The 56,182-nt window shown below is 70.7% G+C and carries 54 protein-coding genes (1 of these 54 only partly in view); 23 read left to right on the forward strand and 31 right to left on the reverse strand.

Annotation, left to right across the window (positions count from 1 at the left end; genetic code table 11):
* Positions 1–19 precede the first annotated feature (19 nt).
* Positions 20–304, forward strand: a complete 285-nt coding sequence (locus tag ACGFIW_RS28140) for a putative quinol monooxygenase (RefSeq protein ID WP_393321810.1) — start codon at positions 20–22, stop codon at positions 302–304.
* Between the two features lie 64 nt (positions 305–368).
* Here the strand turns inward: ACGFIW_RS28140 and ACGFIW_RS28145 are convergent, their stop codons facing one another.
* Positions 369–1,922, reverse strand: a complete 1,554-nt coding sequence (locus ACGFIW_RS28145) for a gluconokinase (RefSeq protein WP_393321813.1) — start codon at positions 1,920–1,922, stop codon at positions 369–371.
* A 239-nt stretch (positions 1,923–2,161) separates the two neighbouring features.
* Here ACGFIW_RS28145 and ACGFIW_RS28150 point away from each other — a divergent pair, with 239 nt between their 5' ends.
* From ACGFIW_RS28150 to ACGFIW_RS28165, 4 genes are all read left to right on the forward strand, one after another.
* A complete protein-coding gene (locus ACGFIW_RS28150; RefSeq protein ID WP_393321816.1) occupies positions 2,162–3,301 on the forward strand; it encodes a hypothetical protein in 1,140 nt (379 codons plus the stop codon).
* Between the two features lie 45 nt (positions 3,302–3,346).
* A complete protein-coding gene (locus ACGFIW_RS28155; protein ID WP_393321818.1) occupies positions 3,347–3,886 on the forward strand; it encodes a hypothetical protein in 540 nt (179 codons plus the stop codon).
* 58 nt (positions 3,887–3,944) lie between these two features.
* Entirely contained in the window at positions 3,945–4,304 is a 360-nt protein-coding gene (locus ACGFIW_RS28160) for a sigma factor (RefSeq protein WP_393321821.1), read from the forward strand.
* A 96-nt stretch (positions 4,305–4,400) separates the two neighbouring features.
* Positions 4,401–5,666 carry a hypothetical protein gene (locus ACGFIW_RS28165; RefSeq protein ID WP_393321823.1) on the forward strand — a complete coding sequence of 422 codons (1,266 nt, stop codon included), beginning with the start codon at positions 4,401–4,403 and terminating at the stop codon, positions 5,664–5,666.
* A 96-nt stretch (positions 5,667–5,762) separates the two neighbouring features.
* On the opposite strand, the gene ACGFIW_RS28170 is transcribed toward ACGFIW_RS28165, so the two are convergent.
* Positions 5,763–6,200, reverse strand: a complete 438-nt coding sequence (locus ACGFIW_RS28170; protein WP_393321826.1) for a VOC family protein — start codon at positions 6,198–6,200, stop codon at positions 5,763–5,765.
* Between the two features lie 281 nt (positions 6,201–6,481).
* On the opposite strand from ACGFIW_RS28170, the gene ACGFIW_RS28175 reads away from it, so the two are divergent.
* From ACGFIW_RS28175 to ACGFIW_RS28185, 3 genes are all read left to right on the forward strand, one after another.
* Entirely contained in the window at positions 6,482–7,597 is a 1,116-nt protein-coding gene (locus tag ACGFIW_RS28175; RefSeq protein ID WP_393321829.1) for an RICIN domain-containing protein, read from the forward strand.
* Positions 7,594–8,832, forward strand: coding sequence for a cellulose binding domain-containing protein (locus ACGFIW_RS28180; RefSeq protein ID WP_393321832.1), 1,239 nt, complete (start codon positions 7,594–7,596; stop codon positions 8,830–8,832). Before ACGFIW_RS28175 ends, ACGFIW_RS28180 begins: the two co-directional genes overlap by 4 nt.
* A 361-nt stretch (positions 8,833–9,193) precedes the next feature.
* Positions 9,194–9,928 carry an LPXTG cell wall anchor domain-containing protein gene (locus ACGFIW_RS28185; RefSeq protein ID WP_393321834.1) on the forward strand — a complete coding sequence of 245 codons (735 nt, stop codon included), beginning with the start codon at positions 9,194–9,196 and terminating at the stop codon, positions 9,926–9,928.
* A 64-nt stretch (positions 9,929–9,992) separates the two neighbouring features.
* On the opposite strand, the gene ACGFIW_RS28190 is transcribed toward ACGFIW_RS28185, so the two are convergent.
* Positions 9,993–10,478, reverse strand: coding sequence for a DUF3427 domain-containing protein (locus ACGFIW_RS28190; RefSeq protein ID WP_393321837.1), 486 nt, complete (start codon positions 10,476–10,478; stop codon positions 9,993–9,995).
* 255 nt (positions 10,479–10,733) lie between these two features.
* Between ACGFIW_RS28190 and ACGFIW_RS28195 the strand changes: the two genes are divergently transcribed.
* On the forward strand, positions 10,734–12,833 hold the full coding sequence (locus tag ACGFIW_RS28195; RefSeq protein WP_393321840.1) for an MMPL family transporter: 2,100 nt from the start codon (positions 10,734–10,736) through the stop codon (positions 12,831–12,833).
* Between the two features lie 66 nt (positions 12,834–12,899).
* Here the strand turns inward: ACGFIW_RS28195 and ACGFIW_RS28200 are convergent, their stop codons facing one another.
* Entirely contained in the window at positions 12,900–15,986 is a 3,087-nt protein-coding gene (locus tag ACGFIW_RS28200) for a DUF3427 domain-containing protein (protein WP_393321843.1), read from the reverse strand.
* Positions 15,987–16,152: 166 nt separating this feature from the next.
* On the opposite strand from ACGFIW_RS28200, the gene ACGFIW_RS28205 reads away from it, so the two are divergent.
* Positions 16,153–16,710: a class IV adenylate cyclase gene (locus ACGFIW_RS28205; protein ID WP_393321846.1), complete on the forward strand. Its 558-nt coding sequence runs from the start codon at positions 16,153–16,155 to the stop codon at positions 16,708–16,710.
* Here the strand turns inward: ACGFIW_RS28205 and tmk are convergent.
* The 3 genes from tmk to ACGFIW_RS28220 are packed head-to-tail and all read right to left on the reverse strand — an operon-like array spanning position 16,668 to position 19,574.
* Positions 16,668–17,327: a dTMP kinase gene (gene tmk / locus ACGFIW_RS28210; RefSeq protein WP_393321849.1), complete on the reverse strand. Its 660-nt coding sequence runs from the start codon at positions 17,325–17,327 to the stop codon at positions 16,668–16,670. The two genes, ACGFIW_RS28205 and tmk, sit on opposite strands and share 43 nt — an antisense overlap.
* Complete coding sequence (locus ACGFIW_RS28215) at positions 17,324–18,724, reverse strand: B12-binding domain-containing radical SAM protein (protein WP_393321852.1); 1,401 nt, start codon at positions 18,722–18,724, stop codon at positions 17,324–17,326. Before ACGFIW_RS28215 ends, tmk begins: the two co-directional genes overlap by 4 nt.
* A gap of 46 nt (positions 18,725–18,770) precedes the next feature.
* Positions 18,771–19,574 carry a hypothetical protein gene (locus ACGFIW_RS28220; protein WP_393321854.1) on the reverse strand — a complete coding sequence of 268 codons (804 nt, stop codon included), beginning with the start codon at positions 19,572–19,574 and terminating at the stop codon, positions 18,771–18,773.
* A 12-nt stretch (positions 19,575–19,586) separates the two neighbouring features.
* On the opposite strand from ACGFIW_RS28220, the gene ACGFIW_RS28225 reads away from it, so the two are divergent.
* Positions 19,587–19,889, forward strand: a complete 303-nt coding sequence (locus ACGFIW_RS28225; RefSeq protein WP_393321856.1) for a hypothetical protein — start codon at positions 19,587–19,589, stop codon at positions 19,887–19,889.
* Here ACGFIW_RS28225 and ACGFIW_RS28230 read toward each other — a convergent pair.
* The 6 genes from ACGFIW_RS28230 to ACGFIW_RS28255 all read right to left on the reverse strand — a co-directional run bounded on the left by ACGFIW_RS28230 (position 19,855) and on the right by ACGFIW_RS28255 (position 24,725).
* Positions 19,855–20,364 carry a flavoprotein gene (locus tag ACGFIW_RS28230; RefSeq protein WP_393321858.1) on the reverse strand — a complete coding sequence of 170 codons (510 nt, stop codon included), beginning with the start codon at positions 20,362–20,364 and terminating at the stop codon, positions 19,855–19,857. The two genes, ACGFIW_RS28225 and ACGFIW_RS28230, sit on opposite strands and share 35 nt — an antisense overlap.
* A 57-nt stretch (positions 20,365–20,421) precedes the next feature.
* Positions 20,422–20,961, reverse strand: coding sequence for a cysteine hydrolase family protein (locus ACGFIW_RS28235; RefSeq protein ID WP_393321861.1), 540 nt, complete (start codon positions 20,959–20,961; stop codon positions 20,422–20,424).
* Entirely contained in the window at positions 20,958–21,533 is a 576-nt protein-coding gene (locus ACGFIW_RS28240) for a GNAT family N-acetyltransferase (RefSeq protein WP_393321864.1), read from the reverse strand. Before ACGFIW_RS28240 ends, ACGFIW_RS28235 begins: the two co-directional genes overlap by 4 nt.
* A gap of 100 nt (positions 21,534–21,633) precedes the next feature.
* A complete protein-coding gene (locus ACGFIW_RS28245) occupies positions 21,634–22,632 on the reverse strand; it encodes a phosphotransferase family protein (RefSeq protein WP_393321867.1) in 999 nt (332 codons plus the stop codon).
* Complete coding sequence (locus ACGFIW_RS28250) at positions 22,629–24,089, reverse strand: helix-turn-helix domain-containing protein (protein ID WP_393321870.1); 1,461 nt, start codon at positions 24,087–24,089, stop codon at positions 22,629–22,631. Before ACGFIW_RS28250 ends, ACGFIW_RS28245 begins: the two co-directional genes overlap by 4 nt.
* Before the next feature lie 117 nt (positions 24,090–24,206).
* Positions 24,207–24,725, reverse strand: a complete 519-nt coding sequence (locus tag ACGFIW_RS28255) for a flavoprotein (RefSeq protein ID WP_393321872.1) — start codon at positions 24,723–24,725, stop codon at positions 24,207–24,209.
* A 219-nt stretch (positions 24,726–24,944) separates the two neighbouring features.
* Between ACGFIW_RS28255 and ACGFIW_RS28260 the strand changes: the two genes are divergently transcribed.
* Together ACGFIW_RS28260 and ACGFIW_RS28265 are read left to right on the forward strand one after the other, a co-directional pair.
* Entirely contained in the window at positions 24,945–26,051 is a 1,107-nt protein-coding gene (locus ACGFIW_RS28260; RefSeq protein WP_393321875.1) for an FAD-binding oxidoreductase, read from the forward strand.
* Between the two features lie 26 nt (positions 26,052–26,077).
* Positions 26,078–26,599, forward strand: coding sequence for a DUF6082 family protein (locus tag ACGFIW_RS28265; RefSeq protein WP_393321878.1), 522 nt, complete (start codon positions 26,078–26,080; stop codon positions 26,597–26,599).
* 5 nt (positions 26,600–26,604) lie between these two features.
* On the opposite strand, the gene ACGFIW_RS28270 is transcribed toward ACGFIW_RS28265, so the two are convergent.
* Complete coding sequence (locus tag ACGFIW_RS28270; protein ID WP_393321881.1) at positions 26,605–27,489, reverse strand: fibronectin type III domain-containing protein; 885 nt, start codon at positions 27,487–27,489, stop codon at positions 26,605–26,607.
* A 298-nt stretch (positions 27,490–27,787) separates the two neighbouring features.
* Between ACGFIW_RS28270 and ACGFIW_RS28275 the strand changes: the two genes are divergently transcribed.
* Positions 27,788–28,231: a peptidase inhibitor family I36 protein gene (locus ACGFIW_RS28275; RefSeq protein ID WP_393321884.1), complete on the forward strand. Its 444-nt coding sequence runs from the start codon at positions 27,788–27,790 to the stop codon at positions 28,229–28,231.
* A 3-nt stretch (positions 28,232–28,234) separates the two neighbouring features.
* Here the strand turns inward: ACGFIW_RS28275 and ACGFIW_RS28280 are convergent, their stop codons facing one another.
* Positions 28,235–30,811: a hypothetical protein gene (locus ACGFIW_RS28280; RefSeq protein WP_393321886.1), complete on the reverse strand. Its 2,577-nt coding sequence runs from the start codon at positions 30,809–30,811 to the stop codon at positions 28,235–28,237.
* A gap of 228 nt (positions 30,812–31,039) precedes the next feature.
* Entirely contained in the window at positions 31,040–31,555 is a 516-nt protein-coding gene (locus ACGFIW_RS28285) for a hypothetical protein (protein ID WP_393321889.1), read from the reverse strand.
* A gap of 246 nt (positions 31,556–31,801) precedes the next feature.
* Between ACGFIW_RS28285 and ACGFIW_RS28290 the strand changes: the two genes are divergently transcribed.
* Entirely contained in the window at positions 31,802–32,692 is an 891-nt protein-coding gene (locus tag ACGFIW_RS28290; RefSeq protein ID WP_393321892.1) for a hypothetical protein, read from the forward strand.
* Between the two features lie 109 nt (positions 32,693–32,801).
* On the opposite strand, the gene ACGFIW_RS28295 is transcribed toward ACGFIW_RS28290, so the two are convergent.
* A complete protein-coding gene (locus ACGFIW_RS28295) occupies positions 32,802–33,638 on the reverse strand; it encodes a hypothetical protein (protein ID WP_393321895.1) in 837 nt (278 codons plus the stop codon).
* Positions 33,639–33,818: 180 nt separating this feature from the next.
* Between ACGFIW_RS28295 and ACGFIW_RS28300 the strand changes: the two genes are divergently transcribed.
* Positions 33,819–34,454 carry a hypothetical protein gene (locus ACGFIW_RS28300; protein ID WP_393321898.1) on the forward strand — a complete coding sequence of 212 codons (636 nt, stop codon included), beginning with the start codon at positions 33,819–33,821 and terminating at the stop codon, positions 34,452–34,454.
* A gap of 5 nt (positions 34,455–34,459) precedes the next feature.
* Here ACGFIW_RS28300 and ACGFIW_RS28305 read toward each other — a convergent pair whose 3' ends face one another.
* Genes ACGFIW_RS28305 through ACGFIW_RS28325 form a run of 5 tightly spaced genes read right to left on the reverse strand, consistent with a single transcriptional unit; the run spans position 34,460 to position 38,366 of the window.
* The gene (locus tag ACGFIW_RS28305) at positions 34,460–34,828 is read right to left on the reverse strand and encodes a DUF4180 domain-containing protein (protein WP_393321900.1); all 369 of its coding nucleotides are present in this window, start codon (positions 34,826–34,828) and stop codon (positions 34,460–34,462) included.
* Positions 34,821–35,273, reverse strand: coding sequence for a helix-turn-helix domain-containing protein (locus ACGFIW_RS28310; protein ID WP_393321903.1), 453 nt, complete (start codon positions 35,271–35,273; stop codon positions 34,821–34,823). The genes ACGFIW_RS28305 and ACGFIW_RS28310 overlap by 8 nt, the downstream gene beginning before the upstream one ends.
* Before the next feature lie 60 nt (positions 35,274–35,333).
* Positions 35,334–37,115 carry an FtsX-like permease family protein gene (locus ACGFIW_RS28315; RefSeq protein WP_393321906.1) on the reverse strand — a complete coding sequence of 594 codons (1,782 nt, stop codon included), beginning with the start codon at positions 37,113–37,115 and terminating at the stop codon, positions 35,334–35,336.
* A 1-nt stretch (position 37,116) separates the two neighbouring features.
* A complete protein-coding gene (locus ACGFIW_RS28320; protein WP_393321908.1) occupies positions 37,117–37,830 on the reverse strand; it encodes an ABC transporter ATP-binding protein in 714 nt (237 codons plus the stop codon).
* Positions 37,827–38,366, reverse strand: coding sequence for a PadR family transcriptional regulator (locus ACGFIW_RS28325; protein WP_393321911.1), 540 nt, complete (start codon positions 38,364–38,366; stop codon positions 37,827–37,829). The genes ACGFIW_RS28320 and ACGFIW_RS28325 overlap by 4 nt, the downstream gene beginning before the upstream one ends.
* Positions 38,367–38,467: 101 nt before the next feature.
* Between ACGFIW_RS28325 and ACGFIW_RS28330 the strand changes: the two genes are divergently transcribed.
* Positions 38,468–41,905 (forward strand): ATP-binding protein, encoded by a 3,438-nt coding sequence (locus ACGFIW_RS28330; protein WP_393321913.1) that lies wholly within the window; start codon positions 38,468–38,470, stop codon positions 41,903–41,905.
* Positions 41,906–42,027: 122 nt separating this feature from the next.
* Here the strand turns inward: ACGFIW_RS28330 and ACGFIW_RS28335 are convergent, their stop codons facing one another.
* Genes ACGFIW_RS28335 through ACGFIW_RS28345 form a run of 3 tightly spaced genes read right to left on the reverse strand, consistent with a single transcriptional unit; the run spans position 42,028 to position 44,475 of the window.
* Positions 42,028–42,885, reverse strand: a complete 858-nt coding sequence (locus tag ACGFIW_RS28335; protein ID WP_393321916.1) for an ABC transporter permease — start codon at positions 42,883–42,885, stop codon at positions 42,028–42,030.
* A complete protein-coding gene (locus ACGFIW_RS28340; RefSeq protein ID WP_393321919.1) occupies positions 42,882–43,895 on the reverse strand; it encodes an ATP-binding cassette domain-containing protein in 1,014 nt (337 codons plus the stop codon). The genes ACGFIW_RS28335 and ACGFIW_RS28340 overlap by 4 nt, the downstream gene beginning before the upstream one ends.
* A 25-nt stretch (positions 43,896–43,920) precedes the next feature.
* Positions 43,921–44,475, reverse strand: a complete 555-nt coding sequence (locus tag ACGFIW_RS28345) for an NADPH-dependent FMN reductase (RefSeq protein ID WP_393321923.1) — start codon at positions 44,473–44,475, stop codon at positions 43,921–43,923.
* A gap of 302 nt (positions 44,476–44,777) precedes the next feature.
* On the opposite strand from ACGFIW_RS28345, the gene ACGFIW_RS28350 reads away from it, so the two are divergent.
* The gene (locus ACGFIW_RS28350; RefSeq protein ID WP_393321926.1) at positions 44,778–45,293 is read left to right on the forward strand and encodes a GNAT family N-acetyltransferase; all 516 of its coding nucleotides are present in this window, start codon (positions 44,778–44,780) and stop codon (positions 45,291–45,293) included.
* A 24-nt stretch (positions 45,294–45,317) separates the two neighbouring features.
* Here ACGFIW_RS28350 and ACGFIW_RS28355 read toward each other — a convergent pair whose 3' ends face one another.
* Positions 45,318–46,070: an SDR family oxidoreductase gene (locus ACGFIW_RS28355; RefSeq protein ID WP_393321929.1), complete on the reverse strand. Its 753-nt coding sequence runs from the start codon at positions 46,068–46,070 to the stop codon at positions 45,318–45,320.
* Positions 46,071–46,172: 102 nt separating this feature from the next.
* Between ACGFIW_RS28355 and ACGFIW_RS28360 the strand changes: the two genes are divergently transcribed.
* Entirely contained in the window at positions 46,173–47,015 is an 843-nt protein-coding gene (locus ACGFIW_RS28360) for a helix-turn-helix transcriptional regulator (protein WP_393321932.1), read from the forward strand.
* Positions 47,016–47,093: 78 nt separating this feature from the next.
* Here the strand turns inward: ACGFIW_RS28360 and ACGFIW_RS28365 are convergent, their stop codons facing one another.
* Both ACGFIW_RS28365 and ACGFIW_RS28370 read right to left on the reverse strand, forming a co-directional pair.
* The gene (locus tag ACGFIW_RS28365; protein ID WP_393321935.1) at positions 47,094–47,945 is read right to left on the reverse strand and encodes an aldo/keto reductase; all 852 of its coding nucleotides are present in this window, start codon (positions 47,943–47,945) and stop codon (positions 47,094–47,096) included.
* Positions 47,946–48,046: 101 nt separating this feature from the next.
* A complete protein-coding gene (locus ACGFIW_RS28370) occupies positions 48,047–49,006 on the reverse strand; it encodes a LysR family transcriptional regulator (protein ID WP_393321938.1) in 960 nt (319 codons plus the stop codon).
* A 52-nt stretch (positions 49,007–49,058) separates the two neighbouring features.
* On the opposite strand from ACGFIW_RS28370, the gene ACGFIW_RS28375 reads away from it, so the two are divergent.
* On the forward strand, positions 49,059–49,982 hold the full coding sequence (locus ACGFIW_RS28375; RefSeq protein WP_393321941.1) for a serine hydrolase: 924 nt from the start codon (positions 49,059–49,061) through the stop codon (positions 49,980–49,982).
* Positions 49,983–50,135: 153 nt separating this feature from the next.
* Positions 50,136–51,113 (forward strand): MBL fold metallo-hydrolase, encoded by a 978-nt coding sequence (locus ACGFIW_RS28380; RefSeq protein ID WP_393321944.1) that lies wholly within the window; start codon positions 50,136–50,138, stop codon positions 51,111–51,113.
* Positions 51,114–51,155: 42 nt separating this feature from the next.
* Here ACGFIW_RS28380 and ACGFIW_RS28385 read toward each other — a convergent pair whose 3' ends face one another.
* From ACGFIW_RS28385 to ACGFIW_RS28395, 3 genes are read right to left on the reverse strand one after another with little or no spacing between them, the layout of a single operon-like run.
* On the reverse strand, positions 51,156–51,695 hold the full coding sequence (locus tag ACGFIW_RS28385; protein WP_393321947.1) for a DUF1697 domain-containing protein: 540 nt from the start codon (positions 51,693–51,695) through the stop codon (positions 51,156–51,158).
* 29 nt (positions 51,696–51,724) lie between these two features.
* The gene (locus ACGFIW_RS28390; RefSeq protein WP_393321950.1) at positions 51,725–52,393 is read right to left on the reverse strand and encodes a response regulator; all 669 of its coding nucleotides are present in this window, start codon (positions 52,391–52,393) and stop codon (positions 51,725–51,727) included.
* On the reverse strand, positions 52,390–53,550 hold the full coding sequence (locus ACGFIW_RS28395; protein ID WP_393321953.1) for a sensor histidine kinase: 1,161 nt from the start codon (positions 53,548–53,550) through the stop codon (positions 52,390–52,392). The genes ACGFIW_RS28390 and ACGFIW_RS28395 overlap by 4 nt, the downstream gene beginning before the upstream one ends.
* 169 nt (positions 53,551–53,719) lie before the next feature.
* On the opposite strand from ACGFIW_RS28395, the gene ACGFIW_RS28400 reads away from it, so the two are divergent.
* Both ACGFIW_RS28400 and ACGFIW_RS28405 read left to right on the forward strand, forming a co-directional pair.
* A complete protein-coding gene (locus tag ACGFIW_RS28400; RefSeq protein WP_393321956.1) occupies positions 53,720–54,502 on the forward strand; it encodes an ABC transporter ATP-binding protein in 783 nt (260 codons plus the stop codon).
* Positions 54,496–56,182, forward strand: partial view of an FtsX-like permease family protein gene (locus ACGFIW_RS28405; RefSeq protein ID WP_393321958.1) — the 5' portion only. It continues 743 nt past the right edge of the window; only the first 1,687 of its 2,430 coding nucleotides appear in the window; its start codon is at positions 54,496–54,498; the stop codon falls past the right edge of the window. The genes ACGFIW_RS28400 and ACGFIW_RS28405 overlap by 7 nt, the downstream gene beginning before the upstream one ends.

Raw genomic sequence — 56,182 nt, forward strand, 5'->3', positions numbered from 1 at the left:
CAATCCCCGGAGGCACCGCATGTTGATCATCGCAGGCAGTCTGCAGGTCGAGCCGGCCACGCGCGAGGCATACCTGTCCGGCTGCGAAGAGGTGATCACGCAGGCGCGTGCCGCCGCCGGCTGCCTCGACTTCCTGCTCGCGGCCGACCCGTTGGAGCCCGGCCGGATCCACGTCTACGAACGCTGGGAGTCCGCCGAGCAGCTTGCGGCGTTTCGTGGTTCCGGGCCGAGTGACGCGCAGGAGGCGGCCATCCTCGACGCCGACGTGCAGCGCTACCTGATCGCCGGCGTGGAGGCCGCCTGACCCGCTCGCCCCGGTGGCAGGTCGAGCCGGAGCGGGGTCGACCCGAGGTGGGCCGGCCGAGCTGTCACATCGGGGGTCCGGCCGCGGGCTCGGGTTCCGCGGGCAGGCCGGGTGCCATCCGGCGGAGCGAGGTGAACGTGGGTGTCAGCGCCTCGTACAGCTCGGCGAACAGCGGCAGCAGCGCCGCGTACGTGGCGGCGGCGGCCGGGTCGGGGCGGATCGTCTCCTCGATCCGGACGAGGTCGGCGGCGACGTCGATGCTGGCGATCAGCCCGAGCGCCTGCATGCCGAGCAGCGCCGCGCCGAAGCTGGACCCCTCGTGTGCGGCCGGGAAGCTCACCGGCAGGCCGAGCACGTCGGCGAGCATCTGCCGCCACAGGCCGCTGCGGGCGAAGCCGCCACCGGCACGGATCTCGCGGACCTCGTTGCCGGCGGCCCGCACCGAGCTGAGCACCAGCGCGAGCTGTTGGCAGACCCCCTCCAGCGCGGCGCGGACCAGATGCTCGCGGCGGTGGTTGTGGGTCAACCCCACGTACGCGCCGCGCGGCAGCGCGCTCCAGTGTGGTGCCCGTTCGCTGTGCAGGTACGGCAGCATGATGAGCCCGCCCGAGCCGACCGGCGCGCGGGCCGCCAGGGCGACCAGGTCCTCCTCGGCGTGCTCGCCCAGATCCGGGGCGAGTGCCGCGCCGGCCCACTTGAGGACGATGCCGCCGTTGTTGATCGCACCGCCGACCGCCCAGCGGTGCTCGGTCAGCGCGTAGCAGAACACGCCGCCGAGCGGGTCCACGCCGGGTCGCTCGACCATCACCCGCATCGCGCCGCTGGTGCCGATCGAGCAGGCCACCATGCCGGGGTGCACCGCCCCGAGGCCCAGGTTCGCGAGCGGCCCGTCCCCGGCGCCGACCACCACCGGGGTGCGCTCCGGCAGGCCCGTCTCGGCCGCGGCCTGCGGGGTGAGGCCGGGCAGCACGGCGGTGGTGGCGACCAGTTGGGGGAGTTGCTCCTCGGTGATGCCGGCGATGGCCAGCGCCTCGCCGTCCCACGCCAGCCGGTGGATGTCCAGCAGGCCGCTGGCCGAGGCGATCGAGTGGTCGGTGACCAGCGCGTCGCAGAGCCGCAGCAGCACCCAGTCCTTGATGCCCACCCAGTGCGCGACGCGTTCGAAGAGCTTCGGCTCCTGCTCGGCGAACCAGAGCAGCTTGGGCAGGGGTGACATCGGATGCATCGGCGTGCCGGTGCGCCGGTGCAGGGCCAGCCCGGACGGGACCGCCCGGAGCCGTTCGGCCTGCTGGGTCGAGCGTGAGTCGGCCCAGGTCACCGACGGGGTGAGCGGGTTGCCGTCCGGGTCCAGCCCGATCAGGCTGTGCATGGCGGAGCTGAACGACAGCCCGGCCACCGGCTGGACCAGCTCGGCCACGACCACGCTTACCGACTTGAGCACCGCGTCGAGGATGAGGTGCGGGTCCTGTTCGGCGTAGCCGGGTTGCGGGTCGTTCAGCGGGTAGCCGACCGAGTGGCTGCCGAGTTGCCGCCCGTCGGTGCCGTACGCGACGGCCTTGGTGCTCGTGGTGCCGATGTCGACGCCGATGACCACGCCGGACCGGGTGTCCTGCGGCATGCTCACCCCCTTCGTGCGGCGGTGCGGCGGCGACGCCACCCGGCTGACGTTACCGAGACGGCGACCGCCCCCGCACGACACGCGCACAGGAGAACCGTCGACGTGGCAGTATCGGCCGACTGGGTCGTTTCGGTGGCCGATCGGGTATTTCGCCTGTTTCGGCGTTTCCGGGTGCCGCGCCGTGGCTGTTGAACGAGGAGACACCCAGATTTGGTGGCCTACGCGGCGAAGGAGTCGGCGTGGCGAAGACTGATTCGACGGGTTCCACCTGGCGGTACCGGTGGGCGCACCGGCAGAACGTGCGGCGGGTCAGCACGTACCGGGGGGCCGAGACGGCCTGGCGACGCCGCGACGACGAGTTGCGGCGACTACGTGCCCTGGCCGCCGACTTCCACGGCTCCGCCGCGGGCGGTGCGGGCCTGCCCATGGAGTTGGCCGCCGACGAGGTGGTGCTCTGGGCGCTGCCCGCCGCGCAGTTGGTCGAGGTGCGGCACACGGCGGTGCTGCCCGCCCCGGATCTCACCGTCGCTCTGCCGGCCGGGCCGCTACGCCCGCGCCGCCCCGACGGCGTACGCGTCACCGACGCCGGCATGGCCGTGATCACCAGCCGCCGGTTGGTGCTGCTCGGCGGACGCGGCCGGCGTGAGTGGGCGTACGGCCGGATGACCGGCCTGGCCCACGACCCCGCGTCTCCGGTCACCCTGATCCAGGTGCTGGACCGCCGGCCTACCGCCGGGTTGCTGCTGCCCACCGACGCGGCACCGGACTTCCGGTTCAAGCTGACCCTGGCCTTCGCCGACGCGATCGAACAGCGCGCCACGGTGCTCGCCCAACTCGACGAGCTGATCGCCGAGCACGCCCAGCTCAAGCCGTTCCGGCCGGCCGTGGCCACCCCCGGGCAGGCTCGGCTCTCCTCGTACGTTCCCGGTGGTCGCCGGACCATCGCGGTGGCTGCCGCGCTGGCGCTGCTGGTGCCGGCGGCGCTCATCGAGTCGGATCCGTCCGACCCGACCGGCGGCCCGGAGGTCGCCGCCGCCGCCACCCCCAGCGCGGAGTCGGTGCCGATCCGCCCGGCGGCCCCGGCGCTCACCCGCGTCACCCCGGCGCCGAAGCCGACCACGTCGTCACGTCCGAAGCCCCGCACGACCGGCGACCCCCTCTGCGGGGCGCCGGAGAACCCCCTGGGGTACGGCTTCTGCGGCGGCACCCGGATTCGGAAGCCTGCCCCGGAGGTGTGCGACTGGTTCGACTGCGTGCCGCAGTTCTGGGCCGGGCGGGGTTACCTGGTGCAGTGCCGCGACGGTTCGGTCAGCCTGGCCGGTGGTGGGGCCAAAGCCTGTGGCGAACACCGGGGCGTGCGGCGAACCATCACGAAGTGACCGATTTGGTGGTTTAGGCCCGTTTTGGTCGGCCACAATGATCGAGTGGAGATCCGGTCTGACGATGGCGCGCGGGTGCGGATACGCCCCGTCGGCTACCAGCCTGGCATCGACCCGCCCGACGACCCAGACCGGGCCGCGCCCGGCTGGCACGACTGGCTGCTCATCGAGGTGGACGCCCGCACCGCCGACGGCCAGACCTGGTCGCACCACTACCCGAGCCTGATGGTCGAGGAGGCCCGGGCGTTCGGCGGCTGGCTGCGCGGGCAGGCCACCGCGGCCCTCGGGTCGAACGCGCCACCGGCCATGGTCAGTTTCACCGAACCCAACCTGGCCCTACGCTCCCGGGTGCTCCGCCGCCGCCGGCTGGAGCTGATCGTGGAGTTCTCCGCCGAGTCGCTGCCGCCGTGGATGCGCCGCCCGTCCGGCGCGATCTACCCGCTGATCCTCACCGTCTCGGCGGACGCCCTCGCCACCGCCGCCGAGCAGTGGGCCGAGCACTGCGCGGCGTACCCACCACGGACCCGGTCGAGGTTTCCCGCCGAGAACCCCAGGTCGGTGCGCCACCCGCGCCGCGCGGGCTGAACGGCTCACCACGCGCGGTCCTTGTGGAGCTGGTGCCGCCCTGCTCTGATGTGCGGTCATGGGGGTCGAGCAGGTGCACCGCACGGTGGAGGCGGTGTGGCGCATCGAGTCCGGGCGGGTCGTCGCCGCCCTGGCCGGGCTGGTCCGCGACGTCGGCTGGGCCGAGGAGTTGGCCCAGGACGCCCTGGTCGCCGCGCTGGAGCAGTGGCCGCTCGACGGCGTACCGGCCAACCCGGGCGCGTGGCTGACCACCGTCGGCAAACGGCGGGCGATCGACGCCCTGCGCCGGCGGAGCCTGCTGGAACGCCGGGTGGCCGACCTCGGGCGCGACGTCCGGCGCGGCAACCTGCGGCTGCTGCTCGTCCTGGACGACCCGGCCGGCAATCCCGTCGAACTCTTCGAGCCCGCCCCTGCCTGACCTGCCCGTCAATTCTCTCCTTTCGGGCGCAACGGGATGCATCGATCGTGGTCGCGTTCCCTGTCACGTGCATGAGCGGTTGTACCGCGTGTGACCGTGACCTCTGTGGCCTACGCCCCCTGGCGGATCGCCTGGGCCCAGCGCGAAAACGAGCGCCGGCACCGCGCGTACCGCGACGCCACCGACGCCTGGCTGTGCCGCGACGACCACCTGGCCCGGCTCCGCATCGAGGCCGCCGGCTTCCTCGGGTGTACGCAGCCCCGCACCGGCCTGCCGGTGGACCTCGACCACGGCGAACTCGTCTTCCGCGTCCTTCCCGTCGCCACGCTCGTCGAGGCCGAGGCGCGGCACGTCCCCGGCCTGCCCAGCCCGGGTCCCTGCGACTTCGCCGACACCGTTCACGCGGCGCTGCCGCCGGGCCTGCGGGCCGTCGACACCGGCATGGCCGTCGTGACCAGCCACCGCGTGGCCTTCGCCGGCCGCGGGCACCGGCGCGAGTGGCGGTACGCGGACCTGGTCGGGACCGCCCACCACCCCGACGTGCCGGTCACCCTGCTGCCCGACGACCGTCGCGGACCTGCCGGATCCGCGCCATCCCGGCACCGGCTCTCCGGGCTGCTGGTTCCGGCCACCGCCGTGGTGAACTTCCGCTTCTATCTCACCCTCGCGGCCACCGCCGACCGTGCCGCCGTCAGCGCGCAGGTCGACGCCCTGCTGGCCGCCCACCGGCACGCCCGGCCCGCGCCTCTGGTGGTGGCGGCACCCGACGACGCGCCACTGACGGCGGTACGCCCCGACCGCCGGACTCTCGCCGTCGCCGCCGTCGCGACAGTGGTGCTCGCGACGCTGGGCCCCGGCGCCGGGGGACCGCAGCGGGCTGGCCCCCTGCGACGGGCGGAGGCGGCGACCATCGCGACTGTCGACCCGACCGTACGGACCACCGCGCTGGACGCCTCGCTGCGGGCGCCCTCCGTCCTGCTGGCCCCGCCGAGCCCGAGCGCGCTGGCGCGTCCGGTACGGCCTCCGGCGGCCGGTACGCGGCGGCCCGCCGCTCCGGGTCCGTCCGCCACTGCGCCGGTCCCCACCACCGCTCCGGTGCCGTTCGCCGAGCCGGCACCAACCACCGCACCGGTGCCGTTCATCGAGCCGGCCCCGTCCAGCGCACCCACTCCGACCAGCGCTCCAGCCCCGTCAGTCGTCGCGACGCCGACGCCCACTCCGGGGCCGACCGACCCGCCCACGGCGGCCTGGCCGGGCGTACCGTCACCGACCACGACGCCCGACTCCGCGCTGGTGACGGCGTGCCTGGATCCCCTGCTGCCGCCCGTGGACCGGCTGCTCTGCCCGCCGACCGGAACGTGATCTCGGGCCGTCGCCGTCCCGTGTCCGCAGCTCGGCCTTCTCGCCTTCCCCGCCGTGGTCGGCGCGGCCTTCGTTGCCTTCGCCGGTGTGATCGGGTCAGGTGGTGGCGCCGAAGTCGGGGAGGGTGAGGGAGCCGTCCGGGCCGAGCGTGAAGCCGGGGTTCCAGGCGATCTCCCAGACGTGACCGTCCGGGTCGGCGAAGTAGCCGGCGTAACCGCCGTAGAACGTCTCCCGTGCCGGCTGGGTCACCTCGGCACCGGCCTGGCCCGCAACGGCCATCACCTCGTCGACCTCCGCCCGGGAGCGAACGTTCTGGGCCAGGGTCATTCCGCCGAAGCCACCGGTGTCCGGGTTGGGGACGCCCGCGTCGGCGGCCAGCTTGTCCCGGCTCCACAGCACCAGGGCCAGGCCGCCGGCCTGGAGGAAGACCGTCTCCTCGACCTCCTGGCCCTGCCAGCCGAGGTGCTCGTAGAAGGCTTTGGCGCGCGCCAGGTCCGAGACGCCGAGGGTGATCAGACTGATCCGCTGCTCCATCCTCGTAACCTAACGCTCCGATTACTCGGAGGGCGCGACAGGCAGTAGACCAGATCAATCCGAGGAATCTACACTCTTCTCTGTTAACGCTCACACTCGTCCCAGTGCTGAGGCAGTAACGCCATGCCGATGTGACGATCGGCGCCCGCCGGGTAGATGCCCGGCAGCCGGCGGCTGCTCGGTCCGGCCGGCCCTGCTCCCAGAGGTTGCCGGCTGCCCGTGGCGGCCCTCCCGGCCGGCCCATGCCCTCGGCCAGCTCGACCAAACCAGGGGAGACAGCTATGCGAACGAGGGCACGATGGCTCGCGACGCTCGCCGCGCTCGGCGTCGTGGTCGCCGGAGTGGTGACACCCACCGGGCCGGCCAACGCGGAATCCAACGGCGGGGTGCGGGTGATGCCGCTCGGCGACTCCATCACCGAGGGCACCCAGGTGCCCGGCGGGTACCGCATCGGGCTCTGGCAGCGCCTCGCCAGCGCCCGGTACACGGTGGACTTCGTCGGGTCGCAGTTCAACGGGCCGGCCAGCCTCGGTGACCACGACCACCAGGGGCATCCCGGCTGGCGCATCGACCAGATCGACGCGAACATCGTCGGCTGGCTGAACACCCAACGACCGCAGACCGTCCTGCTGCACATCGGCACCAACGACATCCTGCAGAACTACAACGTGAGCACCGCCCCGAACCGGCTCTCCACCCTGATCGACAAGATCACCAATACGGCGCCCACCGCCGAGGTGTTCGTGGCGCAGATCATCCCGATCTCGAACAGCGGCCAGAACGCCGCCGCCCGCACCTTCAACGCGGCGATTCCCGGCATCGTGCAGAGCAAGGTCAGCGCCGGCAAGCGGGTGCACCTGGTCGACATGTACAGCGCGCTCAGCACCGCCGACCTGATCGACGGCGTCCACCCCACCGCCGGTGGCTACGACAAGATGGCCGCCCGCTGGTACAGCGCGTTGCAGGCGGTGCCCGGCAGCATCGGCAACCCCGGCAGCGGCGGCGGACAGACCACCACCACGCTCGTGGGCACCCGCTCCGGCAGGTGCGTCGACGTCCCCGGCTACTCCACCACCAACAGCACCCAGGTGCAGTTGTGGGACTGCCACGGCGGCACCAACCAGCAGTGGACCTACACGTCCACCAAGACGCTGACCGTCTACGGCAACAAGTGCCTCGACGCCGCCGGCAACAGCACCGCCCCAGGCACCCAGGTCACCATCTACGACTGCCACGGCGGGACGAACCAGCAGTGGAACGTCAACGCGAACGGCACCATCACCGGCGTGCAGTCCGGCCTCTGCCTGGACCCGTACAACCAGGGCACCGCCAACGGCACCAAGCTCGTCCTCTGGACCTGCACCGGCCAGGCCAACCAGCAGTGGAGCCGTCGATGAGGCAACCGACACGATGGCTGACGGCCGCGCTGGCCGTGGTCCTCGGCCTGGCGTTGGCCACAGCGACCCGGGACGCGGCGGTCGCGGACAGCCCGTACCAACGGGGTCCGGACCCGACCCCCGCCAGCGTCGCCGCCACCCGCGGACCGTTCGCCACCGCGCAGGCGAGTGTCCCCGCCGGCAACGGCTTCAACGGCGGGTACGTTTACTACCCGACCGACACCAGCCTGGGCACCTGGGGTGCGGTAGCGATCGTGCCCGGCTACTCCGCCCTGTTCGCCAACGAGGAAGCCTGGATGGGTCCCTGGCTGGCGTCCTTCGGGTTCGTGGTGATCGGCATCGAGACCAACAGCCGCACCGACGGCGCCGACGCCCGCGCCACCCAACTGCTCGCCGCACTTGACTACCTCACCCGGACCAGCCCGCTGCGCAACCGGGTCGATCCCAACCGGCTGAGCGTCATGGGCCACTCGGCGGGCGGGGCCGGCACCCTCCTCGCCGCCCTCCGGCGGCCGACCCTGAAGGCGGCGGTCGGCCTCGCACCCGGTACGCCCGGCAACAACCTCAACATGTCCACCACCCAGGTCCCCACCATGCTCCTGTCCGGACAGAACGACGGGACCGTCACGCCCTCCTACGTGCAGGGCATCTACAACACCCTGCCCGCCGGGGTGGAACATGCCTGGGCGGAACTGGCCGGCAACGACCACCTCTCGTTCACCAGGCCGAACCCCACCGAGATGCGACTCCTGATCCCCTGGCTCAAGATCTTCCTGGACAACGACACCCGCTACACCCAGTTCCTCTGCCCACTGGCGGACAGCACAGGCGTTTCGCGGTACAACGCCACCTGCCCCCTGGTGCCGCCGGACGGCCCGCCGGCACCGCCCACGTCCGCCCCGCCAACCACGGGTACGCCCACCACGCCACCACCCACCGGCCCCACCTGCACCGCGACCTACCGCACCGTCAACGCGTGGTCCGGCGGCTTCCAGGGTGAGGTGACAGTGACCGCCGGCACCGCCGCCATCAACGGCTGGACCGTCAGGTGGGACCTGAACAACGGCCAGAGCATCAGCCAGGTCTGGAGCGGCACCCTGAGCACCAGCGGGTCGACCGCGACGGTACGCAACGTCTCCTACAACGGCTCGCTCGCTGCCGGTGCCACGACGAGCTTCGGCTTCCTCGGCTCCGGTACGCCGGCCGCCACGTCACCGACCTGCGCCAGCTCCTGACCAGGCGTAGATCGTGAACGTTCGGCCCGGAGCGGGAGCCACCGGTTGATCGCCGCGCACCTCGACCCCGCGTCGAGGTGCGTGGCGCGGCTCGCCGACGTACTCCTTCGGGGCACCGTCGCGACGACGACGGCGGACGTGCGCGCCTGACCCGGGTCGACGGCCGTTGAGCAAACTGCCCGGCTGGGCTTCGCTTTCTCCATCGATGAGACGGTGGCCTCCCCGGAGGCTCTCGGCGGTGACCGCTGGACGAGCTTGGTGCCGGTGACCTACCCGACCCCTCTGATCCGTGGGACACCCCTTCCCGGCTGCTGACTGTAATATCTCCATGCTTTGATCAACAACGGGGAGGAAGATCCACATGCGATGGAAGTTCCCGGCCGGCGCCCTCATAGCGCTGGCTTTTCTGGTTCCGGCGGCACCGGCGGTGGCGCAAGCCCAAGCGCCGGGCCTGAACGCGGCCTGCCAAACGGTCGAGCGCAAGGTGTACAAGGATATTCGCGAGCTTGTCACCATCGACCTGGACACCGCCACGAACCAACAGCTTCGGATATTGACCGCCGATATCCTGGCCGCGACCGACTCGTTGCCCGTCCTGCCGGACAGGATCCAGGAGCGGCTGAAGGGCACGCCGGACGAGCTCCGCGCGTTCCTCAAGAAGGATCTGCAGACACACTGGCTGATTGCTCTGCGGATCTCGGTGGGCCAGACGATGACGGGCGCCGGTCCCAACGTGAAGGCGGCCGCACAGAAGGTGCTCGACGAGGAAGCCGTCGATGCCTACCTGGCATACCTGAACAACGGCCTGTACGCCGCGCGTGCGCTTGACTGCGCGTCCCAGCCGACGGCCACCCCGACGTCTCGGCCCACCGCGACGCCGACTGCCACGCCGAGCGTCTCGCCCAGTGCCACGGCGACCGTCGTGCCGACCGCTGCTTCTTCCACCCCCGCGGCCGCGGCCGGCGGCGACGGCGGCGGGCTGCCGGTGACCGGTGCCCAAACCGCGACCGTGGCCGGCATCGGCGGTGCGCTTCTGCTCCTCGGCGGCGCGGTCTACGTGATCGGACGCCGACGCCGGGCCCGCTTCGTCGCATAGCTCATGTGACGCGCCCGGCTCGATGCTTCGTCGGGCCGGGCGCGTTCAGCGTGGCGCGGAAGGCTCAGGCGGCGATCGTCCGCGCGGTGGCGCACACGTCGGCGGGTAGGGCGTGGTGGAGTTGCCACAGGATGCGCATGGGGCGGTCGCCGCTGTGCGACTCGTACGTCATGGTGCCGGCGTAGAGGTACGGCGGCGCGCCCAGGTCACGGTCGGCTCTCCGGCTCTCTCGGACGAGCAGGTGCACTGTGGAGCGACCGGATGTGTAGCGCTGCCCGGACGCCGCCGAGGCGATGCTCTGCGACTCCCACTGGAACAGGTCGTCGTCGGTGATGGCCCGGTCGGCGTACACGGTGGCGGGGGAGTAGTGCGTCTCCGACTCGGCCAGGGTCACGAAGAACAGGTCGGCATCCGCGCCGGGCGCGGACGTCTCGATGCCGGCGAGCCGCCACAGCTCGGTCCAGCCGCCGATGCTGGCCGAGCGGTACACGTCCTCGATTCGGAGCCGCGTGTCGATCGCCGTGCCCTCGGCGGCAAGCGTCGAGGGCACGGCGAGGCTCGCCGACGTACGTCGGCAAGGCTCCGCAGGCCCCAGCCTCTGAAACTCCCGCAGCCCTCGAAGGCCAAGCATCCGAAAAGGAGTGGCGAGCGAAGGTAGTCTGCACAGCGGGTAGCGAAGATCGCCCGGAAGAGTGATGGGGTACGCGCCCTGGGCGCTCCAGGCCCAGACGGCTGTGATGTCGAACGCACGGGGGGAACCATGTTCGAGCGGCTGGGCAGATTCGTTGTGGGCAGAGCGTGGTGGGTGATTGCCGGGTGGGTGGTGGCGGCAGCCGCCATCATCCTCACCACGCCATCGCTGAGCGACATCACCTCAGCGGATCAGGAAAGCTTCCTGCCCCGCTCGTACGAGTCCGTGCAGGCCACCGAGCTCGGGCAGAAGGCGTTTCCGCAGCAGGCCACCGCGACCGCGGTCATCGTGGTCAAGCGCGCCGACGGGCAGAAGCTCACGCCCGCGGACGAGGCGACGGTGGGCAAGCTCGCCCAGGCGCTCAAGGCCAAGAACATCCCGCACACGTCCGGCTACCTGACCGGCCCGGCAGCAGTGGCGCCGGACAAGTCGGTGCAGATCGTCAACGTCGGGCTCGACGCCCCCACCCCCGACGACCCGACGCTGCTCGACGCCGTCCGCGATCTGCGGACGGACATCGGCCCAGAGTTGGCGAACAGTGGACTGGCCGCAGGCGTGGCCGGCGACGTGGCGAGCTTCGTCGACAACGAGGACACCTTCAACAACGCCTTCGCCGTGGTCGGCATCGCGACGATCATCCTGATCATCGGACTGATTCTGATCATCTTCCGCAGCCCCATCGCCGCGCTGCTGCCCGTTGTGGTCGTCGGCGTCGTCCTGAGCATCACCACGGGTCTCGTCGCCGCCGCAGGCAAGGCATTCGACCTCAGTGTCAGCCAGGACCTGCAGACGATCCTGCTGATCGTGCTGTTCGGCATCGGCACCGACTACATCCTGTTTCTGCTCTTCCGCTACCGGGAACGGCTGCGCGCCGGCGACGACAAGCGCACCGCGATGATCGTCACCGTCCAGCGGGTCGGCGAGGTCATCACCTCGGCCGCCGGAGCGGTAATCGTCGCGTTCCTCGTGCTGCTCCTCGCCTCCCTGGGCTTCTTCGGCTCGCTCGGCCCGGCGCTCGCGATCGCGGTCGGCGTCATGCTTGTCACCTCGCTCACCCTCGTCCCGGCGGTCGTCTCGCTACTCGGCCGGTACGTCTTCTGGCCGTCGAAGGCGTGGCAGCGTACGCCCAAGGCCACCCTGTCCCACCGGCTCGGCACCACCGTCGGGCGTCGGCCGGCACTTGTCGCGGCGATCTCCGGCATCATCCTGGTCGCGCTCGCCGCAGGCGTGCTGAGCTACAAGGCCGACTACGACTTCAGCGCCGGCTTCCCGCAGGACACCGAATCGGCGAAGGCCGCGCAGGACCTCCAGCGCGGGTTCGCCGCCGGTGCGCTCGCCCCCACCGAGGTCTACCTGACCACCAGTAACGGGTCGCAACTGACCGAGCAGCAGGTCAACGAGTTCGCGGCGGCCGTGGCGAAAGCCCCGGGTGTGGGCCAGGCGCAGCCCCCGGAGCGCAGCACCGACCCGAGTGTGGCCCGGGTCAATCTGCTGCTCAACGAGAACCCGGTCTCCAACGAGGCGATCACCCTCGTCCGCGAGGACCTGCGCGATGCCGTGCACGCGTCGGCCCCGCCGGGCACCCGGGCGCTGGTCGGCGGGACGACCGCGATCTTCGCGGACATCAACTCGGCGAACAACCGCGACCTGTCGGTGATCCTGCCGGTCGCAGCCGGCCTGATCGCGCTCATCCTCGCACTGCTGCTGCGCAGCCTTGTCGCGCCGATCTACCTGGTGATCGCGGTGCTGCTCAACTTCGCCGCCACACTGGGCGCCACCGTCTACCTCTTCCAGGGGCTACAGGGCGAGCCCGGTGTCACGTTCCAGTTGCCGATCATCCTCTACCTCTTCGTGGTGGCGATCGGGACCGACTACAACATCCTGATGATCGCCCGACTACGCGAGGAAGCGCGGGAAGGCAACGAACCACACGAGGCCGCCGCCATCGGTGTGCAACACGCCGGCCCAACCGTCGCGGCAGCCGGACTGATCCTGGCCGGCACGTTCGCGGTGCTGCTGCTCGCGCCGATCTCCTTCCTACAGCAGATGGGCTTCGCGGTGGCGATCGGCATCGTGCTGTCGGCGTTCGTCATGTCGATGTTCTTCGTCCCGGCGCTGACCGCGCTGATCGGGCACAAGGCGTGGTGGCCGGGCCACGGCGACGAGCGGTCAGCCGGCGGGCGACACGCCCGTGCCGTCGACCAGCCGAGCTAGTGGCACTGCGCCGACAGGAGACGAATCAAATTCGACACGGCTATCCCTGACCCGCTGCCGGGTCACCTAGGCCGCGATCGTGCGGGCGGTGGCGTAGACGTCGGCGGGTAGGGCGTGGTCAAGCTGCCAGAGGATCCGCATCGGCCGGTCGCCGGTGTGCGATTCGTATGTCATCGTGCCGGCATAGAGGTAGGGCGGCGCGCCCAGGTCACGGTCGGCGATCCGGGTCTCCCGGACGAACAGGTGCACTGGGGAGCGACCGGATGTGTAGCGCTGCCCGGTCGCCGACGCCGCCGAGGTGGTGCTCTGCGACTCCCACTGGAACAGGGTGTCGGTGATGGCCCGGTCCGCGTACATCGTGGTGGGGGAGTAGTGCGCCTCCGACTTGACCAGGGTGACGAAGAACAGGTCGGCACCCGCGTCGGGCAGCCACTTCACCCCCTCACGCAGCGAGCCCGGGTTGGTCATCCCGAAGGCGGCGCACGCCTCGTTGCGGCTGTATCGGGCGTGCACCCGCAACGGCACCGCGCCCGGGGCGGTAGTCGGCGTGACCCGGTGGATGCGGTCCCGCAGCACCTCGGCGACCTGCCGTAACTCGGCACAGCGCGCCGGCTCTTTCCACAGCCGGGTGAGCCGATCGTCGCGGGTGCCCAGGGGTGCGTTCGGCCCCCAGAGGCTGAAGTGCAGCATGTCCAGCAGGCGGCTGTTGCCCGCGTACACCTGCTGACCTGGCGCGGGCGGTCCGGCCGCGACCCGGGTCAGTAGCTCCAGCCGGTCGGTGTCGTCGGTGTGCAGCATGCGACCGATGGCCCGGCCCAGTTCCCGGTCAGCCGGGCCGGGCGTGGACGTCTCCAGGCCGGCGAGTCGCCGCAGCCCGGTCCAGCCGCCGATGCTTGCCGACCGGTAGACGTCCTCGATCTCCAGGCCGGTCTCGCGCAGGAACGTCGCGAGGCTGACGTCGCCGAGTTGCCGCAGCTCAGACACCAGGCCGGCCTTCGAGGTAGGCAGCGCGCTCTTCAGGTTGGCGAGCACCACCTCCTTGGCCACCCGGTCCAACTCGACGTGGCAACCGCTCGGCAGGCTCGGGAAGTCGTCGCGAACCGCCTCGATGATCGCCCGTCGACTCACCCCGGTCAGGGCACGCCACCGCCTGTCGAACCGGAAGTTGGCGTGCTGCCCGCCGATGAAGTCGAGCACGGTCAGGCAGGGCTTGTCGTCGTCCAGGCGCAGGCCACGGCCGAGCTGTTGCAGGAAGATCGTGGCGCTCTCGGTGGGCCGCAGCAGCAGGATCGTGTCGACCATCGGCAGGTCGACGCCCTCGTTGAACAGGTCGACAGTGAAGAGCACCCGCAGCTTGCCGGCCTTGAAGTCGCGCAGCATCCCCTGCTGCGTCGCGCGGTCGACACCTGACGTCACCGCCGCCGCCTCGACGCCGTGCTGCCGGAACCAACCGGCCATGAACTCCGCGTGCCCGATGCTCACGCAGAACCCGAGCGCCCGCATCCGCCCGACGTCGACCTTGTCGCCGAGCGCCCGCAGCACCGACCGCGCCCGAGCGTGGTTGCCGGTGTAGAGAACGTCGAGTTCGGTCAGGTCGTAGCCCTGCCCGCGTTTCCAGGTGACCTGTGACAGGTCCACGTCGTCGTGCAGTCCGAAATACTGGAACGGCGCGAGCAACTGCCGCTCCAACGCCTCCCACAGGTGCAACTCGACGGCGGCGCGGCCGTCGAACCACCGGCGCACATCGCCGCCGTCGGCCCGGTCGGGGGTCGCCGTCAGCCCCAGGAGTACGCGGGGACGCAGCCGCTCCAACAGCCGCGCGTACGTCGGCGCCTCCGCGTGGTGGAACTCGTCGACGATCACCATGTCGTACGTCTCGGGGTCCACCTCCCGGCGTTGCAGCGACTGGATGGAGGCGAAGACGTGCTTCCAGCCGTTCGGCCGCTCGCCCGCGACAAGCGTCTCGCCGAAGCTGCCGTCCCCCATCACCTGCCGGAACGTCGACAGGCTCTGCCGCAGGATCTGCTCCTGATGAGCGACGAAGAGCAGCGAGTCGACCCTGCCGCTGCGGTGCAGCCGGCGGTAGTCGAGGGCGGCGACCACGGTCTTGCCGGTGCCGGTCGCCATCACCACCAGGTTGCGCCACCGGCCGTGGACCAACCGCTCCGCGTCCAGGTCGGCCAGGATCTCGGCCTGATACGGGTACGGGCGCACGTCCAGGTTCGAGATCTCGGCGGGCGCCTGGTCGCGCCGCTCCCCGCTCAACGCCTGCCGTAGCCGCTCGGCGTCCCGGGTCACGTCGTACGCCTCGAACGCCGGATCGTTCCAGTAGTCCTCGAACGTCGCCGTGAACGTGTCGATGACGTGCGGCTGCTCCATGTTCGAGATGCGGACGTTCCACTCCACGCCGTCCACGAGCGCGGTCTTCGACAGGTTCGACGAGCCGACGTACGCGGTGGTCGTGCCGTTGTGGCGGCGGAACAGCCACGCCTTGGCGTGCAGCCTTGTCGTCCTCGTCTCGTACGACACCTTGACGTCGGCACCCAGCTCTGTGAGCCGATCCAGCGCCCGCTGATCGGTCGCACCGAGGTAGGTGGTGGTGATGACGCGGACCTTCCCACCTCTGGCGATCAGCTCACGGATGGCCGCCTCGACGATGCGCAGGCCGTACCACTTGATGAACGCGCAGAGCAGGTCGACGCTCTCGGCGGAGGCCATCTCGTGGTTGACCTCGTGGCCGATGCGAGGCTGGTGACGGCCGTTGACCAGCAGCGCGCCGGTGGAGAGGGGAGTGGTGGGGCGCTGCGGGAAGGTGGGCTGCGCGGGTGGGATCGGCGGGGCGGCGATGGCGTGGAGCAGGTGCTTGGTGTCGGTGACCTGGTCCTGTGCTGTCGCTGCCTTTGGGCTGAGGGTGGCGATGGCTTCGGCGATCTGGTTAGCCAGGTTGACCTGGTGGTGGAGCTTGTCGTCGCCGTTGGGGACGGACTGGAGGGCGCGGGCGGCCAGGGTCGCGATGTGGCGGGCGAGGGTGTGGTGGGCGTCGGCGGGGTCGAGCTTGTGCTGTTGGACCAGGGCGGGATCGACATGCTGGAGGCGGTCGGCCAGCTCACGGGTGATGAGGTGCTCGTAGACGCCCCGCTCAAGATCCGTCATTCGAGCAATCTAGCTGGCCCGGCCGCTGCTGCACTGCCCTCTCCGTAGGGACATAACGGGCGACGGCATGCGTCCGGTATGGGTCGGTATCAGAGTGTCAACGCCCTGATGCGTCTGCCGTGTGGTTGAGTGGCCTGGTCTATGATCGCTGGGCCCGGGAGACCTGATGACTAACGGCATCCGTGAGATCGAAGTGAAGTATCGAGTGGATGAACCAGCTGCATTGATCTCCTCGCTTCGGGCTCGCGGCGTGGATTTTTCGGAGCCGGTGCGGCAGGACGACCAGGCGTACGCCGCTTTGGGTTGGACATATGGACAGAGCAAGATTGGCGCAGCGTTCGCTCGGCTGCGGACCGAGAACGGCCGGCACCTCTTCTGTGTGAAGAAGCCACTGGCCAACGAATTGGCGTGCCAGGAGCACGAGACTGAAGTGCTTGGCCGGGATGAGATGCACGCTGCGATTCTTGCCATGGGCTTTTACCCGACGGTACGGATTACGAAGACTCGTCGTACTGCCCACGTTGGGAGAATGTTGCTGTGTCTCGACGAAATCGACGGTCTTGGTGCGTACTTCGAGATCGAGGCGATGGTGGGCGGTGACCGGCCTGCGGAGGAGGTACAACAGGAACTGGACCGGTTTGCTCAGTCGCTCAACGTGTCGCTGAAGCAAAGCACCGAGACTTATGACTCCCTGATCAGGTCGGCTACCGTCGTCGGGGTCTGACCGTTGGGCACGTGAGTGAGTAGCGTTCGAATGCGAGTGAATAGCTCAATGGCGACTTCGTCCTGGCGCTGATCACCTATCTCATGCACGTGTACCGGAAAGCCGGCTTCGGCCAGCTCCTCGGCCACCTGAAGGTACAGGTCCCGTTCCTGGATCCCAGCCTCGGCGCCGCCCCGATGGAAGCGACTGTGGATGCCTCGCTCAGCGGCCCGGTTTCGTGAGCGGGTCGGATCGCCGGTGAGTATGACGGTCAAATCGGGCAGCCTGATATATCGATTAAGAGCCCAGATGTAGTCGTGGTCGACTTCGTCGAGTTGCTGTAAGACCAGCGAGGTTGGCAGATAGCGATCACATAGAACAACTTTGTCCGCATCAAGAGCGGGGCGGATCTCTGTGTCTAGGTGGTGATACCGGTCTGCGGTGACCAGGCAAGCCAGTGTCAGACCGCGGTACTCATCCGTACCATAACGAGCAGTCTGTCCGATCGCGGTGGTCGTTGGCTCTTTGGTTTGATGGACCGACCATCCGGCGTCAGTGAGGAGCCTGGTGAGGAGTGCCGTAACCGTGGTCTTGCCGACGCCGCTGGGTCCATCCAGCACGATGAATCGGCCGGTCACCGGGCTGCCAGTCGATCGTGCTGTGCGCGGGCCAACTCGACCAGCTTCTTTCGGAGGTAGGGAAGTCCGACCTCGCCAAACTGAAGGTTGACGGAGAAATTGAATTCGTCCCGCCCGCGCATCGCTTCGTCCAATCCATCGCTGGTCAGGTCAATCGCGCTGTAGTCGAGAAGCTGCGACGGGTCATAGCGGCCGGTCGCCAGGATCCGGCTCCACTCTGGAGTGCCCGGATAAGGCCGAAACTCAAAAACGCTGGCGCGAAATGAGCCGGGCGAGTTGGCGGAGATATCCCACAACTCGTAAACATGCTGGACCGTGGCGTCAAGTTCCTCCTGTGTCTCGGTCGGTAGGCCCAGGATAAAGTAGCCTTTGACTCCGATGCCAAAACTAGTTAAACGGCGGACTACTTGCCGGGTCAGTTCCGGGCTGATGCGCTTACCGACGTGGTTGAGCACCCTCTCACTCCCTGACTCAATTCCGAGTGCGATTTCGCGGCATCCGTTCTCGGCCAGAGTTGTCAGGAGGGTGTCGTCCGCTCGGGCCAGGATGTTGATCCGCCCAGTAGCGTCCCAAACATACCGGTTGCCAACCCCTGCTTCCGAAAACGCCGTCATGCACTGACGAATAAAGCGTTCGTAGCCTAGGAAGAGGTCGTCGACAAAGCGGAACGCAGTCACTCCGTAGAGGGCGTTAACTTCGTCCATCTCGGCGATGATGCTTCTTGGATCTCGCGTGCGGATCGTCACGTCCGGGTTGGCGCTCACGGCGGCTCCGCAGAAGGAGCAGTCATATGGGCAGCCTCGTGCGCCTACCATCGCCGCCTCCCATGGCCCTCCGTCAGGGTGATACGGATCGGCGGCAAAGTAGCGACGGTCCACAAACGGTAAGGCGTTTATGTCTGGAGAGAGGTGCCATGCCGATCCAGGCACGCCGCCGCTTACTGGCGTCTGCAGGATTGGGTCTCTCCACATGACACCAGGCAATTGAGCCCGGTTGCGTCGGTCTCGAAGCAACTCCGCAACGCGACTCTCGCCCTCACCGATAACGAGTGCCTGCAGTTGCTTGAACCGAGGGTCCCCGATGACTGCTGTCGGCATCGCCTTTGCCTGGTGGCCGCCCACCATGATTTGGATTGCGGGGTCGAGGCCGGCGGCGATCTGCGCGCTCAGCTCGTAGGTCGGGGCCAGAAGGTTGAAACCCACCCATCGAGGCGCAGCTTCGTTGATGATGGTGCGGATCTTGTCGAGTCCGAGTCCGAGCGATTCGCCGTCAAGTACGCCGACGTTGAAGCCCTGTGTGGCCGCGTAGGTGGCCAGATAACCCATTCCGAGTACGGGCAGAGTGAAGTCGTTAACCCTTGGACGTTGGCCATAGTCGCGGAGGGGCGCGTTGACCAATAGGAGATCAATCGGTCTGCCCGGAGTTGCGCCGAGGAGGGGCGATTCAGATGGTCCCGCCTCGTCTGCAGCCCGAGGCGAGGGTGAGCAGGGTGTAGGTGGCGAGGTGTTCACCTGTCACTCGCCGCCACACTCGGCTGAAAGCGGCCTCCTCAATCGGCCAGGGGTAGTCGGGGTTCGCCCTCTGTGCCCAGGTGCGGACCGCGAGGTCGCCGTATGGATACACCGTCCAGTCGTTGCTCCAGTCAGCAACCGCGGCGCCTGCGCTCCATGGGCCGATGCCGGGCACGACCTGAAGCTCCTTGACCAGGACCGACGGTGTGACTTCCTGCCAGTAGGCGCCGTGGGCGAGGAATGCCTCGGCGGCATGCCGCAGCGTCCTGCGCTTGAACGCCATGCCACTCTCAGTAAAAGCTTCATCGCTTAGAGCTAACACACGTTCGGGAGATGGGAAAGAGTGGATGTCCATCTCACCAGATACTGCGACGCTCGGGCCGTATCGGCCGGCGAAGTCTCTGTACAGCTTCCGGGCCTGAGCCGCTCTGACTACTTGACGGACGATGGCCGTGGCGAGCGCGTCCCAGAGGCTCAGGTTGCGTAGCCGGCCAACGGTGCCGAACGTCGTGAGTGGTGCGTGGATGGGTGCGGCCTGCGGGGCGGCGTTCGTCGGAACGGCAAACACCTCAAGGGGAGGGGACATGCTCTGTCCGATGACTGACGCCCAGGATAGTTCTGTTCCGCTTGACCCGGCCAGCCAAAGGTCGCCGGTGTCAGCCACTACCAGCCGGTGATATCGGGTGCCATCAGTTTGCCAGCCTGGATGATCCGTCATGAGATAGCCGAAGCCCATTGGTCCTCCTCCATGCTCAACGTCGGGGGCAAGTCTTGCATCTCGATCAATTCTGCCGGTTATGGACTCGCCGAGATCGTCTCGGTGTACCACTCTGAGAACGGCACCATTGACCTGGACCGTTCGCCGTCCGCGGGGCCGTTCGTGTCGGTCAAATGCCGGCTGACGCGGGAAGCATCGGCGGTGCTGATCCCCGATTTCGCTGCTACACCCAATCAGTCGGTGACCGGCTTCACCGACGCGCTGGTGCAACTCCGGCATCGCAGGCAGCAGAAGGACTTCAGGGCCGTCGAGTTAGGCGCACTGCCTCGCTGACCACGGCCCATCGGTCCGGCCTGGCCATCGGATTCCCCTCTGCCACGACAATGCCGGCGGCGCGCAGCACCGCCACGTGACCCGCATACGCCGGATGCGCGGCCAGTTCCGCCTTGACGTGCGGAAAGGCAAGGATTGGTAGGCCGGCGCCCGTTGACTCGTTGAGAACGCCGAGCGCCAACGTGTCGTTGATGCCCAGCGCCCACTTCGCCACGGTGTTGAACGTGACCGGCGCGGCGACCACCACATCGGCCGGTGGGTGCGGCTCGGGGTCGCCGGGCATCCGCCACTCGACGCGTACGAGATAGCCGGTCTTGTCCTGCAACGCCGCTCGGTCGATCCACGGTGCGGCGGTAGGGCTGACGATCATGCATACCCGCCACCCGTCGGCGATCAGGAGGTCGACAAGCTCGTCGATGTGCTCCGCCGGACCCGCGGCGCAGACGACCAGATACAACACCGGGTGTTCCGTCATGCCAGCAGTCTGCCCGAGTCGGACCACGTGCAGTGGAGCGCATCGGCGCTGCACCTTTCAGAGCTTGACGCCAACGTCGTCGATCTTGATGAGCTGCCCGGCACCGATGAACCGACGCGCAACCAGGAGGCCGGCATCGTGTGCGGGTTGTCCGCCATGACTGGCGGATGCATCGGTCACGAGCCACGGCGTGAGATCACGCTCGAAGGCGTCAACCGCCGACTTCAGCACGCAACTTTCCGTGGCTACGCCGCAGAACACCAGGTCGGTCCACCCCTCCTGTTCCGTCAACGCAGCACCCTCGGAGGAGAAGTACGAGTAGATCTGCTTGTCGATTACCGCTCGGGCACGGTCGGCATGATGCGCCAGCTCGGGCACGATCTCCGTCTCGGGTGGGTGCTGCACCGCGGACCAGCGGATCAACCGCTCGAATGGGCTGCCGGGGTAGTTGTGATAGCGGGTGAACACCACCGGCCGCCCGGTCGCCTCCCATTGCTCGACCAGTTCAACGACCTTCGGGATGACGTCTCGGCTGCGATCGTTGATGAAGCCGTTCTGCATGTCGATGACGATCAGGGCGGCATGCGTCCCGGTCATGTGTCGACTCTGCCGCTCAGGGCCGCGGTGTTGTGGGCTGGTGTTCGGACCAGGACATCGAAGACCGGCGCGTTCTCCCAGCTCGGCTGAAGCTTGGTCACCTTGGTCCATCCCCAGGAGCGGTACGCCGCTTGAGCGGCAGCATTGTCGGGACGAGCCAGGAGCGTGGTTCGCGGCTCACCTCGGGCCGCGACAAGCTCGTCATGCAGTGCGGCAGCGATGCCCCGACTGCGCCAGGCGGGGTGGACCAGCAGCTCGCTGAGCGCGAAGGTGCGAGTGCCCTCCTCTTCGGTGAAGCCGGGCGGCACGGGTTCGTGGATGCCTTCCCACCATCGCGTCTGCGGAGGTAGCGGGAAGCCGTAGATGTAGCCGACCAAAGCCCCGTCAAGTGTGGCGGTGACCAGCTCCCACCCGACCCGCTGCATGTGGAGGTCGAGCTGACGCCGGTAGCGGTCCTCGCTGTAGAACTCGCTGCCACCGGCGTAGACCTCCAGGTAGAGGTCCACAAGCTGATCGAGGATCCCCTCGGCCTCCTCGGCACTGTGATGGCGAAGTTGCAGGCCCTCGATCACATACTCACCGCCCGGTCGTAGGGGTGAACGAACTGCCGCGTTGCCGTGGTCGGGTGCCGTGACGCGGCTAGGTTCGAGCGCACCTGCGCAAGCTGCCGGCTTATGCCCCGAGTTCATCTGACTGGCTGCCGACAGGACGTCCAGTGCTATGCCTTTCGCGCTCAGGTGGTGATTTTGGAGATTTCCGCTCGGGCTGAGGCGTGACGAGGTCGGCGAATGGGCGCCAGGGCTTGGCGTGGCTGTCCTTCCGCACCGAGTGGAGGCGGTTGACAAATTCCGCAGCCACGGCCGCCGAGGTCGTCAGGAGCGGTACGGCGGCTGCGATCATCTTCAACTCGCGTGCTTGCCGAAGAAGCGGCCAGGACGGGTCCGATGTGACGTCGAAGCCGTAGGCGGTGGCCAACGAGCGGTGTCTCCCTGCATCTCCGAACCGTGCCTCGCCGACCGCAACCGCCGCTAGGTCAACCTGCCACGGGCCGATGCATGTCGCGTCGAAATCACACAGGACCGTCCGCCCCAACGTCTCTCTGAGCAGATTGCCTGCGTGGGCGTCGCCGTGGATAAGCGTCTGCGTCCCGCGCTCGATGAGGGCCGTGACTTGCGGCTCCAGGCGCTCACACCAGTCGACCAAGAAGTCCCGGTCGGGCTTGCTGAGCCCGTCAGCATCAGCCAGCCGTCTCCGTGCGTCGCCGACCGGGTCCCAGACGGGCAGCGGGAAGGGTGGCACGCCGAGTGCGTGAAATTCGCGCAGCACCGTGCCAAGGTTCTCCGCCGTCAGGGTAGGTGGTTGCGACGGGACGTATTGCCACACCGAAGCGACGAGGTCCCCGATTTTGATTGGCTGCTCGACGTCTCGCGCGAGACGGATCGTCGGCGCGTCGATCTCGGCGAACCAGCGCGCAAGCTGGACCACCTTCCGCACTCTCTCCTGGAGTTGATGGGTCCGCGCGATCCGGATGACGATTCCGGCCCGGGGCAGGGCGAAGACGGCGTTGTTGGTCAGTCGCAGCAACTGGGCGTCGTCGGCCGAGACGCCCAGGCTGCTGGCGATGTCCCGCATGGCCGTCGTCATCGTCGCCTCGGAGAACCGTCCGCTCATGCGCCCAGCGCAGTTTCTGCGCTGAGGGAACGCTCGAAGGTGGCCACCTCAGGAAGCGTTCTGTGCCGAGTGAGATCACGACGCAGATTGACCACCCGATCAATTACCCGCTTGGAGCTCATCGCCCGTGCCTGCGTCAGCACCCGCGCACCCACGGCGAGCGCCTGCTCAGGTTCGTCGGCCAAGAACAGCGCACTGCACAGTCCGACCTCGTTGAGCACGGTGCTGCGGACGTTCGCGGCGCCGAATGCCGCGATGGAATCCCTACCCCAGCGCACGGCCTCGGATGCGTGCCTGCGATCTCGCCGTGCCATGTCTCGGTATACGCGCCCGTACTGAGCGAACAGCTCACCGCGGTCGTAAAAGCCCATCCAGGCAGGCTCACGCGCTCTGTCGATGCGCTCGAACTGGTCGCTCGCCTTCCCGAGGGTCCTCACGGCCGTCTCGTGGTCGCCGAGTGCCGCGATGGAGGCTGCCTCCGCGCCCCAGAGCAGGGCCTTGGCCGCCGGGGTTGCGTGCGACCCCAGCTGCGCGTGCGTGAGTTGCAGTGTCGCGAGGGCATCCCGGTTCTGCCGCAGGTGTTGGAGCTGCTTGGCCTGTGCGTATCGGATCATTGCGACCAGCGGCGCATTTCCGGCAGTCAACGCCGCGCGCTCTCCGGCGACGAAGTGCCGTTGCGCGTCGCCGTGTCTGCCCGCGTCGAGCGCGGTCCAGCCAGCCAGTTGTCGTGCGGTCGCCACCGCCGCGATGAGGGGCGGCGTGAGCCCGGCCGGGTGCGACCAATCAAGCATCCGATATACCGACTCCGCGAACCGGGCCACCTCCCGATACAGCAGGCCGCCCCCGCTCTCGCGGTCCACCGACCGATAAAGCTCCAGCACCGCGTTCAGTCGAATGATGTCCGCCGTGCCGATTCTTCGGGGCTGGACCAGCTCGCTGCCGCCGAGCAGACCTGCTCCCGCAGCGACGGCGGCGATACCGGCCAGCAAGGCCCGCCGACCCTCGTCCGGCTCAGCACCCTGTGGACCGGTTGAGGTGCGGGCGCTCTCGGCTTTGCCCATCGACCGGTGAGGCTGCCCGGGAAGGGCGAACCATAGGCAGGGAGCGGGTATCCCGAGAAGCTGGGCCCAGTGCGCCAGTCGGTCCAGGTGCACCAGCGGTGGCCCGTTCTCCACCCGACTGAGCTGCGCCTGCGTGATCCCCAACCACCCTGCCACCACGGTCTGCGGCAAGGCGACCCGCCCGTGGTGCGGATGGCAGCGGTACGCCCGGATCACCCGCCCGAGATGCCGCTCTGCCAATGCGAGCCGCACCGGCTCGTGCTCCCAGAAGCTCGCCGGCACCGCCGGCGGTGTGCTCAGCCGGTCCCGTTCGGCGGCCTGGCAGGGCGTACACCGTCCGCTGTCGTTGTCCCGGGCCAGCCGTCCGCCACATCGGGGGCAGTTCGCATGGGTCACCGGCGGCTCCGTCCGTCTCGCCTCATCGAACCTATCCATTGAACACGGTGCGTGCGGAGCTGGTATACGCACGACGCATATGGTCGAGGACCGCCGGACAGGGCAGACGACAGCTACTTAGGCCGGACGAAGCAACCGCAGCGCCTTGATGACCATGCTCCAACGGTCGGACGTGTGGGTCGCGTTCAGCGGCATCCCCTCGGCCACGACAATGCCGGCGCCGCGCAGCACCGCCACGTGACCCGCATACGCCGGATGCGCGGCCAGCTCCGCCTTGACGTGCGGAAAGGCAAGGATCGGCAGGCCCGCGCCCGTTGACTCGTTGAGGACACCGAGCGCCAACGTGTCGTTGATGCCCAACGCCCACTTCGTCACCGTGTTGAACGTGACCGGCGCGGCCACCACCACATCGGCCGGTGGGTGCGGCTCAGGGTCGCCGGGCATCCGCCACTCGACGCGTACGAGATAGCCGGTCTTGTCTTGCAACGCCGCCCGGTCGAGCCACGCGGCGGCGGTGGGACTGACGATCATGCACACCCGCCACCCGTCGGCGATCAGGAGGTCGACCAGTTCGTCGATGTGTTCCGCCGGACCTGCGGCGCACACGACCAGATACAACACCGGACGCTCCGTCATGCCCGCAGTCTGCCCGACCAGGGCGACATGTAGTCGACCATACGCATCGCGCATGCAGCCACGATCACCGTGACATGCCGTACTGCCTGGTCAACCGCGAGAGTCGACGCATGGCCCGGGGCGGGTGCCTTGTCCCGGAGTTGCGCCGACCCTCAACGGCGCAGCTCCGTCCCCCGCCCGCCCCGGTGCCCCTCGATCCGTCAACGTCTCGGAGCCGGCATGCCTACCCTGATGGACGACGATCACCCGACACACCTGAGCCTGGCCGCCGCCTGGGCGTCGGTCGACGTGCGGGCCGCCGGCGACTTCTGGTGCACCCTCGAAGACCGCCGATCCGGCCTGCTCCGGCACCGTGACGCGCCGCTGTTCTTCAACGCGTTGGGCCAGCTCACGGTCGGCGTTGACGACCCGGCGCACCGGGCGGCGCTGCTCCTGGTGCTCGGCCGCGCGTACCGTCATCTTGACCTGCTCCCGCACGCCACCACCGTCGGTGACGCCCTGCTCGCCACCGTGGCCCGTCACGCGCACCCACTGTGGACGTCGCAGCTCGCCCGCGCTGCGGAGCGCGCCCTTTGCCGCACCACCCAGGCCATCCGTCGCGCCGCCGCGCAGGTCGACGACGGTCGGGCCTGGTGGCACGTCGAGGTGGTCGACCACGAGCGGCCGTCGCCCGACATCGCCATTCTGACGGTACGTCCCTGGCGACGACTGCTCTTCCAGCCAGGTCAGGCGGTCCCGGTGTGCACGCCGCGCCGGCCGGGGCAGTGGCGCTGGCTCTCACCGGCCAACGCCCCACGCGCGGACGGCACCGTCGAGCTGCACGTTCGCGCCGTCCCCGCCGGCACCGTCTCCCACGACCTGGTCCACGAGGTACGCCCCGGCGAACTGCTCTGGGTCGGCCCACCCAGCGACGTTGGGCTGAGTCTCGACCCGTCGAGCAGGAACGATCTGCTGCTCGTCGCCGGTGGCACCGGGCTGGCGCCGCTGCGCGCCCTGGTCGAGCAGGTCGCCGCGGCACCCGATGGTCGGCGGGTGACGCTTGTCGTCGGCGCCCGCGCCTTCCTCGACCTGTACGACGCGATAGCCCTGGACAAGCTGCAGTGCGCCCACGACTGGCTGACCGTCGTACCGGCGTTCTCCGCCGACCCCTGCGCCGAGCCGGCCGAGCAGGGCGACGCCCTGACCATCGCCCTCAATCACCATCGACCCGACCAGGACATCTACCTGTGCGGCCCACCAGGGATGTTGGCCGACGCTCGATCACGGCTGCTGGCCCTCGGTATCCCCGCTGCTCGCACGCACCTGCCCGAACGGATCGCCCGCTAATGGCATGCCGCTTCCGTCAGCACATCGTGGCACTGCGCGCCCTGCATAACGATCTGCTCAAGATGGCCATCGACGATCCCGCGCTCCTGGAATGCTGGGGGCCGATCGAGGACGCCGCCGACATCGGTTGGTTCCGCAAGCACGTCTACGCGAACCTCATCGTGTCCCACTGGCAGTTGATGTGGGAGGTGGACGTTCTCACCGCGCAGCACCTCGAAGTGCTCGCCGACCAGTTCTTCAAGGGGCACGTTGGCCGTCGATTCTGGGCCGAGGCACGTACACCGCGGATGACCGCCGAGACGTCACGAAGAGCCCGACGTTTCACGGCGACCGTCGACCGCCGCTACCTGGCAGCGGTGGCAGCAGGGCCGGCCGAGAATGAGCCCGTCGGGACGGCAGGGTCGACCAGTCCCGACACGGCGTCTGCGCGTGGGGCCCGGGCGGCGGGACACGCGACCGCGCTTGGCGTCGGCGTCGTACTCGGCGCCGCGGCCGTCATAGCCGGGCGCCGTCGACGCCTTGATGGCTCACGCCGGCGCGGCGGCTGAGCGCATCAGGAGACGTCGCCGAACTCGCGTACGCCGTCGACGTCCACGGTGATCCGTTCGTTGTCGGCCCACTGACCGGTGGCGGCGAGCCAACTGGGGTCGTCGCGCTCGTCGATGTCGCTCCAACTGTGTCGGTGGTGCCGTAGCTGGATCGGGCCTGTCGACTCGCCCGGCTCAAGCGTGCCGTCGGTGAAGGTCAGCTCGACCCAGCCGTAGACCGGCGTACCCGGGATCGGGTAGCCCGGTGGCGTGGGTGTGGTCGACGCGGGTGGCCCGACCACCGGTGGGATGAAGAACAGCACGGTCTGCCGGATCCGGTCGCAGCCCAGGGCGGCCCAGTCGCAGTTGGGCACCAGTGAGGTGTTGGCGCCCTCGAAGCGCAGGTGGTAGCGGACCCGCACCGTGCTCAGGTCGAGTGGCCCGGTGCCGGTGTTGGTGACGTTCACGGCGTGCTGGATCTGGTTGTTGGTCGGGGACCAGTCGAGGTTGAGGTAGCTGACCGTCGCGCGGCCGTTGGCGGTGCGCACGGTGGTGACGGCCGAGGTGTCGGAGTAGCCGCCGAGTGCGCGGGCGGCAACCGCGATCCGGTACGTCGTGCCGGGTGCCAGGTCGGTCAGGGTGATCGTGGTGTCGGTCGATGTGCCGAGCCAGCGGTACGTGTGCGGGCTCAGCGGAACCTGCACCTCGTAGTTGATCGGCTGCTCGGCGGCCGGGTCGCCGACCCAGGTGGAGGGCACCCAGCTGAGGGTGAGCTGGTGTGGTTGGTTGGCCACCACGACGGGTGCGCCGGGGGTGCTGATTGCCGGGCCGTCGGCGCGGGCGGCGTTGACGGCGAGCAGGCTCGCCAGCGCGGCGAGGACGACGGCGGCGGTGAAGCGGCGAGCGGGCATACCCGAATGCTAGCGGCAATGCATCGAAGTCAATGCGATGTCTCACCTGCTGGGGGCGGATGCGCGATGGTGCCCAAAAAGCCCATTGTCAGGATTCTGCACGGGGGAGAACTGGCGATCAATCAAGGATTCTCAATACGCTGATCGGGCGGCGTATCCATCGATTCTCCGCGCTCCCCGCCGTGCTGACCTGGCCGGCGCTACCGTCCGCACATCCCGGCGCGCCCACATCGCGAGGTGTCGAATGGTCATTCCACGTCCCATTGTCGCCGTGCTCGCAGCCGTACTCTGCGGGCTTTTGATCCTTTTTCCGGGGCCTGGCCCGGCCGGGGCCGCTGCGGCCGGAAGTCAGGAAATAGCGGATTATCTGACTACCCACCCGGGCGGTAGGGCGATCAACGACAACGAGATCAGCTACGACGGTGGGGCGTTCGTCGTGACCCTGCGGCGGCCGATCGGGACGCTCGCCGCAGCCGACTGCCCCTCGGGCTGGTACTGCTTCTACGAGTGGCCCAACTTCGGCTATCCCCGGGGCCGGCTCTCCGACTGCGGCAGGCAGAGCCTCGCCACCTGGTACTGGCAGTTCCGTGTCGAGTCGGCGCACTACAACCTCACGAGTGGTTCGGTCTCGTTCTACTACTACGACACCCGGCTCTTCGACGTCGGTGCGGGCAACCGGGTCCGCAGCGACGCGTCGCCCTACCGCAACTGGCCGAACTACGTGCAGCGTCGCTGCGGGTGACGGTCAGGCGCAGTCGGGGCCGGTGGTGCGGTTGCTCCGCTGCTTGTGCAGGAACAGCACGTAGTCGAGGGTCCGGTTGTCGGTCACCGTGGTCGTCTCGTGACTGAGCAGCTCACCGGTGCGTGCGTCGAACTGCACGGTCTCCCGGCGGTCCTCGCCGTCGTCGGCGCTGAACGCCAGCCCGGGTCTGTCGTTCCAGTCCGGGTACGCGCCCCGGTCCTGGATGCCCGGAGTCGCCGCCAACTCGAACAACAGCGCCGAGATCTGACGCGGGCTCAGCAGGTGGTAGCGGAAGATCCGCACGATCACGTTGAGCATCCCGGCCGCGTTGCGCAGCTCCGGTGGCAGCTCGCCGAGCTGCGCGGCGAGCTGCCGGCGCAGCTCCACCGGATCCACCGAGGGCACCGGCGGAATCTCGGACAGCTCACCCAGGCCGTAGCGGAACGACGTGGGCTGGCCGGCGCGGCGGCCGCCCGTGACCAGGGTGACGATCCGGTGCCCGGACAGCGCCGCGGTCCACCACAACTGCTCGTCCCGGTAGCTGCGGCGATCGAGGCCCGGCGCGAGGTCCTCCGGTGCCCAGACCCGAAGACAGGACACGGTGTACGCCCCGTCGGCGGCCGTGGGCGTGATCCCCGCGGCGGTCAGCGCGAGATCCGCGAGACGCCGGGTGCTGCCGGCGTACGTGGGGGTGCTGCCGGCCGACGGCACGACCCCGGGTGACGCCTCGCTCGTCGGGGCGACCGGGGTCTCGTCGCGCCCCCGGATCCCGGAGCCGTACACCGCCACCAGCGGTGTCAGGGACACCCCACCGAGCAGGATCGCCAGGACGGCCCGCAGCTTGGGCGGCAGTCGGCTGATCCGGCCGGGGCCCGCCGGCACCCCGATCGAGCCTTCGCCAGCGGGGCGGCGGGGCCGGGGAATCGCGTTCGTGCGGGCGGAGACGACGTAGCGCGGGGCGGGTCGGTTGACGCGCCGTTCGCCGTCGCGGGCCGGTGGCCAGCCGGACGCGCCGGCGTGGGTGGCACCTGCCGCGTTCCCGGTCGCCGCGCCCGGCCGGCTGCTGCTGGGGGCGTTGCCACTCGTCGACAGCGCGCCAGACGCAAAGCGTGGCGGGTTTCCGCCGTCGCCGGGGCGGGCGATCGGGGGTGCCGTCGGACGACGCGGCGTCCCGTGCCAGCCGCCGGGACCCGGGCGTTGCTGGATCGGGATCGACCCCCAGGGCCACGCCGGTGCCTCCGGAGCGGTCGGAGGCCGCGTCTGGTCCGGTGCCATCCGGTCCAGTGGTGCGGCACGGTTCTGCTGGCTCGGCTGCGGTCCCGCCGCGTCGAAGCGGGCCGACCTGTCGTTTGTCGGGGACACCAGGTGCGGTGTCGCGCCCGGCAGGATGGGCAGGCCGGCCGCCGGCGGCGGCACCACCCCCGGCCGGAACTCCTGTCGGTAGGCGTGCGCCGCGTGGGCGGCCAGTCGGAAGTACCAGGCTCGTCCGGTGGGGCCGGCATCCTCGTAGGTGCAGCAGATCAACGCGTGGCTCAGCAGGGAGAGCAGGTACTGCGCGCGCCAGCTCGTCCCCCAGTTGCCCTTCTTGGCGACCGTCAACCCCACCGTGTGGCCGGCCTTGATCACCTTCGCCGCCAGCGCGGGCAGCCGGTCCGAGGCGCGACCACTCGGGTCGACGAGCAGGGCGAGGAGCGCGTTGGCCTGGGCGACGCGGGGCGCGCCGGCCACCTCGGGGAGGACGAAATCCAGCAGCACGGTGACCAGGTCGCGGGTGAGTGGTGCGTCGAGGGCGAACCGGTCCGTGTCGACCAGGCAGAACTTCCGGACCTGTACCTGGTCGGCCGAGGCGTACGGGAAGAGCACGTTGTGCCCGTGCAGATCGCCGTGTGACGCCCCACTGAGCGCCTCGATCCTGTCGTCGTGGAAGAGCGCGCCAGCGTCGGCGAACCGAAGCGGGTTCGGCAGCACCAGGCCGAGCGCGGGGTCGTACAGCCAGTCGGCGGCGAGGTCGCCGAGGCCCAGCGCCGAGACGGCCCCGTACGCCTCGGCCTCGGCACCGGCGTCGGCCAGCTCCCGTCGCACGAACCGGCCGACACTGGTCTGGCTGATCCGACGCCCCGGGCGGTGCCACCCCCACACCCCGTCGAGCAGTGCGCGGTAGGCGTCCCTGAGTTGGTCGTCGCTCACCTCGGCGAGCGGGACGACCCGTTCCGCCCCGCGCGCGACGTCCTGGAACATCAGGTACCGGCCGTCGCCGACGGGGTATCGCGGGTACGGTTGGCGGACCAGGTGGCGCTCCGCGAAGCCCGCGTCGACGCCGACCGCCCTCCGGTGCCGGGCGGCCTCCTCGCTAGCCTGCCCGGCCGACAACACCTTCACGTAGAGCTGCTCGGGATCCCGACCGTCGCTCTGCTCCACGACCACCGGGATCAACCGCCCGCCGCCGCGCCCCCGCAGCGGGGTGCCATGGCTCGGGGGGCGAATGGTGGCGTCACGCCCGGCCGCCCACTCCCGCAGCGCCACCGAGATCGTCGCATCCTGTATGTACCGTTCGAACTCGTCAACGAGGCCGTCGCCCATGTCCGCCGTTGGACCTTCCACGAAGGGGTGAAAGTGGACGCGGACGGGCGGGGGTGGCACGTCCGAGTGAGGGATGCGCGGGTGGGCGCGAGGCTCAAGCTACCGCAACTTTCGGGCGAACGCGGTATTTATTCGCAGCGTCCCCCGCATCTACCTAAAAGTAATAGATGGCTACTTTCCGCTTACGGGGCAGCGCAATCCGTAACGTCCAGAGTGGAGGCCGGGCGGTCAGGAGCGGTCATCATCCGACGAGGGCTCCGGCAGGTGGAGGGCCCCGACGAGGGCGTCGGCGAGGAGGGTGGCCGCGGCGTCGTCGAGCCCGAGGGCCGTCGCGTGCCGCCGCGACACGTCCCGCAGTCGGGCCACCTGGGCCGCCGTCACCACGATCCGGCCCTCGATCGCCGGCAGTGCGGTGCCGGCCAACTCGCGGCCCGACGTGGCGCGACGCTCGGTGCCGCGCCACCGCCGCCACCGCGACCTCGCGACCTCGGCCCCGAGGCCCAGGACCTCCCGGACCGACATCGCCACCGCTTCGAGGACGATCGCGCTCACCAGTGCCTCGTCGATGCCGAAGCCGACCGCGCTGCCGGGCGTACGGCCCCGCGCCGCCCCGGCGCGCCACAGCGCGGCCACCTCGTCGAAGAGCTCCGACTCGTCCGGAGCCAGTCGCCCGCTCACCTGTCGGGCCAACCCCACCACGAACTGCGACGCGTCGATGGTCGTGGACGCGGATTCCATGGTCAACACGGCCTCCCGAGCCGACTGGCACGATTCGACCCCAGGCTATCGAGCACGGGCAATCAAATCTGTCCCTCGATCGTCGGAACGGCGACGACGTGGACGGCAGGCCGATCGGTCCGTTACGCGACGTAGTCGGTTTGGAGATAATGCCTGGTCGGTCGACTACCTACCGTGAACCCGTCATCACCAACGGCCTCGACGGCGGCGTCGTCACGCCCACCGCCCGGGGCCTCAGACGGGAGAAACACCATGCGTACCAAGAAACAAGCCCGAGCGTTCGTACTCGTGCTCGGTCTCGTCGCGGCCGGGGCGGTGCTCGTTCCGGCGAGCCCGGCGTCCGCCGCGGTCCCCGGCCTGGTGCGGATCGCCGCGACCAGTGTCAGCAGCTCGGCCGACTTCCACAGCGCCACGGCGACCTGCCCGGTCGGCAAGGTGCTGACCGGTACCGGCTACGAGCTGAACGGGGTCACCGGCGAGGGCATCGTCGACGACCTGCGCCCCAACGGCGGCCCGGCCACCGCGCCGACGGCCGTCACCGTGGGCGCGTACGAGGCGGAGGCGTTCGCCGGCAACTGGACGGTGACGGCGTACGCGATCTGCGCCAACCCGCTGCCCGGCCTGGTGCGGGTCTCCGCGGTCAGCGTCAGCGACTCGGCCGACTTCCACTCCACCACGGCGACCTGCCCGGTCGGCAAGGTGCTGACCGGTACCGGCTACGAGCTGAACGGTGTCACCGGTGAGGGTGTCGTCGACGACTTCCGTCCCAACGGCGGCGTCGCCGTGGCACCGACCGCGGTCAGCCTCGGCGCCTACGAAGCCGACGCCACGGTCCTCAACTGGTCGGTGACCGCGTACGCCATCTGCGCCAACCCGCTGGCGGGCCTGGTGCGTGCCTCCACCGTGGGTGCCAACAACTCCCTCGACTTCCGCAGTGTCGTCGCCGGCTGCCCGGTCGGCAAGGTGATGACCGGCGCCGGCTACGAGCTGAACGGTGTCACCGGTGAGGGCGTCGTGGACGACTTCCGGCCCAACGGAGGCCCGGCGACCGCCCCGACGACAGTCGACTCGGGCGCCTACGAGGAGGACGCGTTCGCCGGCAACTGGTCCGACACGGCGTACGCCATCTGCGCCACCGCATAGCCGGCAGGCCCTCCCGTCGGAACCGACGGTCGCCTCGACACGCGTGCTGCCTGTGAGCCAACAAGATGACTCACAGGCAGCACGGTCGTCAGGACAGGGCCGCCCGGCCTCACGGATTCCAGTCGACGAAGACGCTGGCCCGGTCGAAGCGTCGTTCCTTCAGGTCGGCACGCTGTATCACCCAGTGGATGGTCGCGCCGCCCTGTCTGCCGCCGTGAAACTCGGCCAGCAGAACCCAGTCACCATGGTCGGGTGGCCCGTCCTTGCCCGAGTAGCCGGCGCGGTCGGCACCCAACCAGGCGGGGTTGAAACCGTTGCGGTCAGTGCCATAACCGCCCAGCAGCAGCGGCGTCGAATGGCCTTTGTAGGCGAAGACGCCGTCCGGCACGTCGCCCAGGACGGCCTGCCACACCTGGGTCATCTCCTCGAAGGGAGGATCGCCCGGCAACGGCGGAGACCACGGCGGCCCCGGGATCGTCTTGACGTAGGGCAGGGAGATGTCGACAGTGAGGTGCAGATCGCCCTGCGGGATCTCCGCGTAGACCTCGGCGTGCTCCTCGTCGTCCGGAGCGAAGCCCGGCGGATACTGCTCTCGCTCGTCGACGGCCACGCCCGCCGGCACGTACATCACCTCGCCATAGCCGTCCTCCTCGGGCCAACCGAACAGCAGCAACTGGCCGTCGGTCGGTAGCGGAAGGTCTGTCACGTCTGCCGGAAGGGCTGCGCAGTCGATGGTGGCGATCAACGGGAACGTCGGGTCCTCGGCATCGGCTGGCAGCAGCACGGGCCCACGGATGGCACCCACGACCGGCCCGTCACCCTGCTGTTTCAGGAGCGCGGACGGGCGGGCGAGCCCCAGCCAGCGCTCCACATCGGCGGCGGGGATGTCGCGGCGCAGCGCCCCGGCGCGGACCTGATCGAGAATCTTCACGTTTCGGGGAAGCACGCGGACACCATAGATCAGCGGTGCGACGTCCCCGACCCTGCCGAGATGCGGTGTCGCTGTTGGCGGCCCACCCAGGCAATCGATACCGCGATATGCCGTCGGCGGGCGGCAGGTGGGAGCGCCCGTGCATAACGTCCGAACCACGGAGTTCCGCGAGCGCGCGATCTGAGGGAGGCGACCATGCGGGCGACCGGCGGTGTGGTGTTACCGGGGGAGCGGGCTCCGGTCCGGGTCGACGTGGACAGGTGGCGTCCCGGGCTGCCGCGAGACGCGTGGCCCGAGGGCCTTCCGGCGACCGGCGAGATCTGGCGGCGGGATGTCTTCGCGGTGGCCGAGGCGTACCGATGCGGCACCGCGAGCCCACGCCAACTGCTGACCGCCGTGCTGGTCTGGGCTTACGGCCCCATCGGGTACGGCCCGTGGCGCGCCACCAGATCGCTCGACGCCGACCCGGACGGCACCCGCCTGGCGTACGCGCTGGAGGAGGTGTCCACGCCAGCGCCCGACGAGGCCGCGCTGTGCACGGCGTACCAGCGCTTCCGCGACCCCGGCCAGGCGCGGCTGCCGTGGTTGGGGCCGGGTCTGTTCACGAAGATCGTCTACTTCGTCGGCTACCGGCGCGGGGTGGGCGGCGTGCAGCCACTGATCCTCGACCGTGTCGTGGCCAGCCTGCTCCCCGTCGAGGCGGGCATCGGTCGGCGCAACGGCTGGTCGTCCGAGGAGTGGCTGGCCTACCTGCGGTGGGCGGCCGAGCAGGCCCGGGTGCGGGCGATCGAGGCGGACGAGGTGGAGATGGCGGTTGTCGGCGGCGGGTGAGGTCGCTATGCCGTGGCGCGGAGGCGGTCGTCGAGGGCGTCGAGGTCGGGGACGAACCAGATGTGCCCGCCCCGGTTCGACTCGTGCACCAGGGCGCGCAGTGCCGAACTGCCCTCCAACTGCGCCGAGATGTCGCCGACCACGACGAGCCGCACCTGGTAGTTGACGAACTTCTGCATCACGTCACCGGCGAAGCGGGTGCCCAACGAGAAGAAGCGTTCGTCGAGCCGGTTGGCCGGCACGGCGACCACCCGGGCGCCGAGGAAGGCCGCGCCGATCAGGTCCAGGGCGTCCTGCTCGGTGGCGACGGTCGGGCCGGTCGGGTCGCAGACCAGCACCTGCACGCCGGCGCGTTCCTGGATCTCGTCAGGCATCGTGGACCTCCCGGTCGAGTAGGCCGTTGTCGGCATCGAGGACGGCGTCGAGCAGGTGCAGCAGCTCCGCGGTGGCGGCCGGGTCGCCCAAGATGATGATCTTCATGCGGTGGCGTTCCTCGTCGTACACCGTCTGCACCCGCAGTGGGTTGGCCTGGTCGTGGCCGGTGTTGGCGCTGGTGAGCACGAGCGTGCCGAGCCGGTCGGCGGCGGCCCGGTCGACGCCGTCGACCTGCACGATGCTCGACACCTCAGCCCGCCCCCGGCCGCTCGCGGGCGCGGAAGCCTGTCCGGTGAGCGCGTCGAGATCCCGGGCGGCGATCCGGTACTGCTTGCCGATCCGCACCGCCCGCAGCCGACCGGAGCGGATGTAGCCGCGCACCGTGCGGACGTGGAGGCCGAGCCGGTCGGCCACCTGCTCAACTGAATACATTTCTTCCGTCATCGTTCCCTACTCTAGCCAGGTAGGGAAGTTTAGGTAACGTTTAGGGGTGTGATCTGTCTGTCAGGTCGCCGTGGATCGGAGGGTGTCCGCTACCGGGCGACGTGCGGCGGCCAGAGCGGGGGCGGCGGTGAGCGTGGCGACCGCGATCAGGACCCCAGCTGCTGTGGTGAGCGTCCAGGCGGCGGGCGGGTATCGCTCCCCGTCGAAGAAGAGGTACAACCCGATGCCGAAGGGGATCCCGGCGGCGACGCCGGGAACGGCGGGGATGAGCTGCGCCACGGCCAGCCCCAGGCCGGCCTGGGCGGGGGTCGCGCCGAGCGCGCGGGCGACAGCCAGTGGGTGTTGGGTGTCGAGCACCGCGGTCCAGGTGCTCACGATGGTGTTGAGCAGCGCGAGGAAGCAGGCCACCCCGGCGACGATCAGCATGGCCTGGAGAGTTCGCTCGTTGCGGGGGTCGGGAAGCTCGGAGTAGCCCAGATTCAATGGATCGTCGTCCTGCGCCAGGATCGTGAGGACGGCAGCGAGCGCCGCCGTGGTGATCAGGGTGTTCACGGTGACGAGCCGGGCTCGGTGCGGCCGGCGCGCGTTGATGCGTACCCCGATCAGCAGCGCGGTGGGCAGTCGACGCGACAGCCAGATCGTCCACCGCCGTCGACGCGGTGGGGTGGGGGCGTCGGCCAACGCCTGGATCGTGCTGGTGGCGGCGGCGCGTAGCACCGGCCCCAGGGTCGCCGCGACGGCGAGCGCGAGAGCGAGCGCGGTGGCGGTGACCACCACGTGCAGCGGCGGCTTCACGCCGACGGAGCCGACGAATCCGGCGCTGGAACGGAACAGCACAGGCGCTGTGAACCAGCCGATGGCCAGTCCGGCCCCGGCGGCGGCGAGCCCGATCACGAGGTACTCGGCCAGGTGGACGGCAGCGATCACGCCGGGTCCGGCACCGATGGCCTTGAGCAGCCCGACCCGGCGGCGTCGGGCGATGACCCGGCCCGCGACGATGCCGGCGATGCCGACCACCGCGAGGCCGGTCAGCAGCCACGCGCCGACCACCAGCGCCGTCTCGGCCTGCCGGTTCTGTCGTCCGCTGCTGTGGGCGATGTCCCGCGCGGACCGGAAGCTCCAGCCGCGAAAGCGGACATCGCCGGCCGGGCGGATGGCCCCGGCGCCGGCATCGCGGTCGACCAGTTTGAGGTTCAGGGTGTACGACAGCGGCTGGTCCCCGGCGAGGGTGGTGATGTCGCCGTGGTCGACCCAGACCAGGCCGCCCTTCTCCACCAGGTTCCCGCCGGGCAGGTGCCAGTGGACCTGCGGGTACACCGGGCGGGCGGCGGTGACCGCGAACCCGGTCACGTGCAGCGGGTGGCCGTCGACGCTGACCGTGTCGCCGAGGCGCATGCCGAGGGCGTCGGCGAAGGTGCGTTCGACGACCACGCCGCCGGGGCGTACCCAGGTGCCGTCGGTCACCGCCGGCCGGTTGACCGCGGCCGGCGCCTGGTCGCGGCCCTCGACGATGACCCGGACCGTCGTGTCGCGGGCGGTCAGAGTCAGGAAGGCCAGTGGGTACGGCCCACTGTGCTCGGTCACGGCGGGCAGGCTCGCCAACCGGGCGAGCGCATCGAGGGCCTTCGGGCCGGTGAAGCCCGGTTCCACCACCAGATCGGGCCCGGCGGTGGCGGCCCGGGTCCGCTCGTACGGGCGGGTGACCAGCTCGGTGAGGGTGAGGCCGAGGGTCATCGTCGCGGTCGCGGCCGTGATGGCGACCAGCAGCAACACGTTCTCGGTTCGGTGCCGACGCAGCCCTCGGGTCAGCAGTCGGCAGATGAGCAGCATGCGGCCCGCCACGTCAGCGCACCCCGCCAGGAACGCCGACGAGCAGGCTGTCGTCGGCGAATGCGCCGTCCCGCATCGAGATCACCCGGTCGGCGACCGCCGCGATGCGGGCGTCATGCGTGACCACCACAAGGGTCTGCCCGGTGTTGTGCAACTCCTCGAACAGCCGCAGTACCTCCAGGGTGGCGGCGCTGTCCAGATTGCCGGTCGGCTCGTCGGCAAGAACGACCTGCGGTTCGTTGCTCAACGCGCGGGCGATGGCGACCCGCTGGCGCTGGCCGCCGGACAGGGCCGAGGGCAGGTGTGTGGCGCGGTCGGCCAGCCCGACCTGGTCGAGCAGGTGCAGGGCGCGCCGCCGAGCGCGACCCGGCGACCACCCGGCCAGCAGGGCGGCCATCTCGACGTTCTCCACCGCGGTGAGTTCGTCCATCAGGTGGAAGGACTGGAAGACGAGCCCGATGGTGTCCCGCCGCAGGCGGGCGAGGGCGCGTTCGCTCAACGTGTCGATCCGGCGGTCGGCCAGCCACACCTCGCCGTGGGTGGGGCGTTGCAGCCCGCCCAGCAGGTGCAGCAGGGTGGACTTGCCGCAGCCGCTCGGCCCCATGATCGCCAACGTCTGGCCGGCGGGCACCTCCAGGTCGACCTCGTCGACCGCGCGCACCAGCGCGTTGTCCCAGCCGTACCACCTGCTCAGCCCACGCGTCCGCACCGCCATCGACCCGTTCATGCCCCCGCCTTCCGTCCCGCTCGATCACGCTCGGACCACGTGCGCTCGCACGCCTCCAGCCACTCCAGGTCAGCCCGCAACCGCAACACGACGCCCTCCAACAGCAACCCGGCAACCGGATCCACCGACCGCACCAACGCCGCGCGTTGCGCGTCGCGAAGCCGCCGCAGCACCTCACGCCGCTGCGCGTCGACCAACGCCACCGGATCGGCCAACCGGGCAGCCGCGGCGGCGACCAGCTTCAGGTGAAACTCCGTGAGGTCCGGCTTCGGCCAGCTCACCTCGGTCAGCCAGCCGGCGACCCGCTGCTGCCCGGCCGGGGTCAACGCGTAGACCCGCCGGTCGGGCCGGTCCGGCAGGCCCTCGGCTCGCTCCGAGGTGACCAGCCCGGCCTTCGCCAGCCGGGCCAGCGTCACGTAGACCTGCCCCGCGTTCATCGCCTCGCCGAGCGGGCCGAGCGCGCTGCGCATCCGGCTGCGCAGCTCGTACCCGTGCGCCGGCTCCTTGGCCAGCATGGCCAGCACCACGTCCTGCACCCCGACACCCCTCGAATCGACCGCTAATAGATAACCGCTAGCTATGTCACTGTCAAATCTCGACGCTTGGTGTCGGAGGGTTCCAGTACCGTCTGGAAACCATGGACGCGCGGCGCGGCGACGCCATCATCGGGCGGGATCACCCCGCAGGTCTGCTGCGCGCCGAGCTGGACCGGGCCGCCACCAGTCACGGCGGCCTCGCCCTGATCACCGGCGAACCGGGCATCGGCAAGACGACCCTCGTCACGGTGGTGGCGCGGGAGGCCCGGCAGCGTGGCGCGTTGGTGCTCGGTGCCGCCTGCTGGGATTCCGACAGCGCCCCCGGCTACTGGCCGTGGGTGCAGGTGCTGCGCGGTCTGCGGCGCTCCGCCGACGACTGGGCGGTGGCGCGACCGGACGCCGAACCGGCCCTCGCGGCCCTGCTCGGCGAGACCAGCGCCGACGGCCTCCGCCGGCTCGCCGACGGATGGGCGCCCGTCGACGAGGGCCACGACGTCACCGACCAGGAGACGTTCGCGCTGTACGACGCGGTGACCGCCGCCCTGGTCGCGGTCTCCCAGCATCGGCCGGTCGTGGTCATCCTCGACGACCTGCACTGGGCCGACCCGGCCTCCCTGCGGCTGCTGAGTTTCGCGGCCCAGCACACCTGGTTCGAGCGACTGCTGCTGATCGGCACCTACCGTGACGCCGAGGTCGAGTCGGGTGAGCACCCGCTGCGCCCGCTGCTGATGCCGCTTGTCGCGAAGGCCACCACCATCACCCTCACCGGCCTCTCCCGGGACGAGGTGGCCGCGCTGATGGCCCGGACGGCCGGGCGGGAGCCCGACGCCGACCTCGTCGACGAGGTGCACCGGCGCACCGGGGGCAACCCGTTCTTCATCGAGCAGACCGCCCGGCTGTGGCATGCCGACGAGGCCGCGGACACGATCGCGCCCGGCGTACGGGAGGCGGTGCGTCGTCGCCTGGCCCAACTGCCCCCGCCCGTGGTCGAGGCCCTCACCGTCGCCGCCGTGCTGGGTCGCGAGTTCCACCGCCAGGTCCTCGCGGCGTGCGTGACCGCCCCCGTGGCCCAGGTCGACCGGCTGCTCGACCGTGCGTTGACCGCCCGGCTGGTGGTCGCCAGGGGTGGCGGCCGGTTCGCCTTCGCCCACGACCTGGTCCGCGAGACGCTCTACGACGGTCTGGCCGACGACGACCGGCAGGCACGGCACGGCACCGTCGTCCGGGCGGTCGACGACCTGCGGGAGCTGACCGATCTGCTGATCCCCGCCGACCTCGCCCGGCACGCCTACCTCGCCGGCCCCACGCTCGACCGGGCCCGGCGGGCCACTCTGCTGGTCGCCGCCGGGCGGGACGCGTTCGCCCGGCTCGGCACCGACGAGGCGGCGGTGCACTTCCGCCGGGCGCTGGAGGTCGTCGAGGACCGGGAGCAACGGGTGCGGATCCTGGTCGAGTTCGGCGAGGCGCAATATCACCACGCCGGGCGGGAGGAAGCCGGGCAACTGCTCACCGAGGCCGGAGTGCTGGCTCGCACACTCGACAACCCGGTGTTGCTGGCCCGCGTCGCCCTCATCGTCAACCGCTCCCGCCAGGTGGAGACCGTCGACTCGCTCGACGCGGCGGAGCTGGTGCGCGACGCGTACCAGAAACTGATCGGCGAACCGGACACCGAGGCGACGGTCGGCACCCTGATCGCCGACCTGATCACCGCCACCGAGACGATCGCCCGCCGAGGGCAGGACGACGAGGCGCTGACGTTCAGCCTCTGGGCCCGCCACGACACCACCTGGGGCCTGGGCACCGCGGCGGCCCGTGCCGCGCTGACCGCCGAGATCCGGGCTGTGGCCCGCCGTACGGGAGACCGCGAGACCGAGCTGTGGGCCACCTCGCTGCGCTGGGTGGCGCTGCTGGAGTTGGGCGACCCTCGCTTCAACGAGGAGTTCACCACCTTCGTCAACGCGGACCGGCGGGGCGACCTCGCTCGGCACCGGATCGCGGCAGTCGTCGACAGCGGGATCATCGCGGCCTTCCGAGGTGACTTCGTCGAGGCCGACACGAGGTTTGCCGACCTCACCGACCTGAGCCATGCCGAGTTCGGCTTCATGGGGCATCACCTGCGCTGGTCCCGGCTGCTGCTCCAGGGCCGGCACGACGAGGCCGACACCCTGCTGGACGGCCTGGCCCCGATGGACTACCCCTACCGGGAGTTGCTGCGGGCCATCACCGCGGCGGAGCGTGGCGACGACGCCACGGCGGTCCGGCTGACCACGGGTATCGAGGCCGCCGCCATCCGGTACCCGCGTCCGGTCTCGCCACTCTGGCTGCGGTTGCGTGCACAGGTCGCCGCCGCGTCCGCCGACCCGGGGCGCTGCGACACCGCGCGGGCCGCGCTCGCCCCGCACCGTGGAGAGTGGACGGTGGGCCTCTTCGGCTGCGACATCAGCGGGCCCGTCGACCACTGGCTGGCGCTGATCGACGCCGCCCAGGAGCGCTGGGACGACGCCGTCGCCGGCTTCACGGCCGCCCGGGACTCCGCCGACCGGCTGGGCTCGCGCCCCTGGTCGCTCATCGCCCGCGTCGGCCTCGCGAAAGCCCTCGCCGGCCGGGGACACCCGGGCGACGCCGCGACGGTGGCCGCGCTGCGTGCCACCACCGCCCAGGAGGCAACGGCTCTCGGCATGACGCAGGTGCTCCGCCAACTCGCCACGGCCTCCACCGATGCGGCCGGGCCCATCGCCGCCGCACGCCAGGCCGTCGCGCCAGGCGAGACTGTCGTGCAGACCGCGGCCGCCGCGCCAGGCCAGCTTGGCGGGCCGGGCCAGGTTGGCGGGGCGGGCCAGGTTGGCGGGGCGGGCCAGGTTGGCGGGGCGGGCCGAGTCACCGGGCCAGGCGAGGTTGCCGCGCCGGGGCAGAGCGGCCCTCCGGTCAACGCCGGGCCGGTCAACGGGCCAGGCCAGGCTTTCGCGTCCAGTCAGGTCGCGTCAGCCGGCGAGGGGTACGAGTTTCGGCGCGACGGGCCGGTCTGGCGGCTGGCGTACGCCGGTGTCGTGGTGCACCTGCCCGACGCCAAGGGCCTGCACGACCTGCACCTGCTGTTGAGTCGGCCGGGCAGTGACGTGCCGGCCGTGGAGTTGCTCGACCCGGCCGCCGGGCCGGAACTGGTCGCCGCCCGGCGGATGGGTGGCGATCCGGTCCTCGACGACGAGGCGAAGGCCCGCTACCGGCGGCACCTGGCACGTCTCGACGAGGAGATCGATCGGGCCGCCGCACGCGACGACGACCGGAAGGTGGCCGCGCTGGACGCCGAACGGGGTGCGTTGCTCGACGAGCTGCGTGCCGCCGCGGGGCTGGCCGGGCGGAGCCGCCGCCTGGGCGACGAGGCCGAGCGGGCCCGTAAGACGGTGACCGCGCGGATCCGGGACACGCTGCGCAAACTCGACAGCCAGCACCCCGCGCTCGCCAGCCACCTGCGCGACTCCGTCTCGACCGGCAGCACCTGCTGTTACCTGCCCCCCAAGCCGCTGCCCTGGCGGCTCTAACCGCGTACCCCACCTCGTCCGCCCCGCGATCTTGCACTTTCGGTCGCCGTTACGGGGGATTCACCACGTATGTCGCGACAGAAAGTGCAAGATCGCGGGGCGGGGGCGAGGGCGGGGATGGGTTAGCGGCGGTTGTAGCGGTGCATGGTTAGGGTGCCGAAGACGAGTAGGAAGCCGGCGCTCCACACCAGCAGCCACATCGTGGCCGTCGGGTCCGACTCGCCGCTCATCGCACCGCGGATCGCGGCCACCAGTTGCGTCACCGGGTTGACCTTCACGAACGCCTGGAGCCAGCCGGGCATGGTGCTCGGGTCGACGAAGACGTTGCTCAGGAACGTCAACGGGAACAGCACCATCATGCTGACCCCCATCACCGACTTCTCGCTGCGCAGGATCAGCCCGAAGAACGTCCACACCCAGGAGAACGCGAACGAGAAGACCACCAGCAGCCCGATCCCGGCGGCCGCGCCGACCACCCCGCCGGCGGGGCGGAACCCGAGCACCAGCCCCAGGCCCAGGATCACCAGGGCGGCGAGGATGTAGCGCAGCACGTCGCCGAAGATCATGCCGACCAGGGCCGCCGGGCGCCAGACCGGCAGCGTCCGGAACCGGTCGAAGATGCCCTTCTCGATGTCGGTGTTGAGGCCGACACCCGTGTACATGGTGATCATCACGACGCTGGTGACCATGATGCCGGGCAGGAAGAACTGGAGGTACTCACGGGGGCTGCCGGCGAGCGCGCCACCGAACAGGTACGTGAACATCAGCACCATGATGACCGGGAACGCGGTCACGTCGAAGAGCTGCTCCGGCACGTGCTTGATCTTCAGCATGGCCCGCCAGCCGAAGGTGAGCGACGCGCTCAACGCGCTGGGCCGGGGTGGCCGGGCAGCGGGCGCGAGCACGGTCGCCAGCGCCTCGGCGGAGGGGACGTAGACCGTCGGGGCCCGTTCGGTCGTGGTCGTCGTGGCGTTGCTCATCGGGCTGCCTCCAGTTCGTCGTCGCGCTCGTCGGCCGGCACGGCGGGGTGGTCGGTCAGGGCCAGGAAGACCTCGTCCAGGCTCGGCTGACCGAGGGAGAAGTCGTCGACGACGATGCCGGCGCGGGCCAGGTCGCCGAGCGCACGGGCCGCCTGGGCGCTGGCGTCGAGGTCGGTGCCGGCCTCGCCGACCCGGGCCGTCAACGCCACCGGGTCGGCGGCGAGTTGCACCGGCACGTCGAGTGCCTCCCGGAGCAGTTTCTCCGCCTGCGGCCGTTGGCCGGGATCCCGCAGTCGCAGGTGGACGGTGCCGGAGCCGACCGACGACTTCAGCTCACCCGGGGTGCCCTCGGCGATCACCCGCCCGTGGTCGACGACCGCGATCCGACCGGCGAGCTGGTCGGCCTCATCGAGGTACTGCGTCGTCAGCAGCACCGTCGTGCCGTGCGACACCACCGCGCGGACGATCTCCCAGACCTGGTTGCGGCTACGCGGGTCGAGGCCGGTCGTCGGCTCGTCGAGGAAGAGCAGATCGGGTGTGTTGAGGATGCTCGCGGCGATGTCGATGCGCCGCCGCATGCCACCCGAGTACTTCTTCACCTGGCGGTCGCTCGCCTCGGTCAGGCCGAACGCGGCGAGCAGGCCCGCCGCGCGTTCGCGGGCGGCCGACTTGCGCAGGCCGAGCAGGCGGGCGAGGAGCACCAGGTTCTCCGTACCGGTCAGATCCTCGTCGACCGAGGCGTACTGGCCGGTGAGGCTGACCCGGGAACGGACGTTGTCGGCGTCGGTGACCACGTCGTGCCCGAACACCCGTGCCGAGCCTCCGTCGGGGCGCAGCAACGTGGCGAGCACCCGGACCGCTGTGGTCTTGCCCGCCCCGTTGGGGCCGAGCAGGCCGTAGACGGTGCCGGCGGGCACCTGGAGGTCGATCCCGGCCAGCGCCCGGGTCTCCCCGAACGAGCGGGTGAGCCCCTCGGCCTCGATGGCCAGGCCGGTGGTGCGTCTACTCATGATTCGTACCTCTCATCGGTTGTCGTCAGGAGACGTAGGGCCGGGCGGCCCGGCCGTCGCGCAGGGCCAGACCCCACCAGCGGAGCTGGTCGAGCAGGACGCTGGCGTCGCGGCCCACCTGGTCGGTGCACTGCGGTGTCGGTTCGCCGGCGAGCAGGTCGATCCCGACGACGTCGCGCACCGTCACCGCGTGCAGGGCGGTGAAGACCGTGCGTAGCTGGTCGACCGCGTGCCGGCCGGTGGACCGACAGCCGTACGCCACGAAGCCGACCGGCTTGGCCTGCCACTCGTCGTACGCGTAGTCGATGGCCTGCTTCAGGGGTGCCGGGAAGCTGTGGTTGTACTCGGGGGTGACCACGACGAACGCCTCCGCCCGCCCCACCTCGCGGACGAACGCCCGGATGGACGCGGTCGGCTCGGCGGGGTGACGGCCCGGAAAGTCGTACTCGGTCAGGTCAACGACAGTCACCGCCAGGTCGTCGTGCCGCACGGCCTGGTCGACGAACCAGCGGGCGACCCGGTCGCCGGCCCGCCCCTCCCGGGTGCTGCCGATGATCACGGCGACCCGCAACGGTGTCATCCTCGCCACCCCCTTCCACCACCCAGGGCGCGAGACGGCGGCCAGCCGCCCGCTAGATCCGATCTAGCGCCTGTTTCATAAAAGAACTGGCCGGCCTACGGCGGGCCCGGACGACGACCGGCGGCGTTGCGGTTTCGTCCGGATACCACACCGGTATCCGAACGAAACCGCGCCTTGCCGGACCGCCGCCCGGACTCCGCCTCGGCTCGACCGCCCTCATGAAGCAGGCGCTAGCGGGCGGCGTTTCGGGGTGGAATGTCGGTGGGATCGGCTTGACTGGGGTCGACGAACAGGGGATGGGGATGGTTCAGGTACGCATCGACCCGTGGCGCGAGGAGGATCTCGACCTGCTGCGGCGGCTCAACACCCCGGAGACGCGCAGGCACACCGGTGGCCCGGAGAGCGACGAGCAGGTGCTCGCCCGGCACGGGCGTTACGTGCACCTCGCCGACGACGGCCAGGGTTGCATGTTCGTGATGGTCCTGCCGGACGGGGCGCGGGTGGGCAGTGTCGCGTACTGGGCCCGGCAGTGGCGGGAGCAAGAGGTGTACGAGATGGGCTGGGCGGTGCTGCCCGCGTACCGGGGGCAGGGGCTGGCCAGCGCGGCGGTGCGTGCGGTCGTCGAGGTGGCCCGTGCCCGGCGGGACCGGCGCTACGTGCACGCGTATCCGTCGGTCGACAATCCCGCCTCGAACGCGGTCTGCCGTAAGGCCGGGTTCACGCTGCTCGGCGAGACGGATTTCGAATACCCGCCGGGGCGGCTGATGTGTGCCAACGACTGGCAGCTCGACCTGACCGCCCCGTCGACCGAGGGCTGAGGTCGACGGGGCGGCTGGTGCGGGTCACCAGGGCAGCACCCCGTACCCGCCGCCGGCGTCCATCTGGAAGCCCCAGAGCAGCCCGCTCGGCCCGTCGGCGGGCAGTGTCGCCAGGTGCACGCTGACCTCGGCGCCCTGCTCGGCGGTGCGGAAGCCGTGGTGGCTGTTGAAGTCGGTGGCGCAGTAGCCGGGGTTCGCCGCGTTCACCTTGATCGGGGTGTCCCGCAGCTCCTTCGCGTACATGGCGGTGAGCATGTTCAGCGCCGTCTTCGACGACGGGTACGGCACGGAGGTCAACGCGAACAGCGCGCTCGCCGGGTTGGTCATCACCGCGATCGAGCCGACCTCGCTGGAGACGTTGACGATCCGGGCCGCGGGTGCCCGGCGCAGCAGTGGCAGCAGCGCGTTGGTGACCGTTGCCACCCCGAACACGTTCGTCTCGTACACCCCGCGCAGTGTCGCCACCGTCGTCTCGCTGGGCAGCCCCCGCTCCCCGTCGGCGAGGATGATGCCGGCGTTGTTGACGAGCACGTCCAGCCGGCCGTGTTCCGTCTCCACCAGTTTCGCGGCTGCCGCCACCGACTCGGCGTCGGTGACGTCCAGCGACACGAACCGCGCGTCCGCGCCGCCGTCGCGCAGCTCCCGCTCCGCTGCCCGACCGCGCTCGGCGTCGCGGGCGCCGACCAGCACGGTCATCCCGAGGGCGCCGAGCTGGCGGGCGGTGGCGAAGCCGATCCCCTTGTTGGCCCCGGTGATCAGGGCGATCATGTCTGTCATGCCGTCGAGCCTGTCCGCGTCGGCGGCCCCGGGGGAGAGCCTGCCCGAGGCTGGGACCGGCGGTACCACCCTCGCGAGCCCGGTCCGGGGCATGCTGGAGGTATGACGAGCAGCGGCCTGCGGCGTGAGGAACTGGCGGCGTTCCTGCGCACCCGCCGCGCCCGCCTGCGCCCCGCCGAGGTCGGCCTCCCCGACGGGGTACGCCGGCGCACCCCCGGCCTGCGCCGGCAGGAGGTCGCCCAGCTCGCCGGCATGTCGATCGACTACTACATCCGGCTGGAGCAGGGCCGTGGGCCGCACCCGTCCCGGCAGGTGCTGGCCTCGATGGCGCGGGCGCTGCTGTTGAGCCGCGACGAGCGGGAGTACCTGTTCCGGATCGCCGGGGAGAATCCGCCGCCGACCGCCGGGCCGAGCCGGGAGGTGCCCTCCGGGTTGCGCCATCTGCTCGACGCGATGACCGAGACGCCGGCGTACCTCGTCGACGCCGCGTACCACGTGTTGGCCTGGAACCGCCTGGCCACGTACTTCGTGGGGGATCTCGCGGCGGTGCCCGACGCGGACCGCAACATGATCCGCTGGACGTTCCGGCAGCCGGCGACAAGCGCGCACTGGGCCGACGCCGAGGTGATCCGGTTCGTGCGCGGCACGGTCGCGGACCTGCGGGCCGCCTACGGCCGTTACCCGGCCGACCCGGCGATCCGCGACCTGGTCACCGAGCTGCTCGGCACCGCACCCCGGTTCGCCCAGCTCTGGGCGGAGCACGACGTCGCGGAACGTCGTCCCGTCGTCAAGCGGGTGCCGCATCCCGACCTGGGGCAGTTGGAGTTCGAGTGCCGGGTCCTGCTGGTGCCGGAGACCGACCAGCGGATGATCGTCTACGTCGCCGAGCCCGGATCGCCGACCCACGCGGTGTTCCGCCGGATCGCCGAGCGGGTCGGCGCCTGACCTCGCCGAAGAGCGCTGGACCGCGGAGTCGGGTGCGGTACAGCGCTCTTCGGGACACCACCCGCCGGGCGGCTCAGGTCACTTGGGCAGGTAGGCGAAGGTGTCCGGGTCCGGGCCCTGCCGCCCGGCCCCGCCCTTGTCCAGGTTGGTGATCCGCTCCATCGCCGCGTCGTCCAGCTCGAAGTCGAAGATCCGAGTGTTCTCCTCGATCCGCTTCGGGGTGGTCGACTTCGGGAAGATGATGTCGCCGCGCTGCACGTGCCAGCGGAGCACCACCTGCGCCGGGGTACGGCCGACCTGCTCGGCGATGTCGACAACCGTCGGGTCGTCGAGCACCTTGCCCTGCGCGATCGGCGACCACGCCTCGGTGAGGATGTTGTGCGCGCGGCCGTAGGCGCGGACCTCGTCGTTGCCGAAGTAGGGGTGCGCCTCGATCTGGTTCACCGCCGGCACGACGCTCGCCTCGTCGGCCAGCCGCTCCAGGTGCGACACCTGGAAGTTGGAGACGCCGATCGAGCGGGCGCGGCCGTCGCGCTGGAACTCCTCCAGCACCTTCCAGGTCGAGACGTAGTCGCCGTCGTACAGGGTCGGCAACGGCCAGTGGATCAGGAAGAGGTCGATGTAGTCCATCTTCAGCGCCGCGAGCGTCGAGTCGAACGCCCGGCGGGCGTCGTCGGGGCGGTGGAAAGCGTTGCTCAGCTTGCTCGTCACGTACACCGAGCCCCGGTCGAGGCCGGACACGCGGACCGCCTCGCCGACCTCGGCCTCGTTGCCGTACATCTCGGCGGTGTCGATGTGCCGGTAGCCCGTTTCGAGGGCCGTCGTCACCGCCGCGACGGTGTCCTTCGGCTCGATCTGGAACACCCCGAAGCCGAGCTGCGGAATGGTGGTGCCGTCGTTCAGGCTGATGTCGGGAATCGTGTTGGGCACTGCGGCTCCTTCGCGTCTTCGTGTGCGATCTTCCATCCTTACCCGCGGGGACGTGTCGTTCACCGCCCGAGCCGTGGTGACGAGCGCAACGATCGGGACGTTCACCCGGTCGTGTCGAAGAGCACCGGCCACGGCCGTGCCGCCGGCACCGACGCCGGCGCGGGTGCGACGGGCTCCTCATCGGCCAGCACCTCGGCGGCGAGCTGCCCGAACATCGACGCCGCCGGGTGTGCCGAGCGGGCCGGCCAGGCCGCCGAGGTGCGTCTGACCAGCGAGGTGTCGGAGATCGGCCGCCAGGCGATCCGGGGTTCGCGACGTGCCACCGCAGCCGGTTCCACGGCCACCGCGCCTCCGGCGAGCACGAGCCCGAAGAGGAACTCCGGGTTGCGGGCCGGCCGCACCCGGGCCGGGCGCCAACCGTGCTGTCGGCACACCGCCAGCAGGTGGTCGTGCCAACCGGGTGCGGTCGCCCGGGGCGCGGCCACCAGATCCAGACCGGCCAGCGACGCCAGCGCCACGTCACGGCCGTGGGCCAGCGGCGAGGCGCGCGGCAGCAACACCCCGAGGGGTACGTCGACAGGCGCGCCGAAACGCAGCCCGTCCGCCGCCACCGGGTGGTGCACCAGCCCCACGTCCAGGGTCCGCTCGGTGAGCATCCGGGCCTGCTCGGCGGTGGTCAGCTCGTGCAGCTCCACGTCCAGGCCGGGTGCCCGGGTGGTGAGCCGATCCAGCAGCGCGCGCAGCGTCACCGCGGGCGTCTCCGGCGGCACACCGGCCCGGAGTACGCCCAGCTCACCCGCCCGGATCTGCCCCATCAGACTGCGCAGCCGGCCGGCACCGGCGAGCAATTCCTCCGCCTCGCCGAGGAGCAGCTCACCGGCGGTGGTGAGGCGTACCTGGCGGCGGGACCTGTCGAACAACTCGACGGTCAGCTCCCGTTCCAGGCGCTGGATCGACTGGCTCAGGGGCGGCTGGGCCATCCCGAGCAGCTCCGCGGCCCGGCCGAAGTGCAACTCGTGTGCGACCACCACGAAGTGCCGCAGGTGCCGGAGCAGATCCACAGCCGGGACCCTACGCCAGCACCGGCCGGGTGCCGCTGGATACCGTGCCGGCGTGGACGTCAGCGAGCGCATCGAGGCCATCTTCGCCGCCGTCGGGGTGACGGCCAGCCTGCACGTGGTCGACCTGGACGCCGTCGACCTGAGCGCCGTCGAGGGTGGCGGCCCGGCCGGCGGTCTTCCGGAGGTCGGGCTGCGGGCCGACGAGCAGGTGGTGATCGCCTCGATCTTCAAGATCCTGCTGGTGTTGGAGTTCGCCCGGCAGGTCGAGGCCGGTCAACTCGACCCGACCGAACGGGTCCTGGTCACCGCCGCCGACCGGCTCGGCGGGTGGGGTCTGGCCGGCTGCACCGACGACGCCGAGGTGTCGCTGCGCGACCTCGCGTACCTCGCCATGTCGGTCACCGACAACACGGCCGCCGACCTGTTGCTGCGCCGGGTCGGCCCGGATCTGCTGCCGATGCTCGCCGCCGAGCTGGGGCTGACCCGTACCCGCGTCCTCGGCGGCCCCCGGGACCTGGTCGAGATGATGCTCACCGACGTGGGCGCGCGTACCGAGGCGGAGTTCGCCCGGATCTTCCCCACGTTGCCGGCGGACCGGGTCCGGGCGATGCGGGTCTTCGACCCCGCGCACACCACCTCCAGCACCGCCCGGGAGATCACCCGGCTGCTCACGCTGATCTGGCGGGACGAGGCCGGGCCGGCGGCGGCGTGCGCGATGGTCCGCAGCTGGATGGGCCAGCAGATCTTCTGGACCCGGCTGGCCGCCGGCTTCCCGCCCGGCGTCCGGGTCTCCGGCAAGACCGGCACCCTGCCCGGCCTGCACCTGGAGGCCGGGGTCGCCGACTACCCCGACGGCGGCCGGTACGCGATCGCCGTCTTCGCCCGCGCCGACCGGTTGGCCCCGCGCCGCATCGACGTGGACCTGGCGATGGGCGAGGCCGCCCGCACGGCCGTCGAGGCGCTGCGCGGCGACTGATTTCGCGACCTCACGCGCGTCCGCGCACCGCCGCTGGGCTGCTCCGATATGCGCTGCCGTATCGGAGCCGACGGCCTTCGGTCTTGGACCGGGGCACGCTGGCGCTGGTTGGCTCGGGTGGACCGATCGCCCGACCACGGGGAGTAGCTCCGCATGCCCAGTCTCGACCGCCGTCGCTTCCTGCGCGACGCCGCCGCCACCACCGCGCTTGTCTCCGCCGGTGGCCTCGCCGCCGGCTCCGCCACCCCGGCCATGGCCGCGTCGCCCGCCGCCGCAGCACCCACGCCGACCGCCCGCCGCAGGGGCGCGGTCAGCTTCCGCTGGTGGGGTACGGCCGGCTGGCGCGTCGACATCGCCGACCGCACGGTTCTCGTCGACCCGTTCCTCAGCCGGATCGACACCGGGCTGTTCAAAGGGGCGTTCCGGACCGACACCGCGTTGACCGTGCGCACCGACGAGATCGACAAGCGCGTCGACCGGGCCACGACGGTGCTTGTCACGCACACCCACTGGGACCACTTCATGGACGTGCCCCACATCGCCAAGCGCACCGGAGCGCGGGTGTTCGGCACGCTCACCGCGTACCACCTGGGGTTGGCCTACGGGGTGCCGTCGACGCAGCTCAGCTCGGTCAAGGGTGGGGAGGTGCTGGACTTCGGGGACCACAGCGTCGAGGTGGTCGGCTCGCTGCACAGCCGCAACCCGTCGTACTCGGTGGCCTTTCCGGGGGTGCGGGTGGCCCAGCCGCCGCAGCCGGCGACCATCGCCGACCTGCCCGAGGGCGACACGCTCGGTTATCTGCTGCGGGTCGACGGCGGCCCGTCTGTCTACTTCACCGGGGCCAGCGACGTCGCCGAGCGCAACCTCACCGGGCTGGCGCCCGACGTGGCGATGGTGGCCCTACAGAACGCCACCACCGGCGACTACCTGCCCCGGCTGCTGGCCGGCCTGGACTACCCGAAGGTCATCGTGCCGGTGCACTACGACAACTTCGAGACCCCGTTGCAGAACCCGCCGACGGTTGCCGAGACCGACCGCACCCGGTTGAACGACATGATCGCCGCGGTGCGTCGGATCTCGCCGCGCAGCCGGGTGCTGGTGCCCGAGTACGAGACCGCGTACCACTTCTGACCGGCGTCGGTGGGGATCGCGGGGCCGCGGCCCCCACCCGGGTCAGGCGGGGGCCAGCTCCGCCAGGGCGCGCACCGACTTCCAGTTGCGGGTGGTGGCCACCACGCCGAGCTTCTTCTCCAGGTACGCGTTCGTGAACTTCGACCGCCCGTAACCGCCGTCGACGAAGTGCAGGAAGACCTCCCGGCCGGTCACCGTGAACGACACGTTCTCGCCACCGGGCACGGCCAGCGCGTCCACGGTGGACTTCTTCGGCTCGGTCGCGAGGAAGGCCACCAGCAACCTGGTCGGGTCGTCCTCCCGGTCGGCGTACGGGTTGCCGCCAGCGATTGCCGCCAACTCCCGGCCACTGCGTACCAGCACCGGCACCGTCAACGCCAGCTCGTCGGTGAGCGCCCGCTCGATCCCGGCGGCCAGCTTCTCCGCGTCGCGCACCGTGCTGCCGAAGGCCACGTTGCCGCTCTGCAGGTACGTCCTGACGTCCTCGTGCCCGAGGTCGGTGACGATCCGGCGCAGGTCGGCCATCGCCAGTCGGGTGGTGCCGACGTTGACCCCGCGCAGCAGGGCGACGTAGCGGGTCATGGCTCCTCCAGGGTTCGTGACCGACCGGCTCAGCGTAGGCTGCCCGGCCCCACCAGGCCCGTCTCGTAGGCGACGATGACCAGTTGCGCCCGGTCCCGCACCGCCAGTTTGGTCAGCAGCCGCCCGACGTGCGTCTTGACGGTGGTCGGGCTGAGGTTGAGGTGCGCGGCCAGCTCCGTGTTGGACAGGCCACGGGCGATCAGCGTGAGCACCTCCCGTTCCCGCTCGGTCACCCCGTCCAGTTGGCGCGGCAACGGCCGGGCCGGCTCGGCCCGCCGGGCGAACTCGTCGATCAGCCGGCGGGTCACCGTCGGCGCGAGCAGCCCCTCCCCGGCTGCCACCACCCGGATCCCGGTCAGCAGGTCCGCCGGTGGGGTGTCCTTCAGCAGGAAGCCGCTGGCTCCGGCGCGCAGCGCACCGTAGACGTACTCGTCCAGGTCGAACGTCGTCAGAATGATGACCCGGGTGTCGGCGGTGGCCGGGCCGGCGCAGATCCGTCGGGTCGCTTCGATGCCGTCCATCTCCGGCATCCGTACGTCCATCAGCACCACGTCCGGCCGGTGCTCCTCGGCCATCGCGACGGCCTCCACACCGGTGCCCGCCTCGGCAACGGTGGTGAAGTCCGGGGTCAGGTCGACAAGCAACCGGAAACTGCCGCGCAGCAGCGCCTGGTCGTCGGCGATCAGCACCCGGATCACGCGGCCACCCGGTAGGGCAGGCTGGCCGTCACCGCGAAGCCCCCGTCGGAGCGCGGCCCGGCGCGGAACTCCCCACCGTGCAACGCCACCCGCTCCCGCATGCCGATCAGGCCGTGGCCCTCCCCGCCGACCAGGAACGGTCGCCGGCCGTCGTCGGTCACCTCCACCCGCACCTCGGCGGGCGTGACGGTCACCATGGCCCGGCAGGCGGCCGGCGCGGCGTGCTTCATCACGTTCGTCACCGCCTCCTGCACGATCCGGTAGACCGCGAGGCCCACCGACTCGGGCACCGCACCGCCGGCCTCCTCCCGTCGGACGTCGAGCCGAACGTCGACGCCCCCGATCGCCGCCTGCCGGGCCAGCGCGGGCAGCTCGTCCAGGCCGGGCGTCGGCGCGTACGGGGTGGTGCCCTCGCGCAGGACGCCGAGCACCCGGCGGACGTCGGTCAGCGCGTCGCGGCTGGTCTCCTCGATCACCCGCAGGGCGGCCCCCGCCTCCCGGGGATCGGCCTCGGCGACGTGGTTGGCGACGGCCGCCTTCACCACGATGAGGCTCAGCGTGTGCGCGACCACGTCGTGCAGCTCCCGTGCCACCCGCAGTCGTTCCTCGGTGGCGGCCTGACGGACCAGGTGGTCGCTCTGCCGGGCGGCGAGGGCGCGACGCTCCCGCAGCAACCAGCCGATCAACCAGGCGGGCGCGATCATGACTGTCGCGTAGACCACCGCCCCGGTACGCGACCACAGGTCACCGGCGGTCAGCACCAGACCGACGCTGACCAGGGCGAGACAACCCGCGGCACTGAGCAGCGACCGGCGGGTGGCCGTCAACGTGGCCACCGTGTAGAAGGACAGGCCGATGGCGAAGGCCGGCGCGGCGGCGGCGAAGTTGGGGATCACCCCGGTGATCAGCGCCCCGGTGGTGCCGGCGCTGATCACGAACGCGACGGCGATCGGCCACCGCCGCCGGACGGCCAACGGCAGCCCGAGGGCCATCCCGACGAGCACGGACACCCACAGCGGCTCGCGTACGCCACCGTGCAGTGGTGACTCCAGCGCCGCGTACGGGCAGAGGAAGCCACCGACCGCCAGGGCGAGCACGGCGTCCACGAGGTAGAGGTCGACCGGCCGCAGCCGCCGGGTCAGCAGGAGAGCGGTCACGCCCCAGACGGTAACGGTCGGCCGGATCGACCGCGTCCACCCGTGGGCGGTCATCCTGGAGGACGACGTACCGGCGGTTGCGGGCCCGCACCTCCACCCGGGGGAGGGCCGGAAAGTGTCCGCTCCGGCACGACGCGCGACACCCGCCGCGACCGGCACCGTGGTGGTCATGACCACAGACACGGTGACCCTGACGGGGCTGCGCGCGGTGTACGGCACCGGAACCCGGCGGGTGACGGCGCTCGACGGCGTGAGCACCAGCTTCGCGAGCGGCACGTTCACGGCGGTGATGGGCCCCTCGGGCTCGGGAAAGTCCACACTGCTGCACTGCGCGGCGGGGCTGGACAGCCCGACCGAGGGGACCGTCACGATCGACGGCACGCGCCTGAACGACCTCGGTGACAACGAGCTGACCCGGCTGCGCCGCGATCGGATCGGCTTCGTGTTCCAGGCGTTCAACCTGGTGACCACGCTGACCGCCGCGCAGAACGTCGAGTTGCCGCTGCGCCTGGCCGGCCGCCGCCCGCCGGCTGAGGACGTGACCGCCGCGCTGGACGCGGTGGGCCTGGCCGACCGGGCCGGGCACCGGCCGAGTGAGTTGTCCGGCGGCGAGCAGCAGCGTGTCGCCGTGGCCCGCGCGTTGATCACCCGCCCGGCGGTGGTCTTCGCCGACGAGCCGACCGGTGCACTGGACAGCGCCGCGTCGCGGCAGGTGCTCCGGCTGCTGCGGGGGCTCGTCGACGACCACGGGCAGACGGTGGTGATGGTGACCCACGATCCCACCGCGGCCGCGTACGCCGATCGGGTTCTCCTTCTCGCCGACGGCCGCGTCGTCGACGAGCTGACCGGCGGCATCACCGCCGCTGCCGTCGCCGCGCGGATCGCCGTGCGGGAGGCCGACCCGGCGGGCGCGTCCCGGCACGCGGCGACGCTCGCGGGGCCGTCGTGCTGAGCATCCGGCGCTCGGCCAGCGCGTTCGTGGCCGTCGCCATCGGGGTCATGCTCGTCTCGATCGCCACCCTGCTGCTCGCCTCCGGCCGCCCGCAGGTGCCGGACCGGCTGGCGCGGGCGGCGGTGATGGTGCAGAGCCCCGAGGCGGGTACGTCGGCCGACAACTTCGCGCCGACCCGGCCCTGGTCCGCCGCCACCGCCGCGGACCTCGTCGGCCGGTTGGGCGCTCTGCCCGGTGTGGCGGCGGCGGTGCCGGACCGGACCTTCTACGCCCAGCCGCTCGTCGACGGTCGCCCCTCGACCGCCGACACTCGGCGGGAGGACGCCCACCAGGGGCACGGCTGGTCCAGTGCCCAGCTCGGGGGACTGCGCCTCACGGCCGGCGAGCCGCCCCGCACGGCCGGCGAGGTGGTCGTCGACAGTGCGCTCGGGCTGCCGACCGGCGGGCCGGTCACCCTGCTCACCGCGGCGGGTCCGGTGCCGTACACGGTCACCGGTCTGGTCGACGCGCCCGGCGTCCATGTCGCGGACGAGGTTGCCGCCGCGCTCGCGCCCGGCGTCCGGGCCATCGGGTTGGTGCTCGCACCGGGAGCCGATCCGGACCGGGTCGCCGCGGCGGCCGGTGGTGTCGTCGACGCGGACGGACAGGTGCTGACCGGCGACGCGCGGGGCGCGCTGGAACCCCGCGACGACGCCCGCACCCGCTGGATCGGCATGCAGGTGCTCACCGCCACGGCAGCCCTCGCCGGCTTCGTCACGGTGTTCGTGGTCGCCTCCACCTTCGCGTTCACCGTCGCGCAGCGTCGCCGTGAGCTGGGCCTGCTGCGCGCCGTCGGCGCCACCGCGCGCCAGGTCCGCCGTGCGGTGTACGCCGAGGCGCTCGTCGTCGGCGTCCTGGCCGGGCTGGTCGGCCTGCTGGTCGGTGCGGCACTGGCCCCGGTGCTGGGTCGACTACTCGTCGATGTCGGCTACGAACCGTCGACCTTCCGGGTCCGCTACGAAGTCTGGCCGGTCGCCCTCTCCCTCGTCGCCGGGCCGGTGATCGCGCTGCTGGCCGTCTGGTCGGCGTCGCGCCGGGCGGCGCGGGTCCGCCCGATGGAGGCGTTGCGCGAGGCGGCGGTGGAGCAGCGGCCGATGGGGCGGCTGCGGATCGCCACCGGCGCGCTTCTCGTCGCGGCGGGGGTCGCGCTCAGCGTCGGCACGGCGACCTCCGACGAGGCCCGCGTCGCGGCGCAGTACGCCCTGTACGCGGTGATGGCCCTGGTGGCCGGTGCCACAGTGCTCTCCCCGGCGGTGGTCGGCCCGGTGGTGCGTCTGCTGCGTTCCCCGGTACGACGCTCCGGTGGCGCGATCGGGATGCTCGTCCGCGGCGGCGCGTTGACCGCGACCCGGCGGACCGCGTCCACGGCCGCCCCGGTGTTGCTCACCGTCGCCTTCGCGGTGCTGGTGTCCGGAATGGTGCGGACCACCACCGCCGCGTACGCGGCAGGCCGGGCGGACAACGTGAACGCCGGCTGGATCGTTCTGCCGGACCGGGCGCCCGGTCTGTCGGACGAGGCGGTCGCCGCGACCGGCGGCACCGCACTCCTGCCGACCACTGTCTTCCGCACCGACCCCGGCACCGGGCCGGCCGACCGGCCACTGACGGCGCTCGGTGTGGACCCGGCCGGCTTCACCGCCG

The organism is Micromonospora sp. NPDC048935 (assembly GCF_043197875.1).
In the GTDB taxonomy this organism is placed as follows: domain Bacteria; phylum Actinomycetota; class Actinomycetes; order Mycobacteriales; family Micromonosporaceae; genus Micromonospora.

Bases quoted from the DNA above. Each gene is read 5' to 3' on its own strand.
- ACGFIW_RS28140 (WP_393321810.1), top strand. From the start codon at position 20: ATGTTGATCATCGCAGGCAGTCTGCAGGTCGAGCCGGCCACGCGCGAG.
- ACGFIW_RS28145 (WP_393321813.1), bottom strand. From the start codon at position 1,922: ATGCCGCAGGACACCCGGTCCGGCGTGGTCATCGGCGTCGACATCGGC.
- ACGFIW_RS28160 (WP_393321821.1), top strand. From the start codon at position 3,945: ATGGGGGTCGAGCAGGTGCACCGCACGGTGGAGGCGGTGTGGCGCATC.
- ACGFIW_RS28170 (WP_393321826.1), bottom strand. From the start codon at position 6,200: ATGGAGCAGCGGATCAGTCTGATCACCCTCGGCGTCTCGGACCTGGCG.
- ACGFIW_RS28175 (WP_393321829.1), top strand. From the start codon at position 6,482: ATGCGAACGAGGGCACGATGGCTCGCGACGCTCGCCGCGCTCGGCGTC.
- ACGFIW_RS28180 (WP_393321832.1), top strand. From the start codon at position 7,594: ATGAGGCAACCGACACGATGGCTGACGGCCGCGCTGGCCGTGGTCCTC.
- ACGFIW_RS28185 (WP_393321834.1), top strand. From the start codon at position 9,194: ATGCGATGGAAGTTCCCGGCCGGCGCCCTCATAGCGCTGGCTTTTCTG.
- ACGFIW_RS28200 (WP_393321843.1), bottom strand. From the start codon at position 15,986: ATGACGGATCTTGAGCGGGGCGTCTACGAGCACCTCATCACCCGTGAG.
- ACGFIW_RS28205 (WP_393321846.1), top strand. From the start codon at position 16,153: ATGACTAACGGCATCCGTGAGATCGAAGTGAAGTATCGAGTGGATGAA.
- ACGFIW_RS28220 (WP_393321854.1), bottom strand. From the start codon at position 19,574: ATGGGCTTCGGCTATCTCATGACGGATCATCCAGGCTGGCAAACTGAT.
- ACGFIW_RS28225 (WP_393321856.1), top strand. From the start codon at position 19,587: ATGCTCAACGTCGGGGGCAAGTCTTGCATCTCGATCAATTCTGCCGGT.
- ACGFIW_RS28230 (WP_393321858.1), bottom strand. From the start codon at position 20,364: ATGACGGAACACCCGGTGTTGTATCTGGTCGTCTGCGCCGCGGGTCCG.
- ACGFIW_RS28235 (WP_393321861.1), bottom strand. From the start codon at position 20,961: ATGACCGGGACGCATGCCGCCCTGATCGTCATCGACATGCAGAACGGC.
- ACGFIW_RS28245 (WP_393321867.1), bottom strand. From the start codon at position 22,632: ATGAGCGGACGGTTCTCCGAGGCGACGATGACGACGGCCATGCGGGAC.
- ACGFIW_RS28255 (WP_393321872.1), bottom strand. From the start codon at position 24,725: ATGACGGAGCGTCCGGTGTTGTATCTGGTCGTGTGCGCCGCAGGTCCG.
- ACGFIW_RS28260 (WP_393321875.1), top strand. From the start codon at position 24,945: ATGCCTACCCTGATGGACGACGATCACCCGACACACCTGAGCCTGGCC.
- ACGFIW_RS28270 (WP_393321881.1), bottom strand. From the start codon at position 27,489: ATGCCCGCTCGCCGCTTCACCGCCGCCGTCGTCCTCGCCGCGCTGGCG.
- ACGFIW_RS28280 (WP_393321886.1), bottom strand. From the start codon at position 30,811: ATGGGCGACGGCCTCGTTGACGAGTTCGAACGGTACATACAGGATGCG.
- ACGFIW_RS28290 (WP_393321892.1), top strand. From the start codon at position 31,802: ATGCGTACCAAGAAACAAGCCCGAGCGTTCGTACTCGTGCTCGGTCTC.
- ACGFIW_RS28300 (WP_393321898.1), top strand. From the start codon at position 33,819: ATGCGGGCGACCGGCGGTGTGGTGTTACCGGGGGAGCGGGCTCCGGTC.
- ACGFIW_RS28305 (WP_393321900.1), bottom strand. From the start codon at position 34,828: ATGCCTGACGAGATCCAGGAACGCGCCGGCGTGCAGGTGCTGGTCTGC.
- ACGFIW_RS28310 (WP_393321903.1), bottom strand. From the start codon at position 35,273: ATGACGGAAGAAATGTATTCAGTTGAGCAGGTGGCCGACCGGCTCGGC.
- ACGFIW_RS28320 (WP_393321908.1), bottom strand. From the start codon at position 37,830: ATGAACGGGTCGATGGCGGTGCGGACGCGTGGGCTGAGCAGGTGGTAC.
- ACGFIW_RS28330 (WP_393321913.1), top strand. From the start codon at position 38,468: ATGGACGCGCGGCGCGGCGACGCCATCATCGGGCGGGATCACCCCGCA.
- ACGFIW_RS28335 (WP_393321916.1), bottom strand. From the start codon at position 42,885: ATGAGCAACGCCACGACGACCACGACCGAACGGGCCCCGACGGTCTAC.
- ACGFIW_RS28340 (WP_393321919.1), bottom strand. From the start codon at position 43,895: ATGAGTAGACGCACCACCGGCCTGGCCATCGAGGCCGAGGGGCTCACC.
- ACGFIW_RS28345 (WP_393321923.1), bottom strand. From the start codon at position 44,475: ATGACACCGTTGCGGGTCGCCGTGATCATCGGCAGCACCCGGGAGGGG.
- ACGFIW_RS28350 (WP_393321926.1), top strand. From the start codon at position 44,778: ATGGTTCAGGTACGCATCGACCCGTGGCGCGAGGAGGATCTCGACCTG.
- ACGFIW_RS28355 (WP_393321929.1), bottom strand. From the start codon at position 46,070: ATGACAGACATGATCGCCCTGATCACCGGGGCCAACAAGGGGATCGGC.
- ACGFIW_RS28360 (WP_393321932.1), top strand. From the start codon at position 46,173: ATGACGAGCAGCGGCCTGCGGCGTGAGGAACTGGCGGCGTTCCTGCGC.
- ACGFIW_RS28380 (WP_393321944.1), top strand. From the start codon at position 50,136: ATGCCCAGTCTCGACCGCCGTCGCTTCCTGCGCGACGCCGCCGCCACC.
- ACGFIW_RS28385 (WP_393321947.1), bottom strand. From the start codon at position 51,695: ATGACCCGCTACGTCGCCCTGCTGCGCGGGGTCAACGTCGGCACCACC.
- ACGFIW_RS28400 (WP_393321956.1), top strand. From the start codon at position 53,720: ATGACCACAGACACGGTGACCCTGACGGGGCTGCGCGCGGTGTACGGC.